Below are 57,671 nucleotides of genomic sequence, written 5' to 3'. Positions count from 1 at the left end.
AACTTCAGTTCGAACTTGCCACCTTCGCGACTGGGCAATACCGCTGCGCGAAAATGATCACCGACCTTGAGTTCAAGACGCGGCTTGTCGTCCACCACCAGCGCCGTCTCGGTATCGATCTCGGCGATGTAGATACCTTCAGGTGTCTGCTCAGTGACGTAGACGAAACGGGATTGAAACTGCTTGACCAACTTTGCGCGCAAATCACCCAGCACGAACAACGCGTGCATATCCAGATTACTGACTGCCAAGGAAACGCCCCCACATCAAAAGGGTGCTGACCGCCCAGGCGGGCAGCACAAAAAACGGCCGAAACGGCACGATCACACAACAAATCCACTGAAAAACTGAAGAAGGCCCACGCTGCAAAGCCATAAGACTAGTACAGGCGTACCCGACGCACCTTACGCAAGGTCGCCAGGCGTTGCAGGAAATCACAGGTTCAACGGCCGGAGAATACCGACCGCCCTACTTCAGACAATAACCCTTAATAAAATGCAGTTTTCCGACATCCAACACAGAAACTAATGCTTTGGATGGAACCGGACGCCGGATGCTGACGACAATACTAAAACAGCAACACGGGTCAAAACCACCCGAAATACTGCAAGCGGGTCCGCAAGATCGATCGACAGGAGCTGATTATGCAACGACCTCAACCGATTGCCACACCCTCGAACACCGGTTCATCTTTTATGGATGACGGCCAATTCTACTCCCTATACACCCAGGGCAGTTGCCTGCATTCGGTTCTCTATCGAGTAGTACCCGCCGGAAGAAACTTCTTTCATATCCTGGAAGTGCCCAGCGGGCGGATCAAAGGCTTTCGCAGCGGCCATAGCCAGGCGTGCGAACTGGCCAGGCAGCTGGAAGCTATCCTGCAGACGCCCCACGGCTGAAACTCGGCGCTGTCGTTTCGTCATCTGGTTGACTTTACTGCGCCGCCAGCGCGTAACAACTGCCATACTGGTCCGTCCATTGAGATTTGTCCCCTTGGGGTTCAGGTTTCATCAGCGCAATTACCTCCAAGGGAAGGCTATACGTGACGGAATTTGATATAGGCGAATTTTTCATCCATGGCGAAGCCAGGGAAGTAGACGGTGAATTTCAAGCCGTGATCGTGATGCGAGCCAAGCCCCCCCTCACCACCGTAACGACCCACCAGGTAGAAAAGGACCGCTGGTTCAAAACCATAGACGCCGCCAACACCGCTGCCAAGGATGCCGCCAAAGCCCTTAAAGCCGCAGTCGATTCAGGCGCACTGACCTCCTGATAACCCGGCGCGACAATCCGATCGAACTCTGACCCGCAACAACCCTCCCATGCATACGATGATCAGCCTGCATGGAGAACGATATGGACGCGCCGACTTACACCCTCGAAGACCTGTTTGAACAACTTGGCCTGGAATCTTCCCCGGAGGCGATTGACGCCTTCATCGGCGAACACACCCTGGCCAATGACGTAAAGCTGATCGACGCAGATTTCTGGTCACCGCAGCAAGCCCAATTCCTTAAAGATGAACTGCGTGAAGACGCGGTCTGGGCCATCGCGGTCGACGAACTGAACCAGCGCCTGCACCAACCACGCTGATGCTTCAATGCAGGCTGTCTGACTGCTCCAGGCGCAACAACGCCTCCCAGGCAGCCCTGCACTCTTCTGCCTCATCGCGGCTGGCGAACGCCGTGCCGCGCTGCTCGCCGTTAAGCAGTACCACCCAACACGCCTTGCGCCCCAGCGCGCGCAGGGTGGGCGGTACGCCACTGCCAATCATCACGGCGACATCGACTTTGTTTTGCATGGAGAGCCTCCAGAAAATTAGTTAGCTGGCTAACAATGTCAGCCATGCTACGGTTTTCCTCCAGCTGGAAAAAGCTATCCCCGGAATAGCTCCCTTGCATAACCTGCAACAATCGCCTCGGTGAATCAGCGGCCCTCGGGTTTATAGCCCAGACGCAAGCCACCCCAATGCCTGCCCTTGACCGTGATCGGCACCGACAAGTCGTGCATCAACTCACCGGTATCGCGGGTGTAGGTTTGCAACAACACCGCCTGCTGGTGGCTGCCACAGCGGATCCCGGTACGGTCGTCAAACTTGCGCTTGGTACGGTTTTGCAGCGCATCCACCTGGGCATCGCCGGTCAACGTCTGGGAAAACGCCTTGTTATGGGTCGGCACATAACCCTGTGGCGTGCAGGCGATGGCGAATACCAACCCCTCATGACGGGGCAACAACGCTTCCTGGATGGCCGGCAGCACCTGGTCGGTGTAGCCATCGAAGCGCGTGTGGTACTTGCTTGGCCGGGTGTTGGGAATGGGCGTGTAGCTGCGGTCGAACAGGTCATCCAGGCTGATGCGATTTTGCAGCACGTCGGCTTCAAACTGCGCGGCGATCCGGCCGGCTCCTTCCCGGGCCAGGTCATAGATGCGCTGGTGATAGTCGTCCAGGCCGACCTCGGCGAGGCGCTCGCTGATGGTTTCGGCCTGCCCTTCCATTTGCACCGCGGCGGCGGCCAGTTGTTGGGTTTGCTGGTCACTGACGGTCAAATCGCTACGCATCTGCTCCACAGCATGAAACAGACTGTCGAGTTGCGCGCGGTTGGTGTCGGTGCCTTGGGCGATTTCATTGACCTGGCCTTCAACGTCCGCGGCCAGGGTAGCAATGTTCTCCAATTGCTCACCGGCGTGTTCAACCTGTTCTACACCGGACTGCAAATCCGCCGACAATTGCCGGATCTGCTCCACCACCTGGGCGGTACGCTGCTGGATATCCGCCACCATCACTCCGACCTCGTCGGTGGCCGTGGCCGTACGCCCTGCCAGCCCACGCACTTCGTCGGCGACCACCGCAAAGCCGCGACCGTGCTCACCGGCCCGCGCGGCCTCAATCGCAGCGTTCAGGGCCAACAGGTTGGTCTGGCTGGCGATCGACTGGATCACCAGAGTGACCCGCTGGATTTCTTCGCTGCGCTGGCTCAAGGCCTCGATCAAGTGGCGGCTGTCGTTGGCACGCTGGCTGAGCTGGTGCATGCGGGTGATGGATTGCGCCAGCACCTCACGCCCTTCGGTGCTGCGCTGATGGGCCTGGCTGGCAGCACCGAGAGCCTGGCGACTCAGCTCGGAGGTGACCTTCTCGGTGTCAATCATCACTTCGGCACTGCTGACAATCTGCCTGGCCGCGCCTAATTGCGATTGCAGCCTGGCCGCCAATTGCTTGACCGAATAGGCCACGCCCGCAGCAGACAATGCGTTATGACTGGTGGTGTAGGACAGGTCGCGGGTCAGCTCGCCGATGGCATCGGTAGTGTCGGACGGTACGGTGCTGGCGGTGCGATGTTTCAGGCGGGGCAGCCAGATCAGCAGCAGGGCCACCGGCAGGCACAGGTAAATCGAGAGTTGGCCGAACGCCAGGCCCAGCAGCAACAGCACCAGGGCGGCACTTTGCAGGAGCGGCGTCAACCAGCCGGGCAACTGACGCGTCACCACAGGGGGTGACACTGCCGCGCCTATGAGAGATCCGTCTCCAGCCATCTTCGTTACCCCACTGCTTGTCGTTATTGTGACTGCATTAAACGCCACTACGTGGCCATTATCCATGGGCCTTTAGTGGGGGGCTTGCAGCAGATCAATAGACAGGGGTAATACGGGCGAAATCTATGTAGGAGCGAGCTTGCTCGCGAAGAACCTGAGAGCACCGTTGGGTACCAGGCTTCCCGCGTTATCGTTAGCGACCTTCGCGAGCAAGCTCGCTCCTACAAGGACGGCATCAGGCTTGACGCTGGTGCTTGTCGATTTGCTCGTGGCGCTCTTGCGCTTCGATGCAGTACTTGGTGGTCGGGCTGATCAGCAGGCGCTTGAGGCCGATAGGCTCGCCGCTGTCATCGCACCAGCCGAAGGAATCTTCCTTGATACGGCCCAGGGCCTGCTCAAGTTGCGGCAGCATGCGCTGGTCGCGGTCGATGGCATTCACCAGCCAGGTGCGCTCTTCTTCGACAGAAGCAGCGTCAGCCGGGTCAGCCGGGGTGTCCAGGCTTTCGATGGCGATGCGGTTCTGCTCAATGCGCTCATGGTGTTCCACTTTCATGTCTTGCAACAACTGCTCAAAAAAAGCGTGCTGCTCGGCATTCATGTAGTCATCCGCCGGCATGGCCAGCAACTTTTCCTTTGTCATTGATTTCTCTATAAAAAATACGTGCATCAAGGCGAATAAGGGAGCGTTCCGGAAGGCCTGTGCAGGTCTCGGAAAGGCGCCGTCCATTTCAAGCGCCACCCGGCACTCAATTTACGAGGGGCGGCAGTCTAAGGCCGACTTGAGGGCTCAGCAACTGAAATGACAGGCATTTTTTCCAAGATAACCCGCAAAGGCACCAGGACGGGCTCGGCGAACGGTCATCGGAGTGCGTTTATAGCAAGAAATTCAGTGTTGTGGAGCTATATAGAAGACAAACGGTTAAACGTTGATGGCAAAACGCTCATGTGGGAGCCGGGCTTGCCCGCGATGCACTCGACTCGGTCTGTCAGCGAGACCAAGTTGATGCTATCGCAGGCAAGCCAGCTCCCACATTGATTGATGCAGCCTTGAGGACCGTGTTAGCGCTTGAGCTTGCGCTTGTTGCGGTACTGATCGATCACCACCGCCACCACGATGATCAGGCCCTTGATGATGTCCTGGATGTAGGCATCCACACCGACGAAGGTAAACCCGCTGGCCATCACCCCGAGGATCAGCGCGCCGATCACGGTGCCGGTGATGCGCCCTACTCCGCCCGCCAGGCTGGTGCCGCCGATCACCGCAGCAGCAATCGCGTCCAGCTCATAGGACATGCCCATGCCCGCCTGCCCGGTGGCCGCTCGTGCCGAGGCCACTACACCGGCCAGGCCCGCCAGCAGCCCGGCGATGCTGTAGACGATGATCAGGTGGCGCTTGACGTTGATCCCCGAGGTGCGCGCCGCCTGCATGTTGCCGCCGATGGCGTAGGTGTACTTGCCGTACTTGGTGTAGCGCAGCGCGATATGGAAGATCACCGCCACCACCAGGAAGATCACCACCGGCATCGCGCCGTGGCCGATGGCCGTGTAGGAGTCCGAGAGCATGCTCACCGGCTGGCCTTCGGTGTAATAACGCGCCAGGCCACGGGCCGAGACCATCATGCCGAGGGTGGCAATAAACGGTGGAATCCCGGTGACCGCAATAATGCTGCCGTTAATGCCCCCCGCCAGCAGCCCCACACCCAGGCCCATCGCCACCGGTATCCACACCGGCAAGTCGGTCAGGGATGGAAACACTGCCCGGGAAAAGTCGGAAGTCTGCGCCAGACTGGCGGCGATCATCGCCGACAACGCCAACACCGAGCCCGAGGACAGGTCGATACCGGTGGTGATGATCACCTGGGTCACGCCAATCGCCAGCAGGCCGATGATCGACACTTGCAGGATCATCAACACCAGGCGCTGGGAGTTCATCAGGAAACTCTGGTCCCGCACGATCCAGCCGAACAACTCAAACACCAGGCCGATGCCAATCAGCACCAGCAGGATGCTCAGCTCGGTGGGCATGCGTCGACGGTGCTTGACCGGCGCTGCAGCGGGCTTCTTTTCCTCGGGTTTGCTTTCCAGTATCGCGTTCATAACCACTCACCTTTTTTTATCGCGTTGCGCCGGCCGCAGCGGGCCGGCGCCGTCTGTTCGTTAGTGGACCGCCGTCATACCGGAAGCCAGTTGCATGACTTTTTCCTGGGTCGCGTCCGCGCGGTCCAGGGTGCCCATCAGGTCGCCTTCGTGCATCACCATTACCCGGTCGCTCATGCCCAGCACTTCCGGCAGCTCCGAAGAAATCATGATCACGGCCATGCCTTCGCTGGCCAGGTAGGAAATCAGCCGGTAGATCTCGGCCTTGGCGCCCACGTCGATACCGCGAGTGGGCTCGTCGAGGATCAGCAGCCGCGGATTGGTCATCAGCCAGCGGGCCAACAGGGCTTTTTGCTGGTTGCCGCCGGACAAGGTGTCGATGCACTGCTCAAGCGACGGGGTTTTCACCCGCAGCTTGGTGCACATGTCTTCACACAGGGCCCGCAGGGCCTTTTGCTGGATGAAGCCGTTGCCGGAGTAAAGCGGCAGCACGGCCATTTCCATGTTTTCCAGCACCGAGAGGCAAGGAAACAAGCCGCTGAGCTTGCGGTCTTCGGTCAGCAGCGCGAAGCCCTTCTCGATGGCCATGTGCGGGTCGGTGATGCGCACGGTCTTGCCGTCCAGCTGGATCTCGCCGCCGGAGCTTGGGGTGATGCCAAAAATGGTCTCAGCCACGTTGGTACGGCCAGAGCCCATCAACCCGGCAATGCCGAGAATCTCGCCGGCGTGCAGGTCAAACGACACGCCCTGGAACACCCCATCCAGGCGCAGGTCGCGTACCGACAGCAGCAGATCGCCGATAGGCTTGTCGCGCACCGGGAACAGCTGGCTCAGCTCGCGCCCCACCATCATCGAGATCAGGCTGTCGCTGTCCATGCTGTCGGCCCGTTGCAGGCCGATGTACGCACCATCGCGGAACACCGCCACTTCATCGGCGATGGCGAACACTTCGTTCATTTTATGGGTGATGTAGATGATGCCTTTGCCCTGGGACTTGAGGTCGGCAATGATCGAAAACAGGTGGGCCACTTCCTTGTCGGTAATCGCCGAGGTGGGCTCATCCATGATCAGGATGTCGGAGTCATAGGACACGGCCTTGGCAATCTCGACCATCTGCCGCTCGGCGATGCTCAGGTTGCCGACGTGTTCTTCCGGGTCGAGGTTGATCCGCAGCCGCTCCAGCAATTGCGCGGTGCAGCGGTGCATTTCCCGGTGGTTGACCATGTGCAGGCCGTTGAGCTGTTCGCGGCCGATCCAGATGTTCTCGGCGATGCTCATGTGGGGCATCAGGTTGAGTTCCTGGTGGATCATCGCGATGCCGGCTTTCTGCGCCGCCAGCGGTGTCTCAAACACAATCGGCTTGCCCCGCAGGCGGATTTCACCGGCGTCGGGCTGATAGATGCCGGCGATGATCTTCATCAGCGTCGACTTGCCCGCGCCGTTCTCTCCCATCAGCGCCAGCACCGAACCGGGGCGCACCCGCAGTTGCACATCGGCCAGGGCCACGACGCCGGGAAAGCCTTTGCTGATGTTGGAGATCTCCAGCAGATAGGGTTCTTCCAGTACCAGGGGCTGGATACCGGGAGGCTGGGAAGCAGTCGCTTGAGCAAACATATCGGGTACTCCGTCAGCAGGGCCGCCGTGGCTGCCCTGCCGGTTTATTGTTGTTATTAAGGGCTACTTGAAGTCTTTGACGTTGTCCGGGGTGATCAGCTTGAACGGGATCACCACGTTCTGCTCCACCGGCTCGTGCCTGGCCATCTTGCGTGCTGCTTCCACCGAGCCCACGGCCTGGCCGTTGGCGTCCTGGAAGGCCGACGCGGCCATGTCACCCTTGGTAATCGCGTTGAGGCCGTCCGGCGTGCCATCCACGCCCGCGATCAACACGGTGCCCGGCTTGGTCCCCGCCGATTTCAACGCCATGGACGCACCGATAGCCATCTCATCGTTGTTGGCCAGTACTGCGTTGAACTCGCGGCCCTGGGTCAGCCAGTCATTGACCAGGGTCATGCCCTTGTCACGCAGCCAGATGCCGGTCTGTTCCTGCTCGATCTTGATGTCCGGGTATTTGGCCAGGACTTCCTTCACGCCCTTGGTGCGGTTGGTGGTGGAGTTGTTCGCCAGGTCACCCAGCAGGATCACGATCTTGCCCTTGCCACCGAGCTTTTCGGCGATGTACTGCATTTGCAGGCGGCCGGCCTCGACGTCATTGGAGGTCACGGCCACGATGCCCTTGGGCAAATCGGTCTGGTCGGGACGACGGTTGACGTACACCAGCGGAATGCCCGCCGCGAGCGCCGCTTTACTGATGTTGGCGGTAGATGCCGTGTCGACCGGGTTGACGATGATGGCGTCGACTTTCTGGCTGATAAAGTTCTCGACCTGGCTCAATTGCTTGACCACGTCGGCGCGGGCATCTTCGAACTGCAGCTGTACGCCGTCACCCTTGGGATAGGACTTGGCTTGCTTGTCCATGTCCTCGCGCAGGTAGGTCAGGAAGGTGTCATCGAATGCCGACATGCTCACACCCACTTTGATATCGGCGGCGGTGGCAAAACCGCTGGCGAGCATCATTGACAGGGCCAGCGCGGTAAAACGGATCGGGGTCTTCATGAACGGTCTGTCTCCAATTTCTTGTTGGTTTTGTGGACGTTGCGTTTTTCAGAGCGAAGCTGTCGGCAGTCGAACGATCGGCGCCCCCGGAATGCAGCACACCAGGGAACCCTTGCTTTCGACGCACAGGACATTCAGGAGGGAGAAGTAAAACGGCCGGGCGCGGGGCAGACCGCGTGGCTTGAGGGCAGGACGTAAAACTCGCAGTACAGCGTTGAAGATTTTCATCTGACGGTACCTGGTTGTTTTGATCTTGTTTTTGTCGAGTCGCCCGAATCGAGTCCGAACGTACTTTATGCAACCTGGAAATGACTTTATTGGAAAATAATTTCCATATCAACTTATTTTAGAATTTTATTCTATTTTTCATCTGTGGCTTTCCACAGCGGGTATTTCCACCACCTGCTGGCGCTCCGAACTGAGGCGCGCCGCGTCCAGTACACGGGTGGTTTGCAGCGCATCCCGGGCCTCCACCGGCAACGGGCCCTGGCCTTCCACTGCGCTTTGCAACTGGCTGTAGAACTGGTTCCAGCGGCCTTTTTCCGAGGGCACGCGCTCGCGCTCCTCACCTTGCTCGAACCAGCCCCAACGCCGGTGTTCTTCGGCGCCCCAGTGCTCGCCTTCGGTTTTCGGGGTCTTGCCGGCCATCAACAACGCTTCCTGGCCGTCCAGGCCTTCCACGGTGTAGCACCCGGCGGTGCCATTGACCCGGAAACGCGGCGCCTGGCTGTTTTGCAAGGCACTCCCCCACAGATGGGAAATCACCCCGTTGGCGTGGGTCATGGACACGAAGAAACCGTGATCCACTGTGGGCTCCTGCGGGGTGTAGTGCAATTGCGCGAACACGCGCTCCACCGGGCCGAACAGCTGCATCGCCTGGTCCACCAGATGGCTGCCCAGGTCCCGCAGGAACCCGCCGCCGCTGGCATTGCCCACGGAGCCCGGGTTGTAGCGTTCCACCCGGGATTCGAAGCGGGTGACGGTGCCCAGTGCGCCGGCGTCGATCAGCTTGCGCAGGGTCAGGAAGTCCGAATCCCAGCGCCGGTTCTGGTAGACGCTGAGCAGCACGCCCTGGCGCTCGGCGGCGGTAATCAAGGCCTGGGCCTGTTCGGCGTTGCTGGCGAAGGGTTTGTCGCTGACCACCGCCACACCGTGTTCGATGGCTTCCAACACCAGCGCGGGACGGCCCTTGAGGGTGGTGGAGATCACCAGGGCGTCGACACCGGCCTCGACGATCTGGCCGATGGTATCGAAGGCTTTTACACCAGGATGTTCTTTCGCCAACTGTTGGCGACGCTCGGGTGAGCGGGTGACGACGCCGACAAAGGTCGCCCCCGGCAGGCTGGCAATCAGCGGTGCGTGAAAAAAGCGGCCACCGTGGCCGTATCCAACCAGTCCGATTCGCATACAAATACTCCTTGGTTAATTGTGGCGAGGGAGCTTGCTCCCGCTCGGCTGCGTAGCAGTCGCAAGCTTTTGGGGGCGCTTCGCACCCCGGCGGGAGCAAGCTCCCTCGCCACAGAGCAAGCCACAGCGATCTAACAGCAAAGTTCGCGGGTGACCCGCTCCAGCATCATCCGGTTGGACTCATCCGGCCGGTCTTCCCAGGCAAACACCGACACCGTGGCGATGCCGTCGAACTTGATTTCCCGCAGGGTGCCGAAAAACGCCTCCCAGTTGACCTCGCCCTGGCCGATGTCCAGGTGCTGGTGCACGGTGGCCGTCACGCCCGGCGGGTTGACGATGTAGCGCAGGTTTGAGGACGCCCGGTGGTTGTAGGTGTCGGCGATGATCAAGTGGCTGAGCTTGGCGCCTGCGTACTTGAGCATCGAGGCGATATCGCCCTTGCCGTCGTCATAGAAGAAGGTGTGCGGCGCGGCGTAGAGGTAGTTGATCCAGTCGCGGTCGAGGCCGCGAATGATGTCCACCGACTCGTTGTTGCGCTCGCAGAAGTCATACGGGTGAGCCTGGATATCCAGCTTCACGCCTTCGCGCTCGAACTCCGGCATCAGCTCATCCATGGAGCGCATGAACTGGTTTTCGCACACCAGCGGGTTGTCGGACTGGCCAGTGAATTCGGTGTTGACCAGCTCGCAGTCCATTTCCACGGCGATCTGGATCGCGCGCTTCCAGTTGCGTACGGCGGCAACCCGCAGGCCTTCGTCAGCGGCGGCCCAGTGGTACATGGGCAGCAGGGACGAGAGTTGCACGCCGGCGTCGCTCAGGGCTTTGCGAAATTCCTTGATGCGCGCCCGGTCGACCCGGGCGGCCTTGTAGAACGGCAGGAAGTCTTCCCGGGGCGAGAGTTCGATGTGCTGGTAGCCGAGTTCGGCGGCCTTGTCGACCATTTGGCCGAGGGGCAGGTGGCGGTACATGTAGGGGTCTAATGCGATGCGCATGTTAGAAACGCTCCCAAATCTGATGTTGGAACCCGATCAAATGTGGGAGCTGGCTTGCCTGCGATAGCGGTGTATCAGGCGACAGTATTGTTGAATGTGCCGCCGTCATCGCAGGCAAGCCAGCTCCTACAGTGGAATAGGTGGTCAGCCGTAGAAATGCGGACGGGGTGGCAGGCCCACTTTCACAATCTGCCCACTGTTCTGCGCCTCGATGCACGCATCCGCCGCCACCGCCGCCGCAAAACCATCCCACGCCGACGGCCCGCCCACTTGCCCGGCCCGCACGCCGTCGATAAATGCTTGCAACTCGACGTCATAGGCCGCGATAAACCGGTCTTTCCAATCCATCAGGATCGCATTGGACAGCTTGGCCTCACTGCGCATCTGCACCTGGGACGGCTCCGGCAATTTCGCAATACCGGTCTCCCCCACCACTTCACATTGAATGTCGTAGCCGTATTGGCAGTTCACAAACACTTCCACATCGATGCGCGTGCCCTTGGCGGTTTCCAGCAGCACGATCTGCGGGTCACGCAAGTGCGCCAACGCCTTGCTCGATTTACGCGGGAACACCACTTGCACCGACACATAGTCATCCGCCAGCAACCAACGCAACACATCCAGCTCGTGGATCAAGGTGTCGGTGATCGCCATGTCGGTCTTGTAGTTCTCACCCACCCTCGGGTTGCGGTGGGCACAGTGCAGCATCAACGGCTCGCCGATCTGGCCGCTGTCGATCACGGCCTTGAGGGCGCGATAGCCGTGGTCATACGGGCGCATGAAACCCACTTGCACCAGGCGCTTGCCGTGGGCCACTTCGGCCTCGACGATCTTGCGGCAGCCCTCGGCGGTCACGGCCAGCGGCTTCTCGCAGAACACCGGTTTGCCGGCGGCAATCGCCGCCAGCACGAACTCTTCGTGGCTCGGGCCCCAGGAGGTCACCAGGACCGCCTCGACTTGCGGCGAGTTGATCAGCGCGTGGCCGTCCGGGTAGACCTCGGCGGTGAGTTTCAGGTCCGCGACGACCTTGGCAGCTTGTTCAAGGTTGATGTCCGTCACCGCCACCACCTGGCTGTTGAGCAAGGTCTGGCTGCAGCGACGAATGTGATCCTGGCCGATGGCGCCAGTACCGATAACACCCAACTTCAAAGACATGGAAACACTCCTCTTGTTATTAGTACTGCCGGGCCTTGGCCAGGCGTTCATTGAGTTGTTTGGCCACCGCATCGGTGCGCGCGCTGGTGGACACCTGCGCCACACCGACTCGCCACCACGACAGGTATTTGTGGATCATGGTCTTGGGCAAAACCTTGATATCAATCAGCGTCGACACCGTTTGCGTGCGCGCATCGGCCAGCGCCGCCTGCAGCTGCTCCACGGTGTTGACCTTGTAGGTCTTGCAGCCATAGGCCGCCGCGCTCATGGCGAAGTCCACCGGCACGAACCCGCCGTCGAGCTTGCCGGTCTCGGGATTGCGGAAGCGGAACTCGGTGCCGAAGCTGTCCATGCCGTGTTCCATCTGCAAATTGTTGATGCAGCCGAAGGTCATGTTGTCCAGCAGCACCACGTTGATCTTGCGCCGCTCCTGGATCGAGGTAGCCAGCTCCGAGTGCAGCATCATGTAGGAGCCATCGCCCACCAGTGCGTACACCTCGCGCTCGGGCTCGGCCAGCTTGACGCCCAGGGCCGCGTTGACCTCGTAGCCCATGCACGAATAGCCGTACTCGACGTGGTAGGTGTTGACGCCCTTGCTGCGCCAGCTGCGCTGCAAATCGCCCGGCAGGCTGCCAGCGGCGGCGACGATGATCGCATCATCAGCCAGGGTTTCGTTGAGCACCCCGAGCACGCGGCTTTGGGTCAGGCAGGAACCGGTCAGCTCGATGAACTCACGCAGCACCGCAGGGTCCATGTGGTCGTTGATTTCCGGGACGAAGTTTTCGCTCTGGTAATCGGCCTGGTAGATGCGGTCCACTTCAGCGTCCAGTTGCGCCTTGGCGTCCCGTGGCTGATCACCCCAGCTGGAGCGATAGTCACCCAGCGCTTCGGCCAGTGCCTCAAGGCCCACCTTGGCATCCGCCAGCAATTGCACGGCGTCCAGTTTCAGCACATCGCACGGGCTGATATTGAGGTTGAGAAACCGCACCTCGGGATGCTTGAAAAGGGATTTGGACGAGGTGGTGAAGTCGGTATAACGCGTGCCGATGCCGATGATCAGGTCGGCTTCAGGTGCCAGCAGGTTCGCCGCCAGGCAGCCGGTTTCACCAAGGCCACCGAGGTTCAGCGGGTGGCTGGACACCACCGCACTCTTGCCCGCCTGGGTTTCCGCGAATGGAATGTCGAAGCGCTCGGCGAAGGCTTGCAGCGCGGCATTCGCGCCGGAGTATTTGACCCCGCCGCCACACACGATCAGCGGTTTGCGCTTGCCTTTGAACGCCTCTACGGCATCGCCCAACATCGCTTCGGTCGCCGGGCGGCGATCGATACGGTGCACGCGTTTCTGCAGGAAGTAATCCGGGTAATCCCACGCCTCGCCCTGCACATCCTGCGGTAAAGCCAGGGTCACCGCGCCGGTTTCGGCGGGGTCGGTGAGCACGCGCATGGCGTGGATCGCCGCGGTCATCAACTGTTCCGGACGGTTGATGCGGTCCCAGTATTTGCTCACGGCACGAAAGGCGTCGTTGGTGCTGATGCTCAGGTCATGGAACTGCTCGATCTGTTGCAGCACTGGGTCCGGCTGACGGCTGGCGTAGACATCACCGGGCAACAGCAGCAACGGAATGCGGTTGGCGGTGGCAGTCGCCGCAGCGGTCAGCATATTCGCAGCGCCCGGCCCTACCGAAGAGCTGCAGGCGTAGATCTTGCGGCGCAGGTGCTGCTTGGCAAAGCCAATCGCAGCGTGGGCCATGCCTTGCTCGTTGCGGCCCTGATGCACCACCAGGTCGCCGCTGTCCTGCTCCAGGGCCTGGCCCAGGCCCAACACATTGCCGTGGCCGAAAATCGTGAAGATGCCGGCGACAAATTTGCTCTGCACGCCATCGACTTCGATGTACTGGTTATCCAGAAACTTCACCAGGGCCTGGGCCATGGTCAATCGGGTTGTGGTCATGGGGTGCCCCTTATCGTTTTTGCAGGTGGGCGATGCTCGCCCCCAGTGCCTGCTTGATGTCCGCCAGGCCATGCACGCTTTCGGCAAACGGCTCGAACGACAGGTAGCCGCTGTAGCCGGTGCTGAGCAGGGTGTCGATCTGCGCGGCGTTGCCGAGGATGTCGGCCTCGCCCACCAGCACCCGGTGGCCGTCGCGGATCGAGTTCAGCGGCGCCTCGGCATCTTCCACACCGGAGATATGCACCAGCCCGGTCAGCTCGGGGAAGAACTCATGTTCGCTGGCCAGGTGATGGTGGAAGGTGTCGTGCACCACGCGGAATACATCCAGCCCGCCGATGGCCTTGATCGCATCCACCGCCACGCGTTTGCGGCGCAGGGAGCATTCTTCAAAACCCAGGGGTTCGACGAAGCCGAGAATCCCGTATTCCCGCAGGATCGGCGCCAGTTCGCTCAAGGCGGTGCGCAAACCGGCGGCGCGCTGGGCTTCGTTGCGTGAGTCGGCACGGTCGTTCAACGGGCACATCACCAACGCCTGTGCGCCGGATTCGCGGGCATAGGCGGCCAGCTTGATCGCCTGGGCGCGGCGCTCGTCGTTCCATACATCAAACGGGTACAGCGCGTTGATCGACAGCACGGTGATGCCGTGCACCGCGCACAATTCGCGTACGCGGCTGGCAGGAGTACCGTCTTCAATCTCGATGCCCTTGAGGTCGTTGCGGATCTCGATGGCGTCGCATTTGAGGGTCACCGCCAGCTGGATAAAGTCCGGCAGGGAAAGGCTGGGGGCGACCATGCGGTTCAGGGCAAAACGTAGAGGCGACTTCATTATTGTTGTGCTCCACACTTAACAGTTACTTGGCGGTTGGCATGCTGAATTCAGGGCCCTTGGCAATGCTGTCGGGCCAGCGTTGCATGACGCTTTTGTAGCGGCTGTAGAAACGAATGCCCTCTTCGCCGTAGGCATGGTGGTCGCCGAACAGCGAGCGCTTCCAGCCACCAAACGAATGCCAGGCCATGGGCACCGGAATCGGCACGTTGATGCCGACCATACCCACCTTGATGGTGCGGGCAAACGCGCGGGCAATGCCGCCGTCGCTGGTAAAGCACGACACGCCGTTGCCGAACTCATGGGCGTTGATCAAGGCCACCGCGCTGGCAAAATCCGCCACCCGCACGATGCCCAGCACGGGCCCGAAGATCTCTTGCTGGTAGATGCTCATTTCGGTGGTGACGTTATCGAACAAGGTCGCGCCGACGAAGAAGCCACCCTCCGCGCCCGGCACCTTGAAGCCACGGCCATCGACGATCAGCTTCGCGCCTTGCGCCACACCCTGGTCGATAAAACCTTCGACCTTGGCTTTGTGCTCGGCGGTGACCAGCGGGCCCATCTCGCTGTCTTTTTGCATACCGTTGCCGACCTTCAACTGGTCGATACGCGGCAGCAGTTTTTCGATCAGCTTGTCACCGACATCGCCCACCACCACGGCAATCGAAATCGCCATGCAACGCTCACCGGCCGAGCCGTAGGCCGCGCCGATCAAGGCGTCGGCGGCCTGGTCCAGGTCGGCATCGGGCATCACGATCATATGGTTCTTCGCACCGCCCAACGCCTGCACACGCTTGCCGCGCTGGGTCGCCTGCTGGTGGATGTACTCGGCAATCGGGGTGGAGCCGACAAACGAAATCGCCTCGATGTCCGGGTGCTGCAACAGGCCGTCCACGGCGCTTTTGTCGCCCTGCACCACGTTGAACACGCCGTCGGGCAGCCCGGCTTCGGTCAGCAGGCGGGCCATCAGCAAGCTGGCGGACGGGTCGCGCTCCGACGGTTTGAGGATGAAGCAGTTACCGGTGGCCAGGGCCAGCGGGATCATCCACAGCGGCACCATCACCGGGAAGTTGAACGGGGTGATGCCGGCGCACACGCCCAGGGGCTGGCGCAGGTTCCAGTTGTCGATGCCGCCGCCGATGTTGTCGCTGAAATCGGTTTTCAGCAGGTTCGGCGCGCCACAGGCGTACTCGACGATCTCGATGCCGCGAGTGACTTCGCCCTTGGCGTCGGAGAACACCTTGCCGTGTTCGCGGCTGATGATTTCGGCCAGTTCATCGTGGTGCCGGTCGAGCAGTTCCTTGAACTTGAACAGCACCCGCGAACGCCGCAGGGACGACTGCTCGGACCACGCCGGGAAGGCTTTCAGCGCCGAGGCCACGGCTTCATCGACGGTCTTCTGGCTGGCCAGCCCGACGCGGGCCTGGACTTCGCCGGTGGCCGGGTTGAATACATTGCTGAAACGTTCGCTGCCGCTGTCCTGCACCTGGCCGTTGATGTAGTGGCCGATTACTGGGGCGTTGCTCATTATTGTTCTCCGTCGAAAGTGCTTTAAAGATCCAGCAGCCAGCTGTGCTGCGGGTCGTTATGGAAATGCCAGGCGCGCTTGGGGCCGGCCATCACGTTCAGGTAGTAGGACTCGTAGCCATACGGCACGCTGACCGGGTGATACCCCTTGGGCACCACCACCAGGTCGCTGTTTTCCACTGCCATGGCCTGGTCGATGCTGCGGTCGTCGGTGTAGACGCGCTGGAACACGAAGCCCTGGGGCGGGTTGATCTGGTGGTAGTAGGTTTCTTCGAGAAAGCTCTGGTGCGGCAGATCGTCGGTGTCGTGCTTGTGGGGCGGGTAGCTCGACGAGTGACCGGACGGCGTGCGCACCTCCACCACCAGCAGCGAATGGGCGGGCTCGCTGTCGGGCAGGATGTCGCACACGTAGCGGGTGTTGGCGCCCTTGCCGCGTACGCTGCGTTTGCATTGTTCGGGGCGGATCAGGCGTGGGGCCAGGCCGGCTTCGGTGGAGCCGGGAGCGGCGCAGACGGCGATTTGCACGTCGCTCAGGGCGGTGACCTGGGCGTCGGTGCCCGGCGGCAGGTAGGCGGCGAACGGGGATTTGTCTTCGAACACCGAGTGGCGATCACCGAGGTTTTCCCAGTTGAAGCCTTCGCCCTGAATAGTTACCCGGCCGCTGAGCAGCACCAGGCACAGTTCTTTATCACCGGCGGTGACGGGCAGGGTTTCACCCAGGCTCAGGCGGTAGGCGGCGAAGCCCACGTATTTTAGGCGCCCTTCTTCCAGGGCGACCATGGTCTGCCCGCGTTTGCTGCTTTTGACCAACAGGCTCATTGTCCGGTCCTCTCACTCAGAAGTGCGCGCAGCGTGTCGTAGCCTTTTTTCGCGTAGATATAGCTCGGCGCCACGGCGGGATCCTGCTCGGCCTCCACCACCAGCCAGCCGTGGTAGTGGGCGGCCAGCAGCACGTCCAGCAGTGCGGCGAAGTCGATATCACCGTCGCCGGGCACGGTGAAGGTGCCGTTGACGATGCAGTCCGGGAAGCTCCACATCTGGTTGCGCGCCAGTTGCACCACCGGTTTGCGTACGTCCTTGAAGTGCACGTGGCAGATGCGGTCGATGTGTTTGCGCAGGACATCGAGGGGCTCGCCGCCACCCATGTAGCAATGGCCCGAGTCAAACAGCAGGCCGACTTCCGGGCCGGTGCGGCGCATCAGTTGGTCGATGTCTTCCGGGGATTCGACGTAGGCGCCCATGTGGTGGTGGTACGCCAGGCGCACGCCCTGGGACAGGGTGAAACGCGCCAGTTCGGTGAGCTTGTCGGCGTACTCCTGCCAGGCCTGTTCGCTGTGGAAACGCGGGCGTTCCATCAGGCGTACCGGCGAACCCTGGATCGAGTCGGCGACTTCGCCGTACACCAACACTGTGGCGCCGTTTTCCCGCAGCAGTTCGACGTGGCTGGCGATGGCCTCGATTTCTTCCGCCACCGAGCGCCGGGCCAGGCGGCTGGAGTACCAGCCGGAGACCAGCGCCAGGTCATACGGGCGCAACACATCGCCCACGCCCTTGGCGTCCTTGGGGAATTTGCCGTTGAGTTCGAAACCTTCGTAGCCGATGTCCTTGCCTTCGCTGAGGGCGGTGCTCAACGGCGTTTCGCCGCCCAGGGCCGGCAGGTCGTCGTTGCTCCAGGAGATCGGGTTGATGCCAATTCGGATAGCGGGCATGGCTGCACCTTTTATTGTTTTTCAGAGTTGCCTGAGATCTGCTTTATGTGGAAGCCAGCTTGTGTGGGAGCTGGCTTGCCTGCGATGCAGACACCTCGGTGCTTCAGATAGACCGAGTGGATCCTATCGCGGGCAAGCCCAGCTCCCACATAAACCAGCTCCCACCTTTGATTGCATTCCAATTCAATGAGCGGCGCTTAACTTCGGGCGCTGCGCCAGGCACTGATCAATTGTTCAAAGATGCCCTGGGCCTGTTGAATCAACCCCTCATCGTCGATCTCCCCTGCCAGCCACGCTCGGCTGGGCTCCTGGAAGATCGTGCGGCCCACGGCGAAACCACGGCAGGTCTGGCTCTGGCTGGCTTGCCGAAAGCCATCGGCCAGGCATTCGGCAGAAGCATTCAGGCCCAGCAGCACCACGCCTCGGCAGTAGGGATCGCGTTCCTGGATCAATTCATCGAGCTTCTTCCAGTCTTCGGCCGACTGCGCTTCGATCTTCCACCACGCCGGGTAGATGCCCAGGTTGTACAGGCGCTTGAGGCTGCGATAGAGCACGTCGGGATAAGTAGACGGATGATCCTTGGGCGGCACGATTTCCAGCAACAGTTCGTGGCCGCTGACCAGGGAGGCCTGGTACAGGCTCTTGAGTTGCGCTTCCTGTTCCAGGCGCAGCAGCGGTTCGTCGTCGGGGTGGTATTGCACCAGGCACTTGATGATCTGCTCACGGGGCCAGGCAATCAGGTTGCTGCCCACCGAGCGGCCGTGTTCAAAGGCCAGTGGCCGGGAGTTCTGGACTTCCACCGGGCGGGCGATCCACCAGCCGCGACCGGTGGCGGCGTTCAGCGCGTCCTGGCCGAAGCGTTGGTCGGCCAGGATTCCGACGTCGGCCTCGACGCCCTGCTCCGCCAGTTTGCTTTCTACCCGTTCCACGGCCTGGATGAACAGTTGCTTGAGGGCGCTGATGCGCGCCGGGTCCTGGCCGCCCTTTTGCGCCAGCTCCACCAGTTGCCAGCGGTGGTCGAAGGCGAATACAAACAGCTGCTTCCAGGTTTTGCGCGGCACGCTGACCTGGTGCAGGCGTTGCAGCACCGCGTCTTGGTCCGGGCGGGTAATCGGCACCGGACTGTTGAACAGGTAATCGAGTTCGGCACGGGTCGGCATCGCCGGTGCGCAAGCATGGCGGGACACCACCAGGCCGCCGCAGGCATTGGCCAACTGGCAGCAGCGCTCGTCGCTGGCATCGATCAGCCAGCCACTGAGGAAGCCGGACATGAAGGCATCACCGGCGCCCAACACGTTGAGCACTTCCACCCGCACACCGGGGTAGATCGCGCCGTCTTCGAGGCGCGCCGGGATGTCGCCGTGGATCACCGTGCAACCCTGCGGGCCAAGCTTGACCACCAGGGTGGCCGGCGTGAGGCCGCGCACCGTGCGCAGCGCGGTCAGCAGATCTTCGCTGCCGCCGGCAATCAGGAATTCTTCTTCGGTGCCGACGATCAGGTCAAAACGCGGGAGGATTTTTTGCACGTGCTGGCTGACATTCTGGTCGGCCACAAACCGGGTTTCACCGTCGGCCTTGCCGGCCAGGCCCCAGAGCACCGGGCGGTAGTCGATGTCGAGCACGCGCTTTACGTTGTGCTTCTCGGCGTAGTCCAGGGACTGGATGCTGGCCTTGTACACGCCGTCGGTGGAGAAGTGAGTGCCGGTAATCAGCAGCGCCTTGCTGGAAGCAATGAACGCTTCGCTGATGTCTTCGGCGCGCAGGGCCATGTCGGCGCAGTTCTCGCGGTAGAACACCAGCGGGAAGGTTTCGCGGTCCTTGAGGCCCAGCAGCACCATGGCGGTAAGGCGTTCCGGGTCGACCTTGATACCGCTGACATCGCAGCCTTCGCGGGCCAGGGATTCCAGCAGGAAACGCCCCATATGGTCGTCCCCCACCCGGCTCAACATGGCCGACCGCAAGCCCAGTCGTGCAGTACCGAAGGCGATGTTGGCGGAGGAACCGCCGAGGTACTTGGCGAAGCTTGAGACATCCTCCAGCCGTGCACCCACTTGTTGTGCGTAAAGGTCGACGCCCAGGCGTCCCAGGCAAATCAGATCCAATTGACGCCCACTGGCAAAACGAGTCTGGCCCATGCTGGCTCCTGTTATTTTTATCAGCCTGCGTGTGCCGTCGTGGTGGCGGCACACGCTCTTGGTGCAAGCAGACTAGAACGTCTGGCGACGCCAATCAATATTTATTCTATAAATATTTTTTGTGGAATATATTTTCCAATACGCCACCATCGACGTGTTCCAGCCACGGTGCAACGTTTCAGCTGTACCGTGGGGCGGGATGCCGAGGTATTTTTTTGCGCCTACCCTGTAGACTTGCGCACATCGACTTATTGTCAGGGGCGCTCCAACGCGCCCTATAAGAACAAGCCAGAAGGATTCCCTATGTCCCAGAGCGCCCCGGAAGACGCACTCGCCAGCCCGCCGATCAACGCCGAGCGGCTGTTGCAGCTGATCACCGATGAGTACGAGAGCCTGCCGCGCCAGCTCAAGCGCATCGCCAGCTACATGAGCCAGCAGAGCGACCGGATCATGGTCGACCGCATCAGCGACATCGCCCGTGAATGCGAAGTGCACCCGTCGGCCATCGTGCGGTTTTCCCAGCGTTTCGGTTTCAGTGGCTTCAGTGAGATGCAGGCGTTGTTCCGCGAGGCCTACACCCACAAGACCACGCCGGTGCAGAACTACCAGCAGCGCATCCGCAGCATGATCGCCAACAAGTCGCAGAAAGCCAGCGGCGGCGACCTGGCGCGTGAATGCGTGAATGCCACCCTGTCCGGCATCGAGCGCCTGGGGCTGGAGCTGGATGACGCCGCCTTCGACAAGGCCGTAGACCTGGTAGTGAATGCCGACAATATCTACGTGGTGGGCGTGCGCCGCTCGTTCGCCGTGGCGGATTACCTGGTGTACAACCTGCAGCACACCAACAAACGCATTCACCTGGTCTCGGGGTTGGGCGGCAGCTATCGCGAGCAGATGCGCAGTGTGCGGGCCAACGACCTGGTGATTGCCATCAGCTTTACGCCCTATGGCAAGGAAACCCAGCACTGCCTGCGGATTGCCCAGCATCATCAGGCCAAGACGCTGATCATCACCGACAGCAACCTGTCGCCCCTGGCCAAGCGGGCAAGCACGGTGTTGCTGGTGAATGAAGGGTCGTCGTTTGCGTTCAGGTCACTGAGTGCGACGCTGTGCCTGTGCCAGGCGTTGTTTATTGCCGTGGCGTATCGGCTGGAATTGAAGGTCGATGAGATTCATGAGCAGGTGGGATTCGACGACTGAATAAGCGCAAAACGCTGAACCCTGTGGCGAGGGAGCTTGCTCCCGCTGGGCTGCGCAGCAGACCCAAAAAAAGCGGGAGCGCTGCGCACTCCTGCGGGAGCAAGCTCCCTCGCCACAGGGGTGCTATGCATTTCGGGATTAGCGCAGGGCCCTTCGCAGCACCTTGCCCACCGTCGTCTTGGGCAATTCCTCGGTACGAAACTCCACAAACCGCGGCACCTTGTACCCCGTCAAATATTCCCGGCAGTGGGCCAGAATCTGCTCCTGGGTCAAACCCGGATCCTTGCGCACCACGATGATTTTCACCCGCTCGCCGGTCACGCCATCCTCAACCCCAATCGCCGCCACTTCCCCAACGCCTGGATGCAGCGCCACCACGTCTTCGATCTCGTTGGGGTACACGTTGAAGCCGGACACCAGGATCATGTCCTTCTTGCGGTCCACCAGGCGAATGAAGCCCTGCTCATTCATCACCCCGATATCCCCGGTCGACAGCCAGCCTTCGGCATCCAGCACCTCGGCCGTTTCCGCCGGGCGCCTCCAGTAGCCCTGCATCACCTGCGGCCCGCGCACTTGCAGCTCGCCCTGCTCCCCCAGCTCCGCCAGCTCACCGTCCTCACGGATAAACCGCACCCAGGTCGACGGCAGCGGCACGCCGATGCTGCCGGTGAATTCCATCTCGCGCATCCTTGAGATGTCGATGGGGCTGATGCTCACCACCGGCGAACACTCGGTGAGGCCGTAGCCTTCGATGATCGGCAAGCCGGTGACTTCCTTCCAGCGCTTGGCCACGGCGGTGTGGGTGGCCATGCCGCCGGCGATCACCATGCGCAGGTCGGAGAAATCCCGGGCGCAGAACTCTTTGTTTTCCAGCAAACCGTTGAACAGCGTATTCACCCCGGCAATCCCGTTGAATCGCTCCTTGCGCAGGATCATCTGCACCCGTTTCACGTCCCGTGGGTTGGCGATCAGGATGTTGCGCCCGCCCAAGCACATGAACATCAGGCAGTTCACCGTGAGGGAAAAGATGTGGTACAGCGGCAGTAAGGTAACATTGGTTTCCTGCTGGTTCTGGTCCAACTGGTCACCCACCCACGCCTTGGCCTGCAACAGGTTGGCGATGATATTGCGATGGCTGAGCATCACGCCCTTGGCATCGCCGGTGGTGCCGCCGGTGTATTGCAGGAAGGCCAGGTCTTCGCGGTTCATCGGCACCGCCAGATGGGCCTGCCCGCGTCCCTGTTTCAACACCTGGTTGAAGCGCACCGCGCCTGGCAAGTTGAAGCGTGGCACCTGCTTCTGCACGCTGCGCAGGATGAAGTTCATCGCCGCACCCTTGAAGGTGCCCAGTAGGTCGCCGATGGCGGCAATCACCACGCGCTTGACGGTGCTGGCAGCGACCACCTTCTCAAGGGTATGGGCGAAGTTTTCGAAGATCACGATGGTCTCTGCTTCGCTGTCCTTGAGCAGGTGCTGCAACTCCCGGGCGGTGTAGAGCGGGTTGACGTTGACCACCACCGCGCCCGCCAGGATCGTGCCCAGCAGGCAGATCGGGTATTGCAAGCAGTTGGGCATCATCAGCGCCACCCGGTCGCCCTTCTTCACGCCCTGGGCTTGCAGCCACGCGGCGAAGGCGATGCCCTGCACCTCCCAGTCGGCGTAGGTCATTTCGGTGCCGATGCTGACGTAGGCCACGCGGTCGCGAAACTTGCGCAGGTGCTCCAGGAACACCTCGCGCAGCGACGGGTAGGCCTCGATGCCGGCGTCGATGTCTGCCGGCACGCCGGGCAGGTAAGCGTTCAACCAGAGGCGTTCGGTCTGTTCCAGGCTTACAGCGTTCATGGCAGTCTCCTTGTTGTTTTTATGGTGGGAACTACTTTTCGACGATGGCGGTAATGCCCAGCCCGCCCGCCGCGCAGATCGAAATCAAGCCACGCCCGCCGCCGCGCTGATGGATCGCCTTGGCCAATGCCGCCAGTTGCCGGCCACCGGTGGCGGCGAACGGATGACCGCAGCCGAGGGAGCCGCCGTTGACGTTCATTTTGGCGCGGTCGATGCTGCCCAGCGGCGCGTCGAGGCCCAGGCGGTCGCGGCAGTACTGCGGGTCTTCCCAGGCCTTGAGGGTGCACAGCACCTGGGCCGCGAAGGCCTCGTGGATCTCGAACAGATCGAAGTCGGCAAACGTCAGGCCTTCGCGCTTGAGCATGCGCGGCACCGCATAGGCCGGGGCCATCAGCAGGCCTTCGGTGCCGTCGACGAAGTTCACCGCCGCGGTTTCGCCGGTTCGCAGGTACGCCAACACCGGCAAGCCGCGTTCGGCGGCCCAGTCCTCGCTGGCCAGCAGTACCACCGAGGCGCCGTCAGTCAGGGGCGTGGAGTTACCAGCAGTGAGCGTGCCATTCTGGCGGTCGTAGGCCGGGGACAGGCCGGCGAGTTTCTCCAGGCTGGCGTCGGCCCGCAGGTTGTTGTCCCGGGCCAGGCCGCGATACGGGCTGATCAAATCGTCGAAGAACCCCTGCTTGTACGCGGCGTCCAGCCGCTGGTGGCTGGTGAGGGTCAACTCGTCCTGGGCCAGGCGCTTGATCTGCCAGCGCTTGGCCATTTCTTCGCAGTGTTCGCCCATGGACAGGCCGGTGCGCGGCTCGCCATTGCGCGGCAGCAGCGGCTTGAAAAACATCGACGGGCGCACGTCCATCAAGGCCTTCAGCTTGGCGCCGGAGCCCTTGGCGCGGTTGGCTGAAAGCAAGGTGCGGCGCAGGGATTCGTTGATGCCGATGGGTGCGTCGGAGGTGGTGTCGGAGCCGCCGGCAATGCCCACTTCAATCTGCCCGAGGGCGATTTTATTCGCCACCAGCAACGCCGCTTCCAGGCCGGTGCCGCAGGCTTGTTGCAGGTCGTAGGCCGGGGTTTCGGGCGACAGCGTGGTGGACAGCACGCTTTCCCGGGCCAGGTTGAAATCCCGGGAATGCTTGATCACCGCACCGGCGGCGAACTCCCCCAGGCGCAGGCCGTGAAGGTTGTAGCGGTCCACCAGGCCTTGCAGGGCGGCGACCAGCAAATCCTGATTGCTGTCATGGGCGTACACGGTGTTGGAGCGGGCGAACGGAATACGGTTGCCGCCGATTATCGCCACACGACGGGTGGGGGCCGGGTTGAAACTGTAGTCACTCATCAATGGCTCTCTTTCCAGATAAACAGCCCACGCATATGGGGTTTGTCACCGGCGAAATTGCGCACTTCAAACTCACGGCGCGGGCCGGTCGGCGGGGCATTCCACAGGGCGACCTGGCCGGGCAGGAAGATCGGCAATTTGAAGTCGCAATGGGCCTCGGCCTGGTCCAGTCCACCGGGCGGTTGCTGGGCGGCAAGGGCGCGGCCCAGGGTCCACATGCCGTGGGCGATGGCGCGACGAAAACCGAACAGTCTGGCGCCGATTATCGAGGTGTGAATCGGGTTGAAATCCCCCGAGACTTTGGCAAACCGTCGCCCCAGATCCGCCGGTAGCACCCAGCGCTGGGTGCGCAGCAAACCCTCTTCCTGCAACGGCAGCACGTCGTCCCAGGGCTCACCGACCGGGGCGTCTACGTCACGGCGCAAATACAGGCTGTCGCTCTCCCACACCAGGGTGCCGGCGCTGTAGGCCCGGGTGGCGATGCTCAGGGCCTGGCCCTTGGGATGGGCGACCCAGCGCTCGCAATACACCTCCAGGCGCAGGGCCTGGCCCTCCTCCAGGCGTCGATGCTGACGGATGCGATTGGCCAGATGCACCATGCCGCTGGCCGGGTACGGGAAGCTCGGGCGGGTCAGCAGCATCAGGTGCAACGGGAACGCCAGCACATGGGGATAGGACAGCGGCACGCCTTGCTCGCGGCGAAAACCACAGGCCCGACCATAGGCCGCGATGCCCTGGGCAGACAGCTCAACCGCCGAACGCACCAGGCGTTCTTTCGGCAGCGTCGGTGCACCGTCCACCTTGGGTTTGCGCATTGCCAATACGCCGTCCAGCAGCAGGCGCGAGCGCGAGGGCGGCGGGTCAATAATCTGCGTCACATAGTCCATGTTCAGGCTCCCAACAGGCTTTGGCCGCAGACCCGCACCACCTGGCCGTTGACCCCGCCGGAGGCCGGATGCGCCAGCCAGGCGATGGTTTCCGCCACGTCGATGGGCTGGCCGCCCTGGGACATGGAATTCATCCGTCGCCCCGCTTCGCGGATCATCAGCGGGATTTTCGCGGTCATCTGGGTTTCGATAAAACCGGGCGCCACGGCATTCACCGTCACTTGCTGCGCCGCTGCTTGCGGTGCCAGGCCTTGCACCAGGCCGATCACCCCGGCCTTGGAGGTGGCGTAGTTGCTTTGCCCGAGGTTGCCGGCAATGCCGGAAATCGACGAGACACACACGATCCGCCCGCCCGGATTCAGGCCCTGGCTTTGCAGCAGCGCGGTGCTCAGGTGCAGCGGTGCTTCCAGGTTGACCGCCAATACGCTGCGCCAAGCCGCTTCAGTCATCTTGGCGATGGTCTTGTCGCGGGTGATCCCGGCGTTGTGCACCACCACGTCGAACGCGCCGTGTTGGCTGACATGGGCCTGCAACTGCTGCGCGGCATCGGTGGCGGTAATGTCCAGCGCCAGCGCGGTGCCACCGACACTGCTGGCGGCCTGTTGCAAGGATTCCTGGGCCTGGGGCACATCCACGCAGACTACTTGCGCACCGTCGCGGGCCAACACTTGGGCGATCGCCAGGCCGATGCCACGGGAAGCGCCGGTGACCAGGGCGCGGCGACCGCTGAAGGGTTGGTCCCAGTTGATCTCGGCTTGGCTGTCCACCGGTTTTTCCAGACGTACCACTTGCCCCGAGACGTAGGCCGAGCGCCGCGACAGGAAGAACCGCAGGCTGCTTTCCAGCGCGCCCTCGGCGCCCGGTGCGACGTAGATCAACTGCACGGTGATCGCCCGGCGCAGCTCCTTGGCCAGTGAGCGTACCAGCCCTTCAAGGGCGCGTTGGGCGATGGCTTGCGGCAAGTCCTTGCACAACTCCGGCGCGGTGCCGAGCACCACCACCCGTGCGTGCTGCCCGAGGCGCTTGGCGTTGGCGTGGAAGAAGGCGTAGAGCTCGTCCAGTTGCTTGAGGTCGGCGATGGCGCTGGCGTCGAACGCGGCGCCCTGGACCTTGACCGTGGAGGGTGCCTTGAGGGTTGCGGCAGTGGCGCTCACGGTGTCGGTGGCGGTGAAGATCCGCTGGATTTCAGCAGTCAGGCGCCCTGCCCCGGCGACGATCACCGGGTTGGCCAGGCCTTGCTGGCCGCTGCGGTGGCGTTGCAGTGCCAGGGGTTGGGGCAGCCCGGCGGTGCGGGCCAGCCAGGCGCCCCAGGGGGAGTTAACGAAAGAAAGGTAGCTGTCACTCATGGGTAAATTCACTCACAACACGGTGTTGCCATGGAAACCCGACCTCTGTAGGAGCTGGCTTGCCGGCGATGGCATCGCCTCGGTGTAACGGATACACCGCGGCGTCTGCATCGCAGGCAAGCCAGCTCCCACATTGACCGTGTTCCTCCAGTTCCAGTCAGTTGACCGGCGCGTTTTCGCCTTGGCTGGCGCGGCGCTTTGCGCTCGGTTTGGCGGCCTGTTCCAACGCCTGCTGGCGCTGCTGCAGGGCTTCCAGCAAACCGAAGTCCTGCGGGAAGTCGTCCACCTGGATCGCGTGATCGCCGTATTCCACATAGCGCGCCAGCAGGCTGTCTTCGTCGTCTGTGATCAGGTCCAGCGCCCGCGCCTTGACCCGCCATGGGGTGAACGCGGCGCCGGAAATCGGCATCGGATCGATCAGGCCTTGCTTGACCGCACCCTTGAGCCGCGCCTCGATCAACTCCACCTGGGGCAGCAGGCGCAAACCCAGTTCGCCATAAGCCAGCTTGTCGATTTCCGGCCGCGGAATGTAGGAGTTGCCCAGCAAGCGGTCACGGGTTTCCCCCGGCACCTGCACCAGCTCCGCCACTTGCGCCAACAGGCGATCCGACGGTTTGCGTTGCGGGATTCCGAACGGGAACGTCAAGCCACGCACCACGGCGGACGCGGCTTTCGACGGATAGTTATCGAGCACTTCAGCCAGGGCTTCATGGGCGCGCAGCAACGCGTCCTGGGCCGCCCAATGCACCAGCGGCAAATCCGCCTGTGGCCGGCCATCATCCTCGAAGCGCTTGAGCACGCAGGACAGGATGTACAGCTGGGACAGAATGTCCCCCAGCCGCCCCGTGATGCTTTCCTTGCGCTTGAGGGCACCGCCCAGCACGCCCATGGAAATGTCCGAGATCAACGCCAGCACCACCGACAGCCGATTGGCCTGGCGGTAGTAGGACGCCAGCGCCGGGTCGGTCTTGCCCGGCACCGAAATCAGCCGCCCGCCTGTCAGCGAATGCACCGCGGCGCGTACGGTATTGGCCAATACAAAACTCAGGTGACCGAACATCGCGCTGTCGAAATCCACCAGGGCCTTGCGCCGGTCGGTGTTGCGCGCCGCTTCCATCTCGCGGAACACATAGGGATGGCAACGGATCAGGCCCTGGCCGTAGATGATCAGGCAGCGGGTCATGATGTTCGCGCCCTCCACCGTGATGGCGATGGGGCTTTGCTGGTAGGCCCGGGCGAGGAAGTTGTTGGGGCCCATGCAGATGCCCTTGCCGGCCACGATGTCCATGCCGTCGTTGACGATGATGCGTGCACGTTCGGTGACGTGGTACTTGGCGATGGCCGAGATCACCGAGGGCTTTTCACCGGCATCCAGTGACGCCACAGAGACCTTGCGCACCGCATCGCAGGCATACAGATGCCCGGCCATGCGCGCCAATGGCGCCTGCACGCCTTCGAACTTGCCGATGGGCAGGCCGAATTGCTTGCGCATCGCCGCGTAAGCCGTGGTGCCGCGCACGGCCACCTTGCCCAGGCCGACGTTGGCCGACGGCAGGGAAATTGCCCGGCCGGCGGCCAGGCATTCCATCAACATGCGCCAGCCGTTGCCGACTTGCTCGCGGCCACCGATCACCCATTCCAGTGGGATGAATACATCCTTGCCGGTGGTGGGACCGTTCTGGAACACGGCGTTGAGTGGCCAGTGACGCCGGCCGCTGTTCACCCCTGGGTGGCTGGTGGGGATCAACGCACAAGTGATGCCCAGGGAACCGGGCTGGCCCAGCAGGCCGTCCGGGTCTTCGGCGCGGAAGGCCAGGCCAAGCACCGTGGCGATCGGCCCGAGGGTGATGTAGCGCTTGTCCCAGGTCACGCGGAAACCCAGCACTTCCTCGCCTTCATGCAGGCCTTTGCAGACGATGCCCAGGTCGGGAATCGCCCCCGCGTCGGAGCCGGCATACGGGCTGGTGAGGGCAAAGCACGGAATGTCTTCGCCACGGGCCAGGCGTGGCAGGTAGTAGTTGCGCTGGGCGTCGGTGCCGTAGTGCAGCAGCAGTTCCGCCGGGCCCAGGGAGTTGGGCACCATCACCGAAATCGCCGCCGCCGAGCAACGGGTGGAAAGTTTCATCACCACCTGCGAATGCGCGTAGTGGGAGAAACCTTTGCCGCCGTATTGCTTGGGAATGATCATGCCGAGGAAACCGGCATCCTTGGTGTACTGCCAGCCCTCGGGGGACATGTCTTGCCAGATTTGAGTGGTTTCCCAGTCGTTGGACATGTCGCACAGGGTCTCGACTTCGTTGTCGAGGAACGCCTGTTCTTCGACGCTGAGGCTGGCCGGTGCGGCTTGCAGCAAGCGCTCCCAGCGCGGTTTGCCGCTGAACAGCTCGGCGTCCCACCACACAGTGCCGGACTCGATGGCGGCGCGCTCGGTGTCGGACATCGCCGGCATGATGCTGCGAAAAAGGCCCAGGGCCTTGCTGGTCAACAGGGTGCGGCGCAGGGGTTTGATGGTCAGCAGCAACGCGGGCAACACCACCAGCACCGCCACCACACCGGCGCCGAAACCGGCCACCACGTTGAACAGGTAACCGACCGCCAGCCAGACCAGGCCGGCACCCAGCCAAAGGGTGGCAGCGGCTTGTCGATACGCCAGGGCAGTCGCTGCTGCGAGTCCTGCCAATAACCAGATAACCATGGGGATACCTCTACTCAATTCAGGGTACGGCTGATGCGCAAGCAGGTCGCAATGACCTGTGACGTAAAGCCACACTACAAACTTGAAAAGATAAATTCAAATTTTGTTTTGAAATTTTTATTTAATGCTTGGACGAAAAAAACAACGGCTGAACGGAGCCAGCCTTGCAGGTTAAGTGGAAGGAATCGAAATCGGTCGCCAGGGCGACCCATCAATAGACGACAGCCTGAAGAAAGGCAGCAAGATGCGCTGGCTGCCCTTCTCCACTACTGCCGTTGACAACCTTAGAACTTATAGGTTGCCGACAAGCTGACCACATCCCCTGAGGATTCAGCCTCGCCGTCCAACTGCGCCGCACCGAGACGATCAACGTTCTTGGTCTTCAGGTTGACCTTCTGCACGAACTGGTGCGAGTACGCGGCATCCACCGACAGGCCAGGAACAGCCTTGATGTCATAACCAGCACCAAATGCCAGGAAGTAACGGTCACCGTCCGGGATTCGCGGGTCCCGGGTAGAGTTGCGGGTAGGTGTCTGGTCGTAAGCCACACCGGCGCGCAGGGTGAGTTCATCGGTGGCTTTGTAGTCGCCGCCAATCGAGGTCATCCAGGCGTTTTTGTAGTTGTAGGGAATGGCAACAATGGTGGTGCCTTGGGACTTGAGCGTCAGGTCCTGGAAGGAAGACCATTCAGTCCAGGTAGCACTCACCCCCAACGTCCAGCGGTCGTTGAACTCGTGAACCCAGTCAACCGAAGCGGTAGCCGGGATATCCAGTTGGGTACTGGCGTGGGCACCGTCCGGGAACAGCTTGAGACCAGGGTAGGCGATTTCAACCAGGGTTTCGCCGTTTGGACCGATCGGATTGGTCATCGCGTTACGGCCGACGGCATCTGTGTAGATGTTGTATTTGCCGGTCATCTTGTTTTTGATCTTGGCGTGATAGTTCAAGCCAAGTGTGTCTTGCAGCGTCGGCTTCCAAACCACGCCACCAAACCAGCCCACCGAGATGTTATCGACTTTCACACGCATCAAGGAATGCCCCAGCCCCGTGGGTAACCCCGCGCCGCCAAGTCCTGGAGAAACATCCGCGGCGGCCAGCAAATCAATGTTCTGGCTGACGAACCCTTGACTGCGCTGGACGATGGCACCACCACCGACCGAGAACTGATCATTGACCTTGAACGACAGGGAGCCCGTCAGACCGATGGTCTCGATTTTGGTATCGACCGCGAAATCCCGCAGTTTGGAGTCTTCGTTCCAGGTGGTTTTCATACCCTGTGGCACGACCTGGCTCAGACCAAAGGCGAAACGGTCGCCCATGGGAATCACCAGAAAGCCCGTCGGCAGCCAAGCGGTGAAACCGCCTTGCCCGCCATTGTTAGTGTTGAGGACCGGGTCGCCCGTATTGCCCAGGTCATCCAGTACGGGCGTATTGGTCACCGGGTTGCCCGCGTAGTCATAGGCCTGGCCGGTGTATTTGATCTTGACCCGAGCATAGTCAACGGTCTGCTGCGCGATGGTTGAATCGATAAAGGCCATGGCTGCCGGGTTGTTGTACGCCGCACTGGGGTCATTTTTGAACAGTGAACCACCACCAAACGCACGACCCCATCCTGGCGCGCCGAAGGTCGGTGTGGAGAACCCACCCGCCTGCGCTTGCCCTGTGGTCATCAAGCCCCCCAACAGGGCCAGTCCCAGTAACGTGTGAGCGTGTTGTTTCTTATTGTTCATGCGGTACTCCTTATTATTATTTACACCCGGCCCCTGCCGGTGGGTCGTGTAACCACAGAACGTCTTTCAAAGAACGCCTGTCCTGGAACGGTGTATCGGTATTCAGGGATTGGTGGTGAGCGAGCCGGTCAGCGTGGCGTTCAACGACACCAAAGTGCAGTAGCCACTCATGGCTTGATTGGTTGCGCTCAACACGTGGGTAGAGTTGTCCCACGAGACAACAACGTTGACTGGGCCACAAACTGAATCTCCGGGCACTCCCAGTTTGGCCATCGAAAAACCGATGTTATTCAGACTTCCCTGCGTCGTACTGCTCAGGTTCACGGTCCAGGGCAGCCCGGTTACCTTAAGCAAGGGGCAGAGCCCGTTGGTTGCCGGCACGGCACTGCTGATGATCGCCACGCCATTGGCATCAATCGTTCCCGACAGGCTCAGACCACAGGTCATCGGAGCTTGAAACGTCGATGGCAGCTTCAACACAACACTGCCATTGGTTCCGCTAAACGGACCCGGCGGGCTGAAACCCGCCGCGACCGCCATGGATGAGGCAACGCCCAGAGCCGCTAACATCGAACCCAGGAGTGCTGTTTTCACAAGGCTTTGCATTGTCATGTTCCCCAGACAATAAATACCGTATCCAACCGGCTCCGCCGGTGGTTTCCCCAACCGGCGCCTCACACGAGGCACCGGTCTTTCAACGGGGTGATCAGCCCTTTACGGAGTCCCGCTTACGGATTAACGGTCAGCGTTGGGGCGACAACACTCAGCGAAACCACGGTGCAGTTGCCGGTGAGCGCCTGATTGGCTGCCGAAAGCGTTTTGCTGCCTGGAGTCCAGGTCACAGCGATGGTGGTTGGGCCGCAGTTGGTGGCCGGGATCGAGGTGATCTTGTAGCCGACGTTGGTTACGCTACCGGTGGTACCCGTTGCAGCCGTCAGTACCCAAGGCAGGTTGGTCAGCGTTGGCAGGCCACACAGACCGCCACCGGTCAGGGATGCGCCATTGATCGAGGCCACGCCACCGCTAACGTTGCCGGTAAAGGTGATGCCGCAGGTCACGGCGGCACCGAAGGACGAAGGCGACTTCACGACGATGGTGCCGGCGCTGGTCGAGAACGGACCATCCGGGGAGATGGAAGCCGCGCTGGCCATGGAAGCTGCGCCGAAGCACACTGCGAAAGAAGTTGCACAAACGAGGGTTTTCAAGCTTTTCATTATTTTTTCCTCACATGTTATGGCGAGTCATTTCGCCAGGGGTAATGGCCATGATCGAGAGGTCACGGTGAATCTGCAGAACTTCCCTTTCCAGCCAAATTTCAATTCAATTACCGCTACAACATCCAACTGTTACTCAACAACTTTGAAACTGGGCGGCATCTTGATCGACACCGCTTTAATTTTGCAGTCTTCGCCGATCGGCACATTGGCAGCTTCCAACTTGCCGGTGGCGTTATCCCAGGTTCCGTCTGCCGTAGAAGGTCCGCACTTACCGCCCAACCCAAAGGCATGCACATCGACGGCGATCTTCGACATCGAACCGCTCTTGGTATCTTTAGCCACCAATACCCACGGCAAGTTGATCGCTTCTACCCGGCTGCACTTGAGGCCGCCGTCGAATTCAACTTTGTCGACATTCACCGACGAGCCATCCGCCGCCACCTTGCCGGCGACCTTGATGGTGCAGTCCGCGCTGATCAGCGCACCCTTGGAAAAGCTGATGGGCCCCTGGGCAGTAAACGCACTGCCGGCGGGTTCGATACGGGCAGCCTGGGCCTGGTGGTAAACGATCAGGCCCAGGGCGGCCAATACAATGTGCGTGGTGAACTTGGCAGGGTTTTGCATGGTGTACGTCCTTCCCTTCATTTTATTTTTGTTAGGGTCAAACAAACTTTCTTGCAACTAAGTCGCACTCGAAATCGATAATCCCGGGGCGATAAAAACCTGCGCGATACACAGATCCCGAGTACGCCCTACAACTGACTGTTTTCGTTAGAAGGTACTGGTGGTGTTGCTGTATTTCTCCAGGTACTTCAAACGCTGTGAAGGTTGAAGGTTGGTCAGGGTAATGTCCCCGGCATAATGATTAAGTACCCGATGGTCCATGCGTCGTCGCCACAAGTACGGTACATAGGCCCAGACAATCATGCTGGCATAACCGTAGGGCAGTTGCGGCGACTCATCAAAATGACGCAGGGACTGATAACTTCTGGTTGGGTTGGCGTGATGATCAGAATGACGCTGCAGTTGGAACAGAAAGATGTTGGTGACAATCCGGTTGCTGTTCCACGAGTGCCGGGGTGAACAACGTTCATACCGACCATTGGGCAACTTCTGGCGCTTCAAACCGTAGTGTTCGACGTAGTTCACCACTTCCAGCAGCGAGAAGCCGTAGATGCCCTGGATGATCAGGAACGGAATCACTGCCGCCCCCAGCCAGGCAATCATCGCGCCCCACAACACCACGCTGTACATCCAGGCGCTGAGTACGCCGTTCTTCCAGTGCCAGGCCGGCAGGCCGAGTTTGCGAAGGCGTTCACGCTCCAGGTTCCACGCCGAGCGGGCGCTGAACCACACCGAGCGTGGCAGGAAGGCCCAGAAGCTCTCCCCCAGCCGCGAGCTGGCCGGGTCTTCCGGGGTGGCGACGCGCACGTGGTGGCCACGGTTGTGTTCGGTGTAGAAGTGCCCGTAGAAGGTCGGCGCCAGGGTGATCTTGGCCAGGACGACTTCCAGCAGGCGCGGTTTGTGCCCCAGTTCATGGGCGGTGTTGATGGCGATGCCGGTGGCGGCGCCGGTGGACATCGCCATGCCCAGGTAGGTGAACCAGCTGACTTCGCCGTGCAGTTCGGTGCGAGCCGTGATGAATGCGGCGGTCTTTGCCAGCCAGCTCGATGGGTCCAGGGTGGCGGTGGCGTGCAGCAGGCCGCCGTTGATGATCCAGTCGATGCCGCCTGCCGCCAGCCACCCGGTGATCACCACGGAGGAGATGACAAACAGCACACCGGTGTAGACGATCCAGCGGTAGTAGCTTTGGGATTCGAGGTTGCTGACGGCGGATTCCGGCGGGTTGCTGACGTCTTCACCCAGCAGGCCGTCGATCAGCGGGATCAGGCCGAAGATCACCAGTACGCCAACCCACCACAGCTGTTGCACACCGGTGGTGATGGCCAGGGAGCCTGAGAGCAATGGGGTTGCCAGGGGCATGATGCCGAGCCACCACAGGTGGCGTTTGCCGTCGGTCCAGACGTTCGGGGCAGCCAGGGTCTGATTCATGGCAGCCTCCGCACGAGGCAGGCAGGCAGGGAGAAAAAATCAACACTGGACAGGTACACGGAGCGATGACTGCTCCGAGAATTCAACCATGCGATAAAAGGCGTTTTTTTCATTATTTTATTCGCTCTTAGGCATTTCAAAAATTATTTCAAATTAGACATTCAAATAATTTTTTTAAATAAATAGCGCGGAATCGTTAGGTCGTCAACTAAATTCTTGAACCCTTTTTTGCGTGACCGGGCAGTCTCTTTTTCAGCCGATTGGTCAGGCGTCTAGGGCAAGCATTGACGGCGTAGAACCGCGTGTTCAGTCGCACAATTATTTACTCGCCAACGCAAACGGCGGATGCAAAACCGTGGCGCTCTCCGGTGGCCGGACGCGCCTGGCCACCTGCTCCACCACCGCCGCGACACGCTCGGGGGCGGTGATCGGCAACATATGCCCGCGCCCTTCCACCAACTGCAGCTTCAGGCCCGGCACCAGGCTGGCCAGGGCCTGGCCGTGTTTGCGGAAGTCCAGCACCTTGTCCTGCGCGCCATAGATCAGCCCGATCGGCAAAGTCAGCTGCGGGTAGCGCTTAACCATGTCCGGCAGGAAATCGTTGACCAGGTTGATCTCGGTGGAGGCGGCGTAGAAGTTGTCGGGCCGCATGCCCAGCAAGCCGCCGCCACGCGTGGCGAAGTCTTCCGGGGCTGGGTCGGGAGCGAACACACCCTTGACCACCGAGCCTTTGGTCAGCAGGCCGATGGGCATGGTGAGGGTGTGGGACATGAAGCGCCGCAACCATCCGGGGCGTATCGCCAATGACATAAATACCAGCGGCAACATACGCTGGGGATGAGTGAGCGGCGCCACCAGGATCAATCCGGACACCGCGTGGGGATGGTCCAGCGCCAGCGCCAGGGAAATCGCCCCGCCCAGTGAGTGGCCCAGCACCAGTGGCTTTTCCAGGTCCAGCGTCTTGATGAAACTCGCGACCTGCCGGGCCTGGCCAGGCAGGTCGGCGGCGGTGCCGGCATGCCGGGTGGAATAACCCGACCCCGGACGATCCAGGGTGATCACCCGAAAATGCTCGCGCAATCGGGCAGACAAGGCATACGTCAGGTTGCGACTGCTGCCCATCAGCCCGTGGATCATCACCAGCGGCGGGCCCTTGCCCTCGTCTACATAATGAAAGCGCTCGCCGTTGATCTCCAGGAAGCGCCCGTTGATCGGAACAGCGGCTTCTATACGCCGTGTCATCCGGGCACTGAAGCCCCACAACACTACGCTTAACCCTACACACACGCCCGCAGCGACAAACCATTCGACAGCCATAGCTCGGTTCCTCTGCATCCCTGCAGCCGGCGGCCTGACCGGGATTGGTCAGGACCTCGGCATCGTCCATACCCTGGACCTTGACTGCGTGCGTAAAAGCCCTCGTCCGTCGGATAAGTCGCACATTAGGAACTGGATCGTAGCCTAGACGATATTTTCAGGTAGATTATTTAAAATCTTTTTTAAAATAATTAATTCAATTTTCCTTTGCAATGGTGTTCTATCTAAAAAGCCAAAACAAAAACAAGGAGCACATCCGATGTCGAAACCCGTCAGGCGCCATCAGCCCACGAGGGACAGCCTATGAATGCCCACGACACTGTCGACATCGCCATCATCGGTTCCGGATTTGCCGGGCTGTGCATGGCGATCAAACTCAAGGAAGCCGGCTTCAATGACTTCTTTATTGCCGAGCAAGCCGACTCCCTCGGCGGCACCTGGCGGGACAACCACTACCCCGGTTGCGCCTGCGACGTGCAATCCCATGTCTATTCGTTTTCCTTTGCACCGAACCCGCACTGGACGCGGCAATTCGCGCCCCAGGCGGAGATTCGCGCGTACCTGGAGCAGTGCGCCCAACGCTTCGAGCTGGCGCCGTTCCTGCGCTTTGGCATGGGGTTGGAGAAGGCCGTGTTTGATGAGGCGCAACAGCACTGGAGCCTGACCTTCAGCAATGGCCGCCAGGTCAGCGCGCGGGTGCTGGTATCGGGAATGGGCGGCCTGTCGCGCCCGGCGCTGCCGGACATTCCCGGCCTGGACAGCTTCAAGGGCAAGCGCTTCCACTCCCAGCAGTGGGACCACGAGTATTCGTTGAAGGGCAAACGCGTGGCGGTGATCGGCACCGGCGCCAGTGCCATCCAGTTCGTGCCGCAGATCGCGCCGCAGGTGGCCCATCTGGACCTGTTCCAGCGCACCCCGCCGTGGATCATGCCCAAACCCGACCGGCCGATTTCACGCGTCGAACGTTGGGCGTTCAAGCACCTGCCCTTCACCCAGCGCCTGATGCGCGGCGCGTTCTACTGGGCACTGGAAGGCCGCGTGGTGGGCTTTGCCCGGCACCCGGGCCTGATGAAAATGGTGCAGAAAATCGCCGTGCGCCACCTGCACAAACAAGTGGCCCGCCCTTCCCTGCGCAAGACCCTGACGCCGGACTACACCATCGGCTGCAAGCGCGTGCTGATCTCCAACGACTACTACCCGGCGCTGTCGCGCAGCAACGTGCAGGTGGTGACCGACAACGTGCAGCGCATCGAGGCCGACGGGGTGATCACCGCCGACGGCATCAAGCACCCGGCCGATTGCATCATCTTCGGCACCGGCTTCCAGGCCACCGATCCCCTGCCCCGCAACTGCATCATCGGCCGGCATGGCATCGACCTGATGGACACCTGGCAAGACGGCGCCCACGCCTACCTGGGCACCACGGTGCCAGGCTATCCGAACCTGTTCCTGATCGTCGGGCCCAACACCGGGCTGGGGCATAACTCGATGATCCTGATGATCGAGGCCCAGGTCACCTACATCCTCGACGCCCTGCAACAGATGCAGCGCCATCGCATCGCCACGGTGGACGTCAAGCCGACAGTGGAACTGGCCTACAACGCCAGGCTGCAGGAAAAACTCCAGCGCACCATCTGGTCCACCGGCGGCTGCAAGAGCTGGTACCTGGACCCGCGCACCGGCAAGAACACCACGCTGTGGCCCGGCTCGACCTGGCGTTTCAAGCAGGTCACCCGGCACTTTGCCCTCAAGGACTACGTCGCCAGCCGGGTGCCGGTGCCGTCCACACCGCGCCCTGCTTCGACGCCGCCCCACACCGCCCCTGAAGGGAGCCTGTCATGAAGTCATTCAACGGCCGCGTGGCGGCGATTACCGGTGCGGCTTCGGGCATGGGGCGCGCGCTGGCATTGGCGTTGGCGCGCGAGGGTTGCCACCTGGCGCTGGCGGATAAAAACAGCCAGGGCCTGGAGGAGACGGTTGCGTTGATCAAGGCCCAGGTCCTGGCGCCGGTGCGGGTCACCTCGCAGATCGTCGACGTTTCCGATCGCCAGGCCATGGAGGACTGGGCCGCCCGCTGCGCCGTTGATCATGGCCAGGTCAACCTGATCTTCAACAACGCCGGGGTCGCCCTGTCGAGCACCGTCGAAGGCGTGGACTACGCCGACCTTGAATGGATCGTCGGCATCAACTTCTGGGGCGTGGTGTATGGCACCAAGGCGTTCCTGCCGTACCTCAAGGCCAGCGGCGCCGGGCATGTGGTCAACACCTCCAGCGTGTTCGGCCTGTTCGCCCAGCCGGGCATGAGCGGCTACAACGCCACCAAGTTCGCCGTGCGCGGCTTTACCGAATCCCTGCGCCAGGAACTCGACCTGCAACAAAGCGGGGTCTCGGCCACCTGCGTGCACCCCGGCGGGATCCGCACCGACATCTGCCGCAGCAGCCGGATCGACGCGAACATGACCGGCTTTCTGATCCACAGCGAACAACAGGCCCGGGCCGACTTCGAAAAACTGTTCATCACCGACGCCGACCAGGCCGCCAAAGTGATCCTCAATGGCGTACGCAAAAACAAACGCCGCGTGCTGATCGGCCGCGACGCCTACTTCCTGGACCTGCTCGCCCGCTGCCTGCCGGCCGCCTATCAAGCATTGGTGGTGCTCGCCAGCAAACGCATGGCGCCCAAACAACGCAGCGCGCCCTCACCCGTCCTTGAAACCAACGAAGAGCAACGTCTCTGAACTGGAGTACCGACCATGCTGCCGATTCGCCGCGACCTCCGTTTTGCCTTGCCGGCCGAACGCATCAAGAACTGGCACGAACAAGGCCCGTTCATTACCCACTTCTTCAATGCGCTTTCGTTGCTGTTTCCCCAGGGCGAACTGTTCTTCATGGACAGCGTGCGCCATTACCGCCAGCGCATCGAAGACCCGCAACTGAAGAAAGAAATCCAGGGGTTCATTGGCCAGGAAGCCATGCACAGCCGCGAGCACGTGGCCTACAACGATCTGCTGCAAGCCGCAGGGCTGCCGGCGAATACCCTCGACCGTCGGCTGAAGATGATCCTCGACGCGCAGAAGAAATACATGCCCGCCTCGTTCAACCTGGCGGTCACCATTGCCCTGGAGCACTACACCGCGATGCTCGCGGAAATCCTCCTCAGCGACCCGTCGCGGTTTGGTGATTCGGTCAAGGGTTACCAGCAGATGTGGTACTGGCATGCCCTCGAGGAAACCGAGCACAAGGCGGTGGCGTTTGATGTGTGGAACAGCGTGATCAAGCCCGGGCCCAAGCGGTACTTGCTGCGCACCGGCACCATGCTGACCACCACGCTGCTCTTCTGGTTGGTGATCTTCGATTTCCACCTGCGCCTGCTGTTTGCCGACCGACGTTCGGGCGGGCATTTGAAAGGCTTCTGGCGGATGCTCAAGTTTCTGTACGGGCCCAAGGGCGTGTTCCCGCGCATGGCACTGCCGTGGCTGCATTACTTCAAGCCCGGATTTCACCCCTGGGACCATGACAACCGGGCGCGCCTGGCGGGAATCGACCGCTTGGTGGAAGAGATCGAGCAGACCCATAAAGGCTATGGGCCCGCCTGAGTCCCCTTAGCGCTGGGTGGGGATACGGATGTCACCGTCCCGGCACTGGCTCTTGACGCTGCGCGGGCAGCCGGCAAACGCCAGGTCCTTGGTCAGGCACACCCGCACTTCGGTCAGCACCGCGCCCTTGCAGATCACAGCCAGGCCATGGTTGCCCATGGCCGGGTTGCTCTCGCGAAACAACGCTTCGATGTCCCGCGCAGCCAGGCCACTGGGCACATTGAAGGGCTCAAGCTTCTGCGGGATCTTGACCACGCCCAGCGCCGCATCGGTCTTGTCCAGATAGGCCGAAGCCTCGAGGCCGCTGCAAGTGCCGTGCTTGGCCCACTCATGCCGCAGCAGCTTGGGCGACGGAAACAGTGTCTTGCCCTTGGCGAAATCGGCATCCGACAGACGCGACTGCGGCGCACAGGACGCCGGCCAGCCGCCTTTCGCGTACTGCGGCCACAGCCCGTGCAGGACAAAACCATAACCCTTGCCCGAACATTGCTGGTCGTCCGGGTGAGTCAGGCAGAAGGTCGGCGACCAGGACAGCGACAACACATAAAAATCAAATTCCCCGGCCTGGCTCTGGGCCCGCGGCGCTGCCGTCGCGGCACCCGCCAATATCAGCCACAAACCCATCCAGGCTGCGTTCCATTTCATCTGCTCATTCCTTTAAAAGAGAACATTCAAGCACGGTTAAACAGCCAGGTTGGGGTTACGTTGTAGCACCCGGTCCATGACCCGGTCGGTCTTCAACGCCTCGATCGCCAGCGCCGGGTGTTTGCTCTCGCCACGAATATGCGCATTCATTGCCAGCACGTGATGCCACTGGATATGCGCGTGGTTAGGCACCGTCAGCTCCTCGCGGGTCTCGGCCTCAAGGCGCAACGGTGCCTCATCGAATACCGAGAAGGTGATGCGGCCCTTGCTGCCGATCAGTTCCACCCAATCCTCGCGACGGTCGGCAACAAAGTTCCAGCAGCCCATGCCCAGCGCGCCCGAGGCGAAGGTCCAGCAGGCGGTCACGGCATCCTCGGCGGCATACCGCCCGGCCTGGCGCGCGGTGAAACCGGCCACATCGACGATATCCCCGGCCAGGTACTGGAACAGGTCAAAACCGTGGCTGGCGAGATCGGCAAAATACCCGCCGCCGGCGATCAGCGGGTCGGTACGCCAGTTGGCGCTGCTGGCATCGTCCTCGGACGGCGGCTTGCACAAGGTCCACGTCAGATGGCGCAACTCGCCGATGCGCCCGGCCTGCAGCCAGTCCCGCACCTGCTGGAAACGCGGCAGGGAGCGCCGGTAGTAGGACACAAACAGGTGCAGCCCGGCCTGTTCGAAGGTGCGCTGCATCAACGCGCTTTGCTCGGCGTTCAGCGACATGGGTTTCTCGACACAGCAATGCTTGCCGGCGGCGGCCACCATCAGGCTGTATTCGAGGTGGCTGTCGGGCGGCGTGGCGATATAGACCGCGTCCACTTCCGGGTCGTCGATCAGCGCCTGGGCGTCGGTGTAGAACCGGGCGATACCATGGCGTGCCGCATAATCGCGCGCAGCTTCCTCGCGGCGCCCCATCACGGCCACCAGCGCGGAACCTGGCGCCTTGTAGAAAGCGGGTCCACTCTTGAGTTCAGTGACATCGCCACAGCCGATCATGCCCCAGCGTACGGTGTTCATCTGCATCTCCTTCAGGTGAGTTTTTTTCGATGGCGCAGTATCGGTGTTTTCCGGCCCCCTCTCCACCCTGCCGGATAAAGACTGAGCATGACAATTGCATTACACTTTTATGACATTCATCCAACTGCAGGGGCACAGACGATGAAAATAAGGGCCACGGTGATTTGCGAGCACGACGGGCACATCCTGTTCGTGCGTAAAGCCCGATCGAAATGGGCACTGCCCGGTGGCAAGGTCGAGCGCGACGAGCGGCCGGCGGGCGCCGCCGCGCGGGAACTGGAAGAAGAAACCGGGCTGAACGTGGACGGTTTGCTGTTATTGCAGGAGCTGAAGGCCAGCGACACGCTGCACCATGTGTTCGAGGCGTCAGTGGTGAATATCGATGAGGCCCGGCCTCTGAGTGAAATCAAGGAATGCCAGTGGCATCCCTACACGCGCCTGGACGACCTGGACACCACACAGGCCACCCAGCAGATCGTCAAATCGTTCCTGCGCCGTCTCTAAGGCGCCGCCAGTTCCGGGCTTTGCCCACTGCGCGACAACGCCTGTTTTACCAAGCCATTCGCTTTCTGCCGTTCGACAAAGGATTTGACGAACGCGGCAGCGGCTGTGTGCGCCACCGGTACCGCGACGGCCTGGCTGATGCTCATGAAATCATCGTCCAGCAGGCGCCGGCGCTCATCGACCCGGGTGCGCAGGTAATCGCGAACCCCGGCCGCTGCGTTCAAGCCTTGCTCGATAAACAGGTCTACGGCGCCCGCCGAGGTGGGCGCGCGCACCAATTCGGCGTGTTGCACCGTGCGGCTCAGGTACAGGTCGTACGCTGCGCCCTGGCCGACGGCGATGCGTTGGCCGGGAGCGTCCAGCTGCGCGACGTGGGTCAAGGGTGAGTCCACCGCCACCAGGCAGGTGCCCTTGATGATCACGTAGGGCGCGCTGAAGGCAATTTCCCGCTCGCGCACCGGCTCGATGGCCAGGAAAGCCACCCGCCAGAGGTCATCGGCCAACGCGGCGAAGACCTTGCCGGCTGCTTCAAAGGTGATCAGTTCAAGCCTTGCACCCAGCTCATCGGCCAGGGCCTTGGCCAGTGCCACCGACACGCCCTGGGGCTCGCCGCCCTCGCCGCGCTGGGCCAGCACCGGGTTGCCGAAGTTGATGGCGGCTTTGAGCACACCCTCGGGGGCCAGTTGTTGCAGTACCTGCGGGTCAATCATTACGCGCTCCTTGAACGGTTCTTTGCACGGTCTTGCGAATGACAAAGGGCAAGACGCCGCCGTGTTCAAGGTAACCAACCTCTTGCAACGAGTCGAGGCGCAAGGTCAGCGCGGTGTGCGTGGTTTCGCCGTTGGCACGTTCAATCAGCAAGGTGATCGGGTTCTCGCCGACCTGCAAGTGATCCAGGCCGAGGAAGCTCAGGGACTCACCGCCATCGAGGTGCAAGTCCTGCACTGTCGCGCCTTCATCAAACACCAGCGGCAACACGCCCATGCCGATCAGGTTGCTGCGATGGATCCGCTCGATACTGCGGGCCACCACCGCCTTGATCCCCAGCAGGGTCAGGACCTTGGCCGCCCAGTCGCGGCTGGAGCCGGCACCGTAGTTGATCCCGGCAAACAGCACCGTCGGCGTACCCGCATAGCTTTGTGCGGCGAGGTACAGCGGCAGGTAGTCGCTGCGGTCGGCATTCCACGCCCAGACGCCCTGGCGCGGGGGTTGGTCGGGGTTCAGCAGGTTGTTCAGGCGCGGGTTGGTGAAGGCGCCGCGCACCATCACTTGATGGTTGCTGCGTCGGGTCGAATACTGATTGAGGTCCGCCAGCGCTTCGCCGCGCTCCCGCAGCCACTGGCCGGCCAGGCTGTCGGCCGGGATCGTGCCCGCCGGGGAGATATGGTCGGTGGTGACGTTGTCCCCCAGTACCACCAACGCCCGGGCATGGCGGATGGACAACGAAGCGGCCGGCAACGGCGCTACCTCGGCAAGGTACTGCGGGCGGCGCAGGTAGGTGGAGTCCGGGTGCCAGGCGAACTGCACGCTGGCGTCGGCCTCCAGCGCCTGCCAATGGTGAGTGCCTTGCCACAGCAGTTGCTGACGCTGCCGGAACAGCGCCGGGCGCACCACCGCCGCCACTTGCGCGGCCACATCGGCTTCGCCGGGCATCAGCTCATGCAGGAACACCGGCTGGCCGTGGGCGTCCATCGCCAGCGGCTGGGTCGACAGGTCGATGTCGATGCTGCCGGCAATCGCATAGGCCACGCACAACGCGGGCGATGCGAGGTAACCAGCGGGGACTTTCGGGTTGACCCGGCCTTCGAAGTTGCGATTGCCCGAAAGCACCACCACGCCTTTCAAGCCCTGTTCGGCGAAGGTCTCGACATGGCGTTCAAGGCTGCCGGAATTGCCGATGCAGGTCATGCAACCAAAGCCGGCCAGGTCGAAACCCAGTGCGGCAAAATCCTCCAGCAAGCCGGCGGCTTCGAGGTAATCGGCCACCACCCGCGAGCCCGGCGACAGCGACGTCTTGACCCACGGTTTGCGCGTCAGCCCACGGGCGCGGGCATTGCGGGCAAACAGCCCGGCCTGGATCATCTGCGCCGGGTTGGCGGTGTTGGTGCAGCTGGTGATCGCCGACATCACCACTGCGCCATGGGTAATCGGCACCTGGAACGACGGCTCGAAAAACACCTGTTTGTCGGCGCTCACGTGCTGATGAAACGAAGCCCCGGCGTCCGCCAGGGACTGGCGCTGATGGGGTTGATGGGGGCCGGCGACGCTCGGCTCCACCTGTGCCAGGTCCAGCTCGATCAACTCATCGAACAGCGGCTCGGGATCATACTCCCGGCGCCACAGCGACTGCGCCGCCATGTATGCCGAGACCTTGTTGATCAAGGCTTGCGGGCGCGCACTCAGGTTCAGGTACGCCAGCGTCTCGTCATCAAACGGGAAAAACACCACGGTGGCGCCGTACTCCGGCGCCATGTTTGCCACCGTGCCCCGCGCCGCCCAACTCAGGGAGGCCAGGCCCGGCCCGGTGAACTCGACGAACTTGCCGACCATGCTGCGCCGGCGCAACAGTTCAGTCACCGTCAACGCCAGGTCTGTGGCGGTCACGCCGTCGCGCAAGGCGTTGGTCACGCGAATGCCCACCACCTGCGGGTAAGGAATCGGCACCGGCTCACCGAGCATCGCCGCCTGGCCTTCCAGCCCGCCGACGCCCCAGCCCAGCACGCCGATGGCATTGATCATTGGGGTGTGGCTGTCGGTGGCGACCATGCAGTCGGGGTGCAACAGCACATGGCCGTCGCGTGGCGCGCTTTCCCACACCACCTGGGCGATGGACTCCATGTTCATCTGGTGAATGATCCCGGTGCCCGGCGGGATCACCTTGAAGTTGTCGAGGCTGGCCTGGGCCCACTTGATAAAGCGGTAGCGCTCGCTGTTGCGGCGAAAATCGATGTCCAGGTTGGCGTCCACCGCGCCCGCCTCGGCGTAATGCTCGACTATCACCGAATGGTCGATGGTCAGCACCGCCGGGATCGACGGGTTGACCGCCCGGGGATCGCCGCCCAGTTCCGCCACCACATCGCGCATCCCGGCGAAATCCGCCAGGGCCGGCAGGCACGTGGTGTCGTGGAACATCAGCCGGTTGGGCTGGAACGGCACTTCGCAATCCGGCCCTTCGCCGATGGCCCGCGCCACTACCTGGGGCAGTGACGCCGGGGCACAGCGGGCGATGTTTTCCAGGAGGATGCGCACGGAATACGGCAGCCGCTGGAGTTGCGCCGGGGTCAGCAGTCGGTGCAGGTCGATGTAGGCGAAGCGCTGCTGGTCGACATTCAAGTGATTTAGAAAATCAGTCATGCGGAACACTCAAATCTGGGTAAGTCGTAGCAGCTGTCGAGCGAAGCGAGGCTGCGTCCGGCGGCGAAGCGGCCGTGAACCCGGCGAGGACTTCGTCCTCGAACGCAGCCTCGCTTCGCTCGACAGCTGCTACGTAAAAGGGCGTGGTCAGGCAAGCTGTTTGAATACCCGCTCGATACGCTCAAGGCCCCAGTCCAGTTCTTCTCGGGTAATGGATAACGGCGGCGCGATGCGCAGTACGTTTTCGTGGGTTTCCTTGGTCAGCAATCCTTCGGCCAGCAGCGCTTCGCAGATTGGCCGTGCATCGCGATCCAGCTCCACGCCGACCCACAAGCCACGCCCGCGAATCTCGCGAATGGCCGGCGAGTCCATCGCCTTCAGGCGCTCCACCAGGTAATGGCCCAGTTGCGCGCTGTTGTCGATCAAGCCCTCCTCTTCCAGCACCTTCAGCGCTTCCAGGCCAATGGCCGCCGCCAGCGGGTTGCCGCCGAAGGTCGAGCCGTGGCTGCCGGCGTCAAACAGATCCATGATCGAGTGATCGGCGACAAACGCCGACACCGGCATGATCCCGCCGCCCAGGGCTTTGCCGAGGATCAATGCGTCGGGGCGGATGCCTTCGTGCTGGAACGCGAACCACTTGCCGGTGCGGCCCAGGCCGGACTGGATCTCATCGAGGATCAGCAAGGTGTTGGTCTCGTCGCACAGTTGGCGCAGTGCCCGCAGGAAACCGGCCGGCGGCACGCGAATGCCGGCCTCGCCCTGGATCGGTTCGATCAGCACCGCGCAGGTGTCGGCGGTGATGGCCTGGCGAAAACTCTCGATATCACCGAAGCGCGCCTCGGTGAAGCCGTTGCAGAACGGGCCGAAGTCGGCCTTGTAGTCGGGCTCTGACGAGAAACCGACAATGGTCGAGGTGCGGCCGTGGAAATTGTTGTCGGCCACCACGATGTTGGCCTGGTTGGCCGCGATGCCCTTGATTCGATAACCCCAGCGTCGGGCGGCCTTGATCGCGGTTTCCACGGCTTCGGCGCCGCTGTTCATCGGCAGGGCCGAGTCAAAGCCCGTGATGCGGCACAGGGTCTTGAGGAAGTTGCCCAGGGGTTCGCTGTAGAACGCCCGGGACACCACGCTGATCTTGTCGATCTGCGCCACGGCGGCGGCGCGGATACGCGGGTGGACATGGCCGTGGCTGACGGCGGAATAGGCCGACATCATGTCCAGGTAGCGCTTGCCATCGTCACCAATGGCCCAGACGCCCTCACCCTTGACGATCACCACCGGCAAGGGGGAATAGTTGTGGGCGCAGAATTGGTTTTCGAGGGTAATTGCCGGGTTGGAGTGCATGAGCGATGTCCTGCCAAATAAATAATGAATGAACAACGCAGCGCCAATGTGGGAGCTGGCTTGCCTGCGATGGCGGTGTATCAGGCGGCATTGATGTCAAATGTGCCGCCGCTATCGCAGGCAAGCCAGCTCCCACACTTGTCCTGCGTCAGGCGCTGAGTAGCTTGCCGCTGCGAATCGGTGTGGCACCGGATACACGCCCCAGCGGATCGCCGGGTTTGACGAAGCGCACGTCGCGGCGCATGTAGAGCACGCCAGTGTTGTGGCTGTTGACTGTGGTGACCTGCCCACTGTGGGGGTCAACAATATCGAACAACGCCTGCCCCGCCTCGATGCGGCTGCCCACCGCCGCCCGGTGCACCAGCACCCCGGCGCACGGCGCATAAAACTGCTCACTGCCGGCCAATGGCGTCGCCGGGTTGCGCAGGGCCGGCAATGGCCGGGGCGTGCCTTCAATCGCGCCCAGGTGAGTCAGGTAGTCAATAATTGCCGTGGCGTCATGCTGCGCCAGCTCATAGGACACATCCCGCTGGCCACGATGCTCAACGGTCACCGCCACGCTGCTGTCGGGTATCGGGAACCGGTCGCCAAACCGCTCGCGCAAGTTGACCCACAGCAGGTACAGCGCCTCATCGAACGAGTTGGCCTGGGAGTCGGTGGCCAGCAACGAGGCTTCGGAACCGATATAGCGCGCCAGTGGTTCCACCGTCGCCCACACCGCTTCACCGGTGTACACGTGCATCGCGGCTTCACGGGAGCAGTGCAGGTCCAGCACGATATCGGCGTCGTGGGCCAGCAGCATCAGGGTACGTTGCAGGGACTGGAATTCGTCCAGCGGCTGCGCGTCCAGCAGGCATTCGCCCCAGGCCTGGCGGATCAGTTGGCGGTTGGCGTCGATGTCCTGGCCCAGCAGGTGTTCAATCTTGTCGGCAATCGCCGGGTATGGCACCGGAAAACCCCGGTTGTAATTGCGCCCGCTGCCCAGCTCGAAACGCCCGCTGGGCGCGCCCATGATGTATTGGCTCAGCCCCGTAGGGTTGGCCACGGCCACCAGCACGATCTCGGCATTCAGGCGGTTGGCATTTTCCAGTTCCACCAGTTGCCGGCGCAGGTGCGCGGCTACCAGCAGCGCCGGGGTTTCGTCGGCATGCAACGCCGCCTGGATATAGATTTTTCGACCTGCACCCATTGCACCGTAATGCTCACTGTCCACGTGCCTGTGGGTACCTTGTGTCGCTTGCAGCAAGGGGTGTGATTTAAGTTTCATAAACCGGAAATCTCGATATTCGAGTGATGAACGCTGAAGAAATATTAACGAGCCGGCGTGATCGTCTGTAAGGGCGGCCAGGGCTATCTCGATCTGGTAATCCGATCAGTGTGGGAGCTGGCTTGCCTGCGATAGCGGTGGGTCAGCCAGCCTATTGCGTGACTGACCCACCGCAATCGCGGGCAAGCCCGCTCCCACAGTGGGTGGTTACCAGAGCGCCAGGGTGTAGCCCAGCATCACGCGGTTCTCGTTAACGTCGTTGAAGTAGTTGCCTTTGCTCAGCGCGTTGCGCCAGCGCATCGACACGCCTTTGAAAGGCCCGTTCTGCACCACGTAACCCAGGTCCAGGTCGCGCTCCCACTCGCGGCCTTCGCGGTTGAAGCCGAGCACCTCGGCCGAATCACCCTTGGCATACTTGATCCCGAACAGCAGGCCCGGCAAACCGAGGTCGGCAAAGTTGTAGTCATAGCGGGCGTGCCAGGCACGTTCCTTGGTCTGGGTGAAGTTGCTGAACTGGTACTCGGTGAACAGGTAGGTGATGGAGCCGTCCAGGTAAGTAAACGGCGTGGTGCCGTATTGCTGCTGGAAGCCGCCGCCAATGCTGTGGCCGCCGTAGGTGTAGGTCAGGCGGCTGCTCAACGCGCTGTTGTCGACCTTGCCCGCCAGGCCCGCACCGTCCTTGTCGGACTTGAAGTAGCGCACGTCGGTTTTCAACGTGCCCGGCCCCAGGCCGAAGTTGTTCTTGAAGCCCACGTATTGCTGCTGGTAGATGCTGTCCAGCGCAGCGTAGTGGTAGCTGAGCAAGGTGTTGGGGGTCAGCGAATAGTCGCCACCGGCAAAGCGAAACTGGTCGCTCAGGGCGGTGCTTTTGTAGACCTTGCTCACCGTGGTCAGCTTCATGTCTTCGTAGTTGGTGGAGTCACGGTCCTTGGCCTGGTCGATCTGGCCGAGGGTGATTTTCAAGTTGCTGATGTCGTTGGACACCAACTGGGTGCCGCTGAAGGACTGCGGGAACAGCCGGCTGGTGTTGGGTTGCAGGATCGGGAGGTCCGGCACCAGGTAACCCACACGCAGCTCGCTTTTTGCGAAGCGCGCCTTGGCGGTTACGCCCAGTTTGGAGTAATCGTCAGAGACGTTTTTGTCGCTGTCACGCTGCAGCAAGCCCGTACCGGACAGCCCAGGGCTGGAGTCGAGTTTCACCCCCAGCATGCCGGTCAGGTCCAGGCCGAAGCCCACGGTGCCTTCGGTGAAACCGGACTTGATGCCGAGGATAAAACCTTGGGCCCACTCGGCGCGCATCGACTGGGACGCCGCTTCTCGGTAGTCACGGTTGAAGTAATAGTTCTTCAATTCCAGCGTACCGCTGCTGTCCTTGATGAAGTCTGCGTGGGCCAGTGACGGGACCAGCCCGCTGCTGACAACGCCGACGCCGGTGATGAGTTGAGTCAGGGATTTTTTCATTTTTTTAGCTCCTGGCAGTGTGGTGGGGGTTGGTGTTTTTATTGTTCTTCGGGCATGGCTTCGCCGTTCGCGCAAATCAGTGATTTGCGCGGCGGGTGACGTCAGTCCTGGGTTACAGCGCTAGCGGTACGGGGCCCTGGCGGATGCGGTAGCCCCCGTTTTCAAGTTTCTCCAAGGGGCTGGCGGCGGCCAGCAGCTTGCGGGTGTAAGGGTGTTGCGGGCGGTCGAAGATCTCGTCGCGAGCGCCCATTTCCACCACCCTGCCCTCGCTCATTACCGCCACCCGGTGGGCGATGCGTTCCACCGCAGCCAGGTCGTGGGAGATGAACAGGCAGGCAAAGCCGTACTGCGCCTGCAGGCGTTCGAACAGCTCGAGGATCTGCTTCTGGATGGTCATGTCCAGCGCCGAGATCGGCTCATCGGCGATCACCAGGCGCGGGTGACGCACCAGTGCCCGGCCGATGGCCACGCGTTGGCGCTGGCCACCGGACAACTGGTGCGGGAAGCGGTCGACAAACTGCTCCGCCAGGCCAATGTCCACCAGGGTTTTCGCCACCCGCTCCCGCCGTTGCGCCGGCGTCATGCCGGGCACATGGCGCAGGGGTTCGGCGAGGATGTCGCCGATCTTCATGCGCGGGTCGAGGGACGAATACGGGTCCTGGAAAATCATCTGGCATTGCAGGCGATGGTCGCGGTTGCCGGCTTTGAGAATGTCCACGCCTTCAAACTCGATGGCACCGGAACACGGGCTGTTCAGGCCGACAATCGCGCGGCCCAGGGTGGTCTTGCCCGAGCCGCTGCCACCCACCAGCGCCAGGGTTTCCCCGGGGGCGATGGACAGGTTGGCCGAGTGCACCACCCGCTTGAACTGGCTGCGGCCCCACAGGCTGCGCGGCCCAGGGTGTTCGATGCACACGTCCTTGACCGTGAGCAACGGCCGGTCTGCCTTGGGCAAGGCTGCCAGAGTGCCGCGCCGCGGCAGGGCCTCCAGCAGTTGCCGGGTGTACTCGGCCTTGGGCGCCAGCAGGATCTGCTCGATGGTGCCCTGCTCCACCGCGCGGCCTTCGCGCATCACCACCACTTTGTCGGCGTAGCGCGCCACCAGCGACAGGTCGTGGCTGATAAACAGGATCGCGGTGCCCTGCTCGCGGGTCAGGTCGAGCATCAGCTTCAACACGTCCAGTTGCGCCAGGCAATCGAGGGCCGTGGTGGGCTCGTCGGCAATCAGCAACGCCGGGCGCAGCAGCATCACCGAGGCGAGCATGATGCGCTGGCGCATGCCGCCGGAGAACTCGTGGGGAAACGCCGCCAGGCAACGCTCGGCGTCCTTGATGCCGATATGCCCGAGCATCTCCAGGCTGCGTTCGCGGATCTGCGCCTCGGTCAGCCTGGTGTGCAGGCGCAGGCCCTCGGCCATTTGCTCGCCGATGCTCATGGAGGGGTTGAGGGACACCATGGGTTCCTGGAACACCATGCCGATCTTCGCCCCGCGCAACTGGCGCAGTTGCTCCGGCGCCAGGCTGCCCAGGTCATGGCCCTGGAAACGCACCTGGCCGCTGCATTGTTCCAGGGGCGGTGGCAGCAGGCCGATGGCGGCGCGGGCAGCCATGGTCTTGCCGCTGCCGGACTCGCCCACCAGCGCCACGATTTCGCCGGGCGCGATGGTGAAGCTCAGGTCGTTGACCGCCAGCGGGCCGTGGGCCCCCACGCGGATTTTCAGCTGGTCGACTGCCAGAAGGATGTCAGTCATGGTCATTTACTCATCCGCGGGTCGAGACGATCGCGCAAGGCATCGCCACACAGGTTGAACGCCAGCAACGCCATGGCGATGCAGACACCGGGAAACAGCCCCAGCCAACTGGCCGTGGCGATATACGGCCGGCTGGCGGCGAGCATGTTGCCCCAGGTGGCGGCCGGCGGCGGAACGCCCAGGCCGAGGAAACTCAGGGAGCTTTCCGCCAGGATCGCCCAGCCGAACATGCTGGTGGCGAGCACGCACACCGGTGCCACGCAGTTCGGCGCGATGTGCCGCAGCATGGTGTACAGCTCGGAGTTGCCGATCACCCGCGAGGCCTCGACAAACTCTTTCTCGCGCAGCGACAGCACCGTGCCGCGCACCACTCGCACCACCGACGGCGTGTAGGCCAGGCTCAGCGCAAACACGATCCCGTAGAGGCTCGGGCCGATGATCGCCATCAAGCCCAGGGCCAGCAGGATGCCGGGAAACGCCAGCAACGCATCGTTGACCATCATCAAGCCACGGTCGACCCAGCCCCGCAGGAACCCGGCCAGCAGGCCCAGCACCGTGCCGGCGGTGATCGCCAGCGTGACCGTCAACACACTCACCCACAGGCTGGTGTGCGCGCCGATCATCAGGCGGCTCAGCACATCACGGCCGTACTCATCGGTGCCCAGCCAGTGCGCGGCCGTGGGCGCCTGCAAGCGCGCCAACAGGTTCAGGGCCAACGGGTCATGGGGCGTCCAGACCAGGCCGAGCAAGGCCATGATCAACAACAAGGCCAGCAGCAGCGCACCGATCAGCGCGTTCAACGGCGGCACACGCCAGGCCCTGGGGGCACGCGCCGGTGCCGGCAACAGCACCTCGGGTGCGGCAGGTAGAGGCTTATTCATAACTTAACCCTGGGGTCGAAGAGCGGGTACAGCAGGTCCACCAACAGGTTGACCAGCACATAAACAAAGGTCACCAGCAGCAGGCAGCCTTGCAGCACCGGGTAGTCCCGGGCGTAGATGGCGTCGACCATCAGCCGGCCGATGCCCGGCAGGGTGAACACCGTTTCGAGCACCGCGATGCCGCTGAGCAGGTTGCCGAGGATCAGGCCGATCAGGGTCAGGGTCGGCGCAAACGAGTTGCGCAGCGCATGCCGCCACAACACCGCCCGCTCCGACAGGCCCTTGGCCCGGGCGTGGGTGATGTATTCCAGGCGCAGCACTTCGATTGCACTGGCCCGGGCCATGCGGGTGATTGCGCCCAGTTCCACCAGGGTCAGGGTGACAATCGGCAGCACGATAAAACTCAACGCCTGCCACGGCGACTGGCCGAACGACACATACCCCACCACCGGCAACCAGCCGAGCTTGATGCCGAACGCATAGAGCAACAGCAAGCCGAGCCAGAAGCTGGGGATCGACAGCAACAGGGTGGCGGTCGACACCACGCCAAAGTCCAGGGAGCTGTTCTGTTTCCACGCCGAGAGCAAACCGGCCGGTACCGCAATCAACGCCGCGAGCAACACCGAGACCAGCACGATCCCGGCACTCACCTGGAAGCGGTCAAGGATCAGCGGCAACACCGCCTCATTGGTGGTGATGGAATGCCCGAGGTCGCCACTGAGCACCGCCTTGAGCCAGATCACAAACTGCAGCGGCAACGGCTGGTCCAGGCCCAGGGACGCACGCGCGACCTCCAGGCTATGGGCGTCGGCCATATCACCCAGCATCAGCAGCGCCGGGTCACCGGGCACCAGCCGGATGATCGCGAACACCATCAGCGAGATCAGCAGCAAGGTCGGGATCGACATCGCCAGCCGTTGGAAGATGAAACGCAACATCCTCAGTTACTCCCGGTGGCAGGCACGCTGACGGTCCACAGGCGCGGCTTGGACACCGGCCAGGTGCGCAGGCCGTGCACATAGTCGCGGCTGGCGGCGATGGCGTTGCCGTTGTACATCGGGATCATCGGCACGTCCTTGAGCATCTGCTGATGCAGTTGATCAAACAGCGCCTGGCGCTTGGTGATGTCGCCTTCGCGCTGGGCTTCACGCAGCCATTCCTGGGCCTGGGGGTTGTCCCAGACCTTGCGGGCTTCCTTGTCCTTGTCGCCGGTCATCGAGTCGAAACTCAGGGCCGGGTCGAGGCGTTCGGAATACGGGAACGCCATCATCTGGTAGTTGCCGGTCTGGTAGCGCTCCAGCTGAGTGCCCCACTCCAGGGTTTCCAGTTCCAGGTTGATGCCGCTGGCCTTGGCCATGGCTTGCACGAACACGCCCATGTCGAAGATCGCGGCGTAGCGTTTGTTGACGATCAGCTTGATCGGCTGGCCTTTATAGCCGGCTTCACGCAGCAGTTGGGCAGTCTTGGCCGGGTCGAAGTCGAAGCCCTGGTTCTCGATGGCCTGGTGGTAGTGGCTGCCGCTGGCGACCATCGAGTTGTTGGCCTGGGAGCGGCCACCGGTCAAGGCGGCGACGATTTGCGCCGAATCCAGCGAATGGGCGATGGCCTGGCGCAGGCGCACATCCTTGAGCAACGGGTCGCGGGTCTGGAACAACAGCGCGTTGACCGACATGGTGCCGCTGGAGGTGACCTTGATGCCGGGGTTGGCCGCCAGTTCGGTGGCGTCCAGCGGTGTGACGTCAATCAGCAGGTCGACGTTCTTCGACAGCAAGGCCGCCTTGGCCGCCGCCGGGTCGGGGATCACCAGCAGGCGTACGCGGTCGAGGGTGGTGGTTTTATTGCCGGTGTAGCCGTCCGGTTCTTTCTCGTCACGCGGGGTGTAATGGGCGTTGCGCAGCAGGTCGATGTACTGGCCGGGCTTCCACTCGCCCAGGCGGAACGGGCCGGTGCCGATGGGGGTTTTCCATTGGCCGTCGACCACCGAGTCTGGGTGCAGGATGCCGCTGCCGCCGCATTCCGGCAGTGCGGTGCTGGTCAGGAACAGGCCGTTGGGTTTGTCCAGGGTGAACACCACGGTGAGTGGGTCCGGGGCGCTCATGTCGACGATCTTGGCGCCGCCATGGCCATCGAATTCAGGGGCGCAGCGCCACTGGGTTTTCGGGTCGAGGTAGTGTTTCCAGGTCCACAGCACTTCGGCGGAGGTCAACGGCGCACCGTTCTGGAACTTGACCCCGCTGCGCAGATGGAAGGTGTAGCGCAGGCCGTCGTCGGACACCTGCACGTCCTTGGCCAGCAGTGGGCCGACGGTGGCATCTTCACGGAAGGCCACCAGTCCTTCGGTAATGTGCAAGATGACGGCGTCGGAGTTGGTGTCACGGTTGACGCCTGGCTCGGTGCTGCGAATGTCGGCGTTCAACGCGACCTTCAACAGATTCTCGGCGTGGGCAGTGCCCACCAGCGCGGCGGACAAGGCGCCAGCCAGGATTAAAGTCTTGTTCATGATAAATGCACCTTGAATGATCCTTACGCTTGGGTTCGGACGCTGGCAGGACCCAAAAAGAGGCACGGCCGAACACCTGAATAGTTGTTGTTGTTTTAGTCGCTGATTACGGTTTGCGAATGTTCCTGGACCGATCTTATTCGCCACCGGATGAACTTGAGAAGAACGCTCCGAGTGATCGGGCTCGGTTTATCCGATCATCAACCGTCCGTGGGTTGCCCAGGCCTTACCGTACCGAGAAATCAGGGCCTGTAGCTGAAAAACAGACGGTTTTTGCGATCAGAAATAATGATCGTGATCACTCATACCGATCTGTGCGCACCTATAGTCATCAGATAAGCTGGCTGGCATTCAATGGTTTAAATGCAGCACTGACTGAGTCGACTGTCATGACCCTCACCCATCTTCGTGCGTTCTGCTCCGTGGTTGAAAAAGGCAGCTTCCGCTCTGCCGCACGCCAACTGGATGTGGCGCAAAGCACCCTGACCCAATCGATCCAGACCCTGGAAAAAGAACTCGGGGTGGTGCTGCTGCAACGCTCCAACCAGGGCATCAACCTGACCCCGGCCGGTGAAGTGTTCCTGGCCCGCGCCCGCTCCATCACGCTCGATTGCGAACGCGCCCTGCTCGACCTGCAACCCTGGAAAGGCGAGCCCGAAGGCCATATCGCCCTGGGCGTCACCTCCGAACCCTTGGCCGAGCTGCTGCTGCCGGTACTGAGCAACTTCACCCAGCGCTTCCCGCGCATGCAGGTGCATGTGGCCAGCGATACGACCAAAGGCCTGGTGGAAAAAGTCCGCGATGGGCGCCTGGATTTCGTCTTGTGCCCCCTGGCGCCCAACGTGGCCGATATCGACCTGGCCATCGACCGCCTCTACAGCTCCAACGCCGGCATCATTGCGCGCAAGGGCCACCCGCAGGCCCACGCAAAATCCGTGCAAGCCCTCACCGACTGCCAGTGGATCAGCGTACGCCCGGCCGGCGTGGTAGGCGGCGCGGAGAACCGCTTGATCGAACTGTTCCGCACCCAGGGCCTGGCGCCGCCGAAGATCGCGATCACCACCGATTCGTTGCTGGAAACCCTGCACATCGTCTCGGAAACCGACTACCTGACCATCGAGCCGCGCATGCTGCCGGGGATGAAGCTGTTTTCCAGCGCCCTGACCACCATCGCCATCGACGAGCCGCTGGCCCCCCGCGATGTGTGCCTGATCAGCCGCCGCTCATCACCGCTCACCAGCGTCAGCCAGGAACTGACCAGCATGCTGATTTCCTATTCGCGGCTGGTGCACCGCAGCCGTTGATTTCCCTCCCACCACGAGCCTGTTTATGCCCATGTCCTACGATGGTTTGTCCCGCGCCAGCGCCAGCAGTGTCGGCGTTGATCCCGAGCACCTGATTGCCTTTCTCGACGAAGTGAAAGCGGCCGGCCTCGACCTGCAAGGCCTGATGCTGCACCGCCACGGCCAGGTGGTCGCCGAAGGCTGGAGCTGGCCGGTGGACCCCAACGAGCCACGGGTATTGCACTCGGTGGCCAAGAGCTTTACCGCCTGCGCCATTGGCCTGGCCCTGGATGAAGGGTTGTTGAAGCTGGAAGACCGGCTGGTGGGGTTCTTCCCCGAGTTCGTTCCGGCCGATGCCGACCCGCGCCTGGCGGACATGACCGTGGAGCACCTGCTGACCATGCGCACCGGCCACGCCGCCAATACCTCGGGCTCCGTGTGGCGCGGGATCGAGACCAGCTGGATTGCCGAGTTTTTCAAGATCCCGCTGGCCTATGCGCCGGGCACCACCTACGTCTATACCAGTGCGGCGAGCTACATGCTCTCGGCGCTGATCAACAAGGTCACCGGGCAGACCTTGCACGCTTATCTCAAACCGCGGCTATTTGTGCCGCTGGACATCCATAACGAACGCTGGGACATCGGCCCCGACGGTGTGAACCCCGGCGGTAACGGGCTCAAGGCACCTACGTCGGCCATGCTCAAGCTGGCCGTGCTGCATGCACAAGGCGGCGTGTGGAATGGCCAGCAGATTCTGCCGGCCGCCTGGGTTGCCGCGGCCACCCGGCCACAAGGCGGGCCGGACAGCCGCTACGGTTATCACTGGATGATGAAGCCGGCACACGCCTTCAGTGCCGTGGGTGTGTTTGTGCAAATGGCGATGGTGTTTCGTGAGTACGGCGCAACACTGGTGGTGATCGGCGGGATGAAGAATTCGGCAGAGCTGATCCCGTTTGTCGAGCGGCATTTTCCGGCGGCGTTTGGCAGTGATTGCAGCGTCAACCCTGAAGCGGATGCGCGGTTGGAGGGGCGTTTGGCGAGCATGGCGCTGCGGCCTGATTTGCTTTCAGCCTGCGCCGGACCGGCGGATTTCACTGGTGGCTATCAGGTAGAACCGAACGGCCTGGATGTGCGGCAACTGGCGTTCGCCGTTGAGGGCGATGTGCTGCGCTTCCAACTGACCGACAGCAAGGCCAGCCATGTCCTTGAAGTGGGGATTGATCGCTGGATCACCGGCACCACCAGCATGCCGGGTCGAGCGTTGCACCACGGTTATGAATTCAAGGACGCGCAGATCGTTGCCGGTGCGCGCTGGCTGGATACCGGGACGCTGGAGATGACCTGGATCTACCCGCAGACGGCGTTTCGCGACCGGGTGGTGTGTGAATTTGACCGTGACCGCGTGCGTGTGGCGCGTACGGTCAACGTCAACAGTGCCGGGAAGGAGCAGGAAGTATTAGTGGGCAGGAAGCTCTAGTGTGGGAGCCGGGCTTGCCCGCGATGCAGGCGACGCGGTACCCCAGTCACACCGCGGTGATCCCATCGCAGCCTCGCTAAAGCTCGACAGCTCCCACATTGGAATGTATTTACAAATCAAAATGTAGGAGCTGGCTTGCCTGCGATACAGGCGACTCGGTACCTCAGTCACACCGCAGCGCTCCCCTCGCAGCCTCGCTAAAGCTCGACAGCTCCCACATTGGAATGTATCCACAAATCAAAATGTAGGAGCTGCCTGCGATACAGGCAACTCGGTGCCTCAGTCACACCGCGGTGATCCCATCGCAGCCTCGCTAAAGCTCGACAGCTCCCACATTGGCATGTATCCACAAATCAAAATGTGGGAGCTGGCTTGCCTGCGATACAGGCGACTCGGTAGCTCAGTCACACCGCAGCGCTCCCATCGCAGCCTCGCTAAAGCTCGACAGCTCCCACATTGGCATGTATTCACAAATCAAAATGTGGGAGCTGCCTGCGATACAGGCGACTCGGTGCCTCAGTCACACCGCGGTGATCCCATCGCAGCCTCGCTAAAGCTCGACAGCTCCCACATTGGAATGTATCCACAAATCAAAATGTGGGAGCTGGCTTGCCTGCGATACAGGCAACTCGGTACCCCAGCCACACCGCGGTGATCCCATCGCAGCCTCGCTAAAGCTCGACAGCTCCCACATTGGAATGTATCCACAAATCAAAATGTAGGAGCTGGCTTGCCTGCGATACAGGCGACTCGGTACCCCGGTCACACCGCAGCGCTCCCCTCGCAGCCTCGCTAAAGCTCGACAGCTCCTACAACCATCGCGGCCAGTTCTTCGCGGCTGCGGCTGATCATCACGCCGACTTGTGCAAGGTGGTCAACCGCTGCCACGCCGCCCTCCTCGCTGATCCCCCGGCACGCCGGCAAGTGCAGGATCACCTCGAAACCGGCCTTGAACAGTTGCAAGACGGTGGTCTTGACGCAGTAGTCCAGCGCCAGGCCACCGACGATCACGCGCCGAATGCCCTGGGCATTG

The 57,671-nt window shown here is 62.0% G+C and carries 49 protein-coding genes and 1 pseudogene (2 of these 50 running past the window's edge); 10 read left to right on the top strand and 40 right to left on the bottom strand.

Going from position 1 to position 57,671, the window contains the following annotated elements:
• Positions 1-230, bottom strand: partial view of a hypothetical protein gene (locus HX875_RS19315; protein WP_177044728.1) — the 5' portion only. It extends 220 nt beyond the left edge of the window; only the first 230 of its 450 coding nucleotides appear in the window; its start codon is at positions 228-230; its stop codon lies off the left edge, out of view.
• A 414-nt stretch (positions 231-644) separates the two neighbouring features.
• Between HX875_RS19315 and HX875_RS19310 the strand changes: the two genes are divergently transcribed.
• The 3 genes from HX875_RS19310 to HX875_RS19300 all read left to right on the top strand — a co-directional run bounded on the left by HX875_RS19310 (position 645) and on the right by HX875_RS19300 (position 1,593).
• On the top strand, positions 645-899 hold the full coding sequence (locus tag HX875_RS19310; protein ID WP_256348137.1) for a hypothetical protein: 255 nt from the start codon (positions 645-647) through the stop codon (positions 897-899).
• Between the two features lie 143 nt (positions 900-1,042).
• Positions 1,043-1,273 carry a hypothetical protein gene (locus HX875_RS19305; protein ID WP_177044694.1) on the top strand — a complete coding sequence of 77 codons (231 nt, stop codon included), beginning with the start codon at positions 1,043-1,045 and terminating at the stop codon, positions 1,271-1,273.
• An 83-nt stretch (positions 1,274-1,356) separates the two neighbouring features.
• Positions 1,357-1,593 carry a DUF2789 domain-containing protein gene (locus tag HX875_RS19300; protein WP_084250787.1) on the top strand — a complete coding sequence of 79 codons (237 nt, stop codon included), beginning with the start codon at positions 1,357-1,359 and terminating at the stop codon, positions 1,591-1,593.
• Between the two features lie 4 nt (positions 1,594-1,597).
• On the opposite strand, the gene HX875_RS19295 is transcribed toward HX875_RS19300, so the two are convergent.
• The 16 genes and pseudogenes from HX875_RS19295 to HX875_RS19225 all read right to left on the bottom strand — a co-directional run bounded on the left by HX875_RS19295 (position 1,598) and on the right by HX875_RS19225 (position 19,943).
• Positions 1,598-1,801, bottom strand: a complete 204-nt coding sequence (locus HX875_RS19295) for a hypothetical protein (RefSeq protein ID WP_177044692.1) — start codon at positions 1,799-1,801, stop codon at positions 1,598-1,600.
• A gap of 125 nt (positions 1,802-1,926) precedes the next feature.
• Complete coding sequence (locus tag HX875_RS19290; protein WP_371321489.1) at positions 1,927-3,147, bottom strand: methyl-accepting chemotaxis protein; 1,221 nt, start codon at positions 3,145-3,147, stop codon at positions 1,927-1,929.
• Between the two features lie 510 nt (positions 3,148-3,657).
• Positions 3,658-3,744: pseudogene (locus HX875_RS32810) on the bottom strand (outer membrane lipoprotein carrier protein LolA); the annotation flags it as partial.
• Between the two features lie 22 nt (positions 3,745-3,766).
• Positions 3,767-4,171, bottom strand: coding sequence for a TraR/DksA family transcriptional regulator (locus tag HX875_RS19285; RefSeq protein ID WP_010173153.1), 405 nt, complete (start codon positions 4,169-4,171; stop codon positions 3,767-3,769).
• Between the two features lie 419 nt (positions 4,172-4,590).
• Positions 4,591-5,628, bottom strand: coding sequence for an ABC transporter permease (locus HX875_RS19280; RefSeq protein ID WP_177044690.1), 1,038 nt, complete (start codon positions 5,626-5,628; stop codon positions 4,591-4,593).
• A 60-nt stretch (positions 5,629-5,688) separates the two neighbouring features.
• Positions 5,689-7,242 carry a sugar ABC transporter ATP-binding protein gene (locus HX875_RS19275; protein ID WP_177044689.1) on the bottom strand — a complete coding sequence of 518 codons (1,554 nt, stop codon included), beginning with the start codon at positions 7,240-7,242 and terminating at the stop codon, positions 5,689-5,691.
• 63 nt (positions 7,243-7,305) lie between these two features.
• A complete protein-coding gene (locus HX875_RS19270) occupies positions 7,306-8,241 on the bottom strand; it encodes a sugar ABC transporter substrate-binding protein (RefSeq protein WP_010173158.1) in 936 nt (311 codons plus the stop codon).
• A 366-nt stretch (positions 8,242-8,607) separates the two neighbouring features.
• Positions 8,608-9,648: a Gfo/Idh/MocA family protein gene (locus tag HX875_RS19265; RefSeq protein ID WP_177044687.1), complete on the bottom strand. Its 1,041-nt coding sequence runs from the start codon at positions 9,646-9,648 to the stop codon at positions 8,608-8,610.
• A 131-nt stretch (positions 9,649-9,779) separates the two neighbouring features.
• The gene (locus tag HX875_RS19260) at positions 9,780-10,640 is read right to left on the bottom strand and encodes a sugar phosphate isomerase/epimerase family protein (protein WP_177044685.1); all 861 of its coding nucleotides are present in this window, start codon (positions 10,638-10,640) and stop codon (positions 9,780-9,782) included.
• A 144-nt stretch (positions 10,641-10,784) separates the two neighbouring features.
• Positions 10,785-11,795 (bottom strand): Gfo/Idh/MocA family protein, encoded by a 1,011-nt coding sequence (locus HX875_RS19255; protein ID WP_177044683.1) that lies wholly within the window; start codon positions 11,793-11,795, stop codon positions 10,785-10,787.
• 19 nt (positions 11,796-11,814) lie between these two features.
• On the bottom strand, positions 11,815-13,746 hold the full coding sequence (gene iolD, locus HX875_RS19250; RefSeq protein ID WP_177044682.1) for a 3D-(3,5/4)-trihydroxycyclohexane-1,2-dione acylhydrolase (decyclizing): 1,932 nt from the start codon (positions 13,744-13,746) through the stop codon (positions 11,815-11,817).
• A gap of 10 nt (positions 13,747-13,756) precedes the next feature.
• Complete coding sequence (locus tag HX875_RS19245; protein ID WP_177044680.1) at positions 13,757-14,572, bottom strand: TIM barrel protein; 816 nt, start codon at positions 14,570-14,572, stop codon at positions 13,757-13,759.
• Positions 14,573-14,597: 25 nt separating this feature from the next.
• Positions 14,598-16,100 (bottom strand): CoA-acylating methylmalonate-semialdehyde dehydrogenase, encoded by a 1,503-nt coding sequence (locus HX875_RS19240; protein WP_177044678.1) that lies wholly within the window; start codon positions 16,098-16,100, stop codon positions 14,598-14,600.
• A gap of 23 nt (positions 16,101-16,123) precedes the next feature.
• A complete protein-coding gene (gene iolB / locus HX875_RS19235; protein ID WP_177044675.1) occupies positions 16,124-16,918 on the bottom strand; it encodes a 5-deoxy-glucuronate isomerase in 795 nt (264 codons plus the stop codon).
• Positions 16,915-17,808, bottom strand: a complete 894-nt coding sequence (gene iolE, locus HX875_RS19230; RefSeq protein ID WP_177044673.1) for a myo-inosose-2 dehydratase — start codon at positions 17,806-17,808, stop codon at positions 16,915-16,917. Before iolE ends, iolB begins: the two co-directional genes overlap by 4 nt.
• A 197-nt stretch (positions 17,809-18,005) precedes the next feature.
• Positions 18,006-19,943, bottom strand: coding sequence for a bifunctional 5-dehydro-2-deoxygluconokinase/5-dehydro-2-deoxyphosphogluconate aldolase (locus HX875_RS19225; RefSeq protein ID WP_177044671.1), 1,938 nt, complete (start codon positions 19,941-19,943; stop codon positions 18,006-18,008).
• 303 nt (positions 19,944-20,246) lie between these two features.
• On the opposite strand from HX875_RS19225, the gene HX875_RS19220 reads away from it, so the two are divergent.
• Positions 20,247-21,143, top strand: a complete 897-nt coding sequence (locus tag HX875_RS19220) for a MurR/RpiR family transcriptional regulator (protein WP_177044670.1) — start codon at positions 20,247-20,249, stop codon at positions 21,141-21,143.
• A gap of 138 nt (positions 21,144-21,281) precedes the next feature.
• Here the strand turns inward: HX875_RS19220 and HX875_RS19215 are convergent, their stop codons facing one another.
• The 11 genes from HX875_RS19215 to HX875_RS19165 all read right to left on the bottom strand — a co-directional run bounded on the left by HX875_RS19215 (position 21,282) and on the right by HX875_RS19165 (position 35,559).
• Positions 21,282-22,985, bottom strand: coding sequence for an AMP-binding protein (locus HX875_RS19215; protein WP_177044668.1), 1,704 nt, complete (start codon positions 22,983-22,985; stop codon positions 21,282-21,284).
• 31 nt (positions 22,986-23,016) lie between these two features.
• A complete protein-coding gene (locus HX875_RS19210) occupies positions 23,017-24,315 on the bottom strand; it encodes an acetyl-CoA C-acetyltransferase (RefSeq protein ID WP_177044666.1) in 1,299 nt (432 codons plus the stop codon).
• The gene (locus HX875_RS19205; protein ID WP_177044664.1) at positions 24,315-25,202 is read right to left on the bottom strand and encodes a MaoC/PaaZ C-terminal domain-containing protein; all 888 of its coding nucleotides are present in this window, start codon (positions 25,200-25,202) and stop codon (positions 24,315-24,317) included. Before HX875_RS19205 ends, HX875_RS19210 begins: the two co-directional genes overlap by 1 nt.
• 2 nt (positions 25,203-25,204) lie before the next feature.
• Positions 25,205-26,548, bottom strand: coding sequence for a 3-oxoacyl-ACP reductase (locus HX875_RS19200; RefSeq protein ID WP_177044662.1), 1,344 nt, complete (start codon positions 26,546-26,548; stop codon positions 25,205-25,207).
• Between the two features lie 157 nt (positions 26,549-26,705).
• The gene (locus HX875_RS19195; RefSeq protein WP_177044660.1) at positions 26,706-29,243 is read right to left on the bottom strand and encodes an acyl-CoA dehydrogenase; all 2,538 of its coding nucleotides are present in this window, start codon (positions 29,241-29,243) and stop codon (positions 26,706-26,708) included.
• Positions 29,244-29,527: 284 nt separating this feature from the next.
• Positions 29,528-30,973 (bottom strand): outer membrane protein transport protein, encoded by a 1,446-nt coding sequence (locus HX875_RS19190; protein WP_177044658.1) that lies wholly within the window; start codon positions 30,971-30,973, stop codon positions 29,528-29,530.
• 102 nt (positions 30,974-31,075) lie between these two features.
• On the bottom strand, positions 31,076-31,579 hold the full coding sequence (praB, locus tag HX875_RS19185; protein ID WP_177044656.1) for an alkane oxidation protein activator PraB: 504 nt from the start codon (positions 31,577-31,579) through the stop codon (positions 31,076-31,078).
• Between the two features lie 122 nt (positions 31,580-31,701).
• Positions 31,702-32,187, bottom strand: coding sequence for an alkane oxidation protein activator PraB (praB, locus tag HX875_RS19180; protein ID WP_177044654.1), 486 nt, complete (start codon positions 32,185-32,187; stop codon positions 31,702-31,704).
• 132 nt (positions 32,188-32,319) lie between these two features.
• Positions 32,320-32,814, bottom strand: a complete 495-nt coding sequence (praA, locus tag HX875_RS19175; RefSeq protein ID WP_177044652.1) for an alkane oxidation protein activator PraA — start codon at positions 32,812-32,814, stop codon at positions 32,320-32,322.
• A 147-nt stretch (positions 32,815-32,961) separates the two neighbouring features.
• On the bottom strand, positions 32,962-34,242 hold the full coding sequence (locus HX875_RS19170) for an alkane 1-monooxygenase (RefSeq protein WP_177044650.1): 1,281 nt from the start codon (positions 34,240-34,242) through the stop codon (positions 32,962-32,964).
• Between the two features lie 318 nt (positions 34,243-34,560).
• Complete coding sequence (locus HX875_RS19165; RefSeq protein WP_177044648.1) at positions 34,561-35,559, bottom strand: alpha/beta fold hydrolase; 999 nt, start codon at positions 35,557-35,559, stop codon at positions 34,561-34,563.
• A gap of 303 nt (positions 35,560-35,862) precedes the next feature.
• Between HX875_RS19165 and HX875_RS19160 the strand changes: the two genes are divergently transcribed.
• The 3 genes from HX875_RS19160 to HX875_RS19150 are packed head-to-tail and all read left to right on the top strand — an operon-like array spanning position 35,863 to position 39,155.
• Positions 35,863-37,401 (top strand): flavin-containing monooxygenase, encoded by a 1,539-nt coding sequence (locus HX875_RS19160; RefSeq protein ID WP_177044646.1) that lies wholly within the window; start codon positions 35,863-35,865, stop codon positions 37,399-37,401.
• A complete protein-coding gene (locus HX875_RS19155; protein ID WP_177044644.1) occupies positions 37,398-38,297 on the top strand; it encodes an SDR family NAD(P)-dependent oxidoreductase in 900 nt (299 codons plus the stop codon). Before HX875_RS19160 ends, HX875_RS19155 begins: the two co-directional genes overlap by 4 nt.
• A gap of 15 nt (positions 38,298-38,312) precedes the next feature.
• Positions 38,313-39,155, top strand: a complete 843-nt coding sequence (locus tag HX875_RS19150; RefSeq protein WP_177044642.1) for a metal-dependent hydrolase — start codon at positions 38,313-38,315, stop codon at positions 39,153-39,155.
• Between the two features lie 6 nt (positions 39,156-39,161).
• Here HX875_RS19150 and HX875_RS19145 read toward each other — a convergent pair whose 3' ends face one another.
• A complete protein-coding gene (locus HX875_RS19145; protein WP_177044640.1) occupies positions 39,162-39,800 on the bottom strand; it encodes a ribonuclease T2 family protein in 639 nt (212 codons plus the stop codon).
• Positions 39,801-39,836: 36 nt separating this feature from the next.
• On the bottom strand, positions 39,837-40,817 hold the full coding sequence (locus tag HX875_RS19140) for a Gfo/Idh/MocA family protein (RefSeq protein ID WP_177044638.1): 981 nt from the start codon (positions 40,815-40,817) through the stop codon (positions 39,837-39,839).
• Between the two features lie 141 nt (positions 40,818-40,958).
• Between HX875_RS19140 and HX875_RS19135 the strand changes: the two genes are divergently transcribed.
• A complete protein-coding gene (locus HX875_RS19135; protein WP_177044636.1) occupies positions 40,959-41,321 on the top strand; it encodes an NUDIX hydrolase in 363 nt (120 codons plus the stop codon).
• On the opposite strand, the gene HX875_RS19130 is transcribed toward HX875_RS19135, so the two are convergent.
• The 9 genes from HX875_RS19130 to HX875_RS19090 form a co-directional block, all read right to left on the bottom strand.
• Entirely contained in the window at positions 41,318-42,031 is a 714-nt protein-coding gene (locus tag HX875_RS19130) for a transporter substrate-binding domain-containing protein (protein ID WP_177044634.1), read from the bottom strand. The two genes, HX875_RS19135 and HX875_RS19130, sit on opposite strands and share 4 nt — an antisense overlap.
• Positions 42,024-44,675 (bottom strand): aconitate hydratase AcnA, encoded by a 2,652-nt coding sequence (acnA, locus tag HX875_RS19125; protein WP_177044633.1) that lies wholly within the window; start codon positions 44,673-44,675, stop codon positions 42,024-42,026. The genes HX875_RS19130 and acnA overlap by 8 nt, the downstream gene beginning before the upstream one ends.
• Positions 44,676-44,822: 147 nt before the next feature.
• Positions 44,823-46,019: an ornithine--oxo-acid transaminase gene (gene rocD, locus HX875_RS19120; protein WP_177044631.1), complete on the bottom strand. Its 1,197-nt coding sequence runs from the start codon at positions 46,017-46,019 to the stop codon at positions 44,823-44,825.
• Positions 46,020-46,167: 148 nt separating this feature from the next.
• Positions 46,168-47,286, bottom strand: coding sequence for a succinylglutamate desuccinylase/aspartoacylase family protein (locus tag HX875_RS19115; RefSeq protein ID WP_177044628.1), 1,119 nt, complete (start codon positions 47,284-47,286; stop codon positions 46,168-46,170).
• Between the two features lie 207 nt (positions 47,287-47,493).
• Positions 47,494-48,747 carry an OprD family porin gene (locus HX875_RS19110; RefSeq protein WP_177044626.1) on the bottom strand — a complete coding sequence of 418 codons (1,254 nt, stop codon included), beginning with the start codon at positions 48,745-48,747 and terminating at the stop codon, positions 47,494-47,496.
• Between the two features lie 112 nt (positions 48,748-48,859).
• Positions 48,860-50,503: an ABC transporter ATP-binding protein gene (locus HX875_RS19105; protein WP_177044624.1), complete on the bottom strand. Its 1,644-nt coding sequence runs from the start codon at positions 50,501-50,503 to the stop codon at positions 48,860-48,862.
• Complete coding sequence (locus HX875_RS19100) at positions 50,500-51,378, bottom strand: ABC transporter permease (RefSeq protein WP_003208137.1); 879 nt, start codon at positions 51,376-51,378, stop codon at positions 50,500-50,502. Before HX875_RS19100 ends, HX875_RS19105 begins: the two co-directional genes overlap by 4 nt.
• Positions 51,375-52,316 carry an ABC transporter permease gene (locus HX875_RS19095; RefSeq protein WP_003208135.1) on the bottom strand — a complete coding sequence of 314 codons (942 nt, stop codon included), beginning with the start codon at positions 52,314-52,316 and terminating at the stop codon, positions 51,375-51,377. The genes HX875_RS19100 and HX875_RS19095 overlap by 4 nt, the downstream gene beginning before the upstream one ends.
• Positions 52,317-52,318: 2 nt before the next feature.
• The gene (locus HX875_RS19090) at positions 52,319-53,878 is read right to left on the bottom strand and encodes an ABC transporter substrate-binding protein (RefSeq protein WP_177044622.1); all 1,560 of its coding nucleotides are present in this window, start codon (positions 53,876-53,878) and stop codon (positions 52,319-52,321) included.
• A gap of 389 nt (positions 53,879-54,267) precedes the next feature.
• On the opposite strand from HX875_RS19090, the gene HX875_RS19085 reads away from it, so the two are divergent.
• Together HX875_RS19085 and HX875_RS19080 are read left to right on the top strand one after the other, a co-directional pair.
• Complete coding sequence (locus tag HX875_RS19085; RefSeq protein WP_177044620.1) at positions 54,268-55,182, top strand: LysR substrate-binding domain-containing protein; 915 nt, start codon at positions 54,268-54,270, stop codon at positions 55,180-55,182.
• A 25-nt stretch (positions 55,183-55,207) separates the two neighbouring features.
• Positions 55,208-56,638, top strand: a complete 1,431-nt coding sequence (locus tag HX875_RS19080; protein WP_177044618.1) for a serine hydrolase domain-containing protein — start codon at positions 55,208-55,210, stop codon at positions 56,636-56,638.
• A 792-nt stretch (positions 56,639-57,430) separates the two neighbouring features.
• On the opposite strand, the gene HX875_RS19075 is transcribed toward HX875_RS19080, so the two are convergent.
• Positions 57,431-57,671 carry the final stretch of a nicotinamidase gene (locus tag HX875_RS19075; RefSeq protein ID WP_177044616.1) on the bottom strand. The gene runs 419 nt beyond the window's last position, so only the last 241 of its 660 coding nucleotides appear in the window; its start codon lies beyond the right edge, outside the window — the gene reads right to left on this strand; it ends in the stop codon at positions 57,431-57,433.

Source organism: Pseudomonas yamanorum (assembly GCF_013386765.1).
Lineage (GTDB): Bacteria > Pseudomonadota > Gammaproteobacteria > Pseudomonadales > Pseudomonadaceae > Aquipseudomonas > Aquipseudomonas yamanorum_A.
The sequence above is the reverse complement of the archived record's forward strand: the minus strand, read 5'-3'. Positions and strand labels throughout refer to the sequence as shown.

Bases quoted from the DNA above. Each gene is read 5' to 3' on its own strand.
- HX875_RS19310 (WP_256348137.1), top strand. From the start codon at position 645: ATGCAACGACCTCAACCGATTGCCACACCCTCGAACACCGGTTCATCT.
- HX875_RS19300 (WP_084250787.1), top strand. From the start codon at position 1,357: ATGGACGCGCCGACTTACACCCTCGAAGACCTGTTTGAACAACTTGGC.
- HX875_RS19295 (WP_177044692.1), bottom strand. From the start codon at position 1,801: ATGCAAAACAAAGTCGATGTCGCCGTGATGATTGGCAGTGGCGTACCG.
- HX875_RS19290 (WP_371321489.1), bottom strand. From the start codon at position 3,147: ATGATTGACACCGAGAAGGTCACCTCCGAGCTGAGTCGCCAGGCTCTC.
- HX875_RS19285 (WP_010173153.1), bottom strand. From the start codon at position 4,171: ATGACAAAGGAAAAGTTGCTGGCCATGCCGGCGGATGACTACATGAAT.
- HX875_RS19280 (WP_177044690.1), bottom strand. From the start codon at position 5,628: ATGAACGCGATACTGGAAAGCAAACCCGAGGAAAAGAAGCCCGCTGCA.
- HX875_RS19275 (WP_177044689.1), bottom strand. From the start codon at position 7,242: ATGTTTGCTCAAGCGACTGCTTCCCAGCCTCCCGGTATCCAGCCCCTG.
- HX875_RS19270 (WP_010173158.1), bottom strand. From the start codon at position 8,241: ATGAAGACCCCGATCCGTTTTACCGCGCTGGCCCTGTCAATGATGCTC.
- HX875_RS19265 (WP_177044687.1), bottom strand. From the start codon at position 9,648: ATGCGAATCGGACTGGTTGGATACGGCCACGGTGGCCGCTTTTTTCAC.
- HX875_RS19260 (WP_177044685.1), bottom strand. From the start codon at position 10,640: ATGCGCATCGCATTAGACCCCTACATGTACCGCCACCTGCCCCTCGGC.
- HX875_RS19255 (WP_177044683.1), bottom strand. From the start codon at position 11,795: ATGTCTTTGAAGTTGGGTGTTATCGGTACTGGCGCCATCGGCCAGGAT.
- iolD (WP_177044682.1), bottom strand. From the start codon at position 13,746: ATGACCACAACCCGATTGACCATGGCCCAGGCCCTGGTGAAGTTTCTG.
- HX875_RS19245 (WP_177044680.1), bottom strand. From the start codon at position 14,572: ATGAAGTCGCCTCTACGTTTTGCCCTGAACCGCATGGTCGCCCCCAGC.
- HX875_RS19240 (WP_177044678.1), bottom strand. From the start codon at position 16,100: ATGAGCAACGCCCCAGTAATCGGCCACTACATCAACGGCCAGGTGCAG.
- iolB (WP_177044675.1), bottom strand. From the start codon at position 16,918: ATGAGCCTGTTGGTCAAAAGCAGCAAACGCGGGCAGACCATGGTCGCC.
- iolE (WP_177044673.1), bottom strand. From the start codon at position 17,808: ATGCCCGCTATCCGAATTGGCATCAACCCGATCTCCTGGAGCAACGAC.
- HX875_RS19225 (WP_177044671.1), bottom strand. From the start codon at position 19,943: ATGGGCCAGACTCGTTTTGCCAGTGGGCGTCAATTGGATCTGATTTGC.
- HX875_RS19220 (WP_177044670.1), top strand. From the start codon at position 20,247: ATGTCCCAGAGCGCCCCGGAAGACGCACTCGCCAGCCCGCCGATCAAC.
- HX875_RS19215 (WP_177044668.1), bottom strand. From the start codon at position 22,985: ATGAACGCTGTAAGCCTGGAACAGACCGAACGCCTCTGGTTGAACGCT.
- HX875_RS19210 (WP_177044666.1), bottom strand. From the start codon at position 24,315: ATGAGTGACTACAGTTTCAACCCGGCCCCCACCCGTCGTGTGGCGATA.
- HX875_RS19205 (WP_177044664.1), bottom strand. From the start codon at position 25,202: ATGGACTATGTGACGCAGATTATTGACCCGCCGCCCTCGCGCTCGCGC.
- HX875_RS19200 (WP_177044662.1), bottom strand. From the start codon at position 26,548: ATGAGTGACAGCTACCTTTCTTTCGTTAACTCCCCCTGGGGCGCCTGG.
- HX875_RS19195 (WP_177044660.1), bottom strand. From the start codon at position 29,243: ATGGTTATCTGGTTATTGGCAGGACTCGCAGCAGCGACTGCCCTGGCG.
- HX875_RS19190 (WP_177044658.1), bottom strand. From the start codon at position 30,973: ATGAACAATAAGAAACAACACGCTCACACGTTACTGGGACTGGCCCTG.
- praB (WP_177044656.1), bottom strand. From the start codon at position 31,579: ATGCAAAGCCTTGTGAAAACAGCACTCCTGGGTTCGATGTTAGCGGCT.
- praB (WP_177044654.1), bottom strand. From the start codon at position 32,187: ATGAAAAGCTTGAAAACCCTCGTTTGTGCAACTTCTTTCGCAGTGTGC.
- praA (WP_177044652.1), bottom strand. From the start codon at position 32,814: ATGCAAAACCCTGCCAAGTTCACCACGCACATTGTATTGGCCGCCCTG.
- HX875_RS19170 (WP_177044650.1), bottom strand. From the start codon at position 34,242: ATGAATCAGACCCTGGCTGCCCCGAACGTCTGGACCGACGGCAAACGC.
- HX875_RS19165 (WP_177044648.1), bottom strand. From the start codon at position 35,559: ATGGCTGTCGAATGGTTTGTCGCTGCGGGCGTGTGTGTAGGGTTAAGC.
- HX875_RS19160 (WP_177044646.1), top strand. From the start codon at position 35,863: ATGAATGCCCACGACACTGTCGACATCGCCATCATCGGTTCCGGATTT.
- HX875_RS19155 (WP_177044644.1), top strand. From the start codon at position 37,398: ATGAAGTCATTCAACGGCCGCGTGGCGGCGATTACCGGTGCGGCTTCG.
- HX875_RS19150 (WP_177044642.1), top strand. From the start codon at position 38,313: ATGCTGCCGATTCGCCGCGACCTCCGTTTTGCCTTGCCGGCCGAACGC.
- HX875_RS19145 (WP_177044640.1), bottom strand. From the start codon at position 39,800: ATGAAATGGAACGCAGCCTGGATGGGTTTGTGGCTGATATTGGCGGGT.
- HX875_RS19140 (WP_177044638.1), bottom strand. From the start codon at position 40,817: ATGAACACCGTACGCTGGGGCATGATCGGCTGTGGCGATGTCACTGAA.
- HX875_RS19135 (WP_177044636.1), top strand. From the start codon at position 40,959: ATGAAAATAAGGGCCACGGTGATTTGCGAGCACGACGGGCACATCCTG.
- HX875_RS19130 (WP_177044634.1), bottom strand. From the start codon at position 42,031: ATGATTGACCCGCAGGTACTGCAACAACTGGCCCCCGAGGGTGTGCTC.
- acnA (WP_177044633.1), bottom strand. From the start codon at position 44,675: ATGACTGATTTTCTAAATCACTTGAATGTCGACCAGCAGCGCTTCGCC.
- rocD (WP_177044631.1), bottom strand. From the start codon at position 46,019: ATGCACTCCAACCCGGCAATTACCCTCGAAAACCAATTCTGCGCCCAC.
- HX875_RS19115 (WP_177044628.1), bottom strand. From the start codon at position 47,286: ATGAAACTTAAATCACACCCCTTGCTGCAAGCGACACAAGGTACCCAC.
- HX875_RS19110 (WP_177044626.1), bottom strand. From the start codon at position 48,747: ATGAAAAAATCCCTGACTCAACTCATCACCGGCGTCGGCGTTGTCAGC.
- HX875_RS19105 (WP_177044624.1), bottom strand. From the start codon at position 50,503: ATGACCATGACTGACATCCTTCTGGCAGTCGACCAGCTGAAAATCCGC.
- HX875_RS19100 (WP_003208137.1), bottom strand. From the start codon at position 51,378: ATGAATAAGCCTCTACCTGCCGCACCCGAGGTGCTGTTGCCGGCACCG.
- HX875_RS19095 (WP_003208135.1), bottom strand. From the start codon at position 52,316: ATGTTGCGTTTCATCTTCCAACGGCTGGCGATGTCGATCCCGACCTTG.
- HX875_RS19090 (WP_177044622.1), bottom strand. From the start codon at position 53,878: ATGAACAAGACTTTAATCCTGGCTGGCGCCTTGTCCGCCGCGCTGGTG.
- HX875_RS19085 (WP_177044620.1), top strand. From the start codon at position 54,268: ATGACCCTCACCCATCTTCGTGCGTTCTGCTCCGTGGTTGAAAAAGGC.
- HX875_RS19080 (WP_177044618.1), top strand. From the start codon at position 55,208: ATGCCCATGTCCTACGATGGTTTGTCCCGCGCCAGCGCCAGCAGTGTC.